Below are 55,388 nucleotides of genomic sequence, written 5' to 3'. Positions count from 1 at the left end.
GGGCGAGGACAGCACGGCGGCGGCCGCGGCGACGATGGCGGCATTGGCCGCGCAGGGGCGCAAACCCTATCTCATCCCGGTCGGAGGCTCTAACGGTCTCGGCAGCTTCGCCTATCGCGAGGCGCTTCTGGAGCTTGCGGCGCAGGCCCGCGAGAAAGGCTGTTCCCTCGACCATATCGTCGTGCCGACCGGGAGCGGCGGCACTCATGCCGGCATCCTTGCCGGCGTCGCGGAGGCCGGGTTGCCCTGCCGCGTGCATGGTGTCAGCGTCTCGCGCTCTGCCGAGGAGGCGGGAGCCATCGTCGCTGGGCTGGTCCAGGAGATCTTCGCTCTCGAAGGCCGCGAGAGAGGTGCGGTGACGGGGCTCGAGGTCGACGATTCCCAGATCGGCTCGGGCTATGGCCAGCCGACCGCCGCCATGATCGAGGCTGTCGAGCTGGTTGCCCGCACCGAGGGGATTCTGCTCGACCCCGTCTATACCGGAAAGGCGATGGCCGGCCTGGTCGCGCTCGTCCGGAGCGGCGCCATCGCTCCGACGGAGACCATCGTCTTCTGGCACACCGGCGGCGCCCCCGGCCTCTTCGCCTATCCGGAGGTTTTCCAGGGATAGGCGGAGGCCTCGTCGCCATGGCGCGCCAAATCCCGACTGCCGACGCCGGACGTCCGGCACATGACGCATCCCGGCAGGTTGCTGGGGCGGTCGGCCTCGCGGAGGTCCTGGCTGAAGCCCACGGCTATGGCCGCCATATTTTTCTTCTATAGTAGAATTTCTATGGGCGAGTGCTAGCATTCCCCTGCTTCCGGCCCGCCAGCCCGGGCCGGAAGCCAAGGCTACAAGGCCGGCCGATCGGCGACCGAAACGGTCCAGGGGAGGATTTCACCATGACCATGCCTGCGCTGCGCTCTTCGCTTCTGGCTGCGGCGATGATCGCCTGCACCTTGCCGGCGAGCGCCAATGACAAGCCGTTCCGCATCGGCGTCATCGACGACATGTCCGGCACCTTCTCGGACAATGGCGGCCCCGGCACCGCGCTGTCGGTTCGCATGGCCGTGGAGGATTTCGGCGGCTCGGTGCTGGGCCGGCCGATCGAGGTCGTGGTCGCCGATCACCAGAGCAAGCCCGATATCGGCTCGGCGCAGGCGCGCCAGTTCATCGACGAGCGCGGTGTCAGCGTCATTCTGCCCGGCGGCTCGAGCTCGGTCGGCCTCGCCGTGCAGGCGGTCGCGCGCGAGCGGCAGATCACCACCCTGGTCAGCGGCGGCTACGCCCCGAACTTCACCGGCAACCAGTGCTCGCCCTATGGCACGCAATGGGCGCCCTCGACGGCGGAACTCGCCAATGCGGTCGCCAAGGGCGTCGTCGACGAGGGCGGCAACAAATGGTTCTTCCTCACCGCCGACTATGTCTTCGGCCACAATCTCGCGGCCGATGCCGGCAAGGCGGTGAAGGCCGCTGGTGGCCAGGTGGTGGGCGAGGCCCGCCACCCGCTCGGGACGGCCGATCTGTCCTCGCCGCTGCTGACCGCCCAGTCCTCCGGCGCGAACGTCGTCGGCCTCGCCAATGCCGGCCCGGACCTCGTGAATTCGCTGAAGCAGATGCGCGAATTCGGCGTCAAGGCGAAGCCGGCGACGATGCTGGTCTACGAGAACAACGTCGTCGCGCTCGGATTGCCGGCGGCGCAGGGGCTGAAGCTCTCCGCCCCGTTCTACTGGGACATCAACGAGGCGACGCGCGCCTGGGCCAAGCGTTACATGGCGCGCTTCGACAACAAGGTCCCGACCATGGGCCACGCGCTCGCCTACATTGCGACCACGCATTACCTCAAGGCGGTCAAGGCGCTCGGCAGCGACGACGCCAAGGGCATCGCCAGGAAGATGCGCGAGCTGCCGATCACCGGCGACATGATCCAGAAGGCGCGCATCCAGGACAATGGCCGCGTCGTCATGGACATGCATCTGTTCGAGGTGAAATCCCCGGCGGAATCGAAGAGCCCGGCCGATCTCTACAAGGTACTGGCGACGCTGCCGAGCGAGGGCCTGTTCACCCCGGCCGAACAGAGCGGCTGCCAGCATCTCCACAAGCCCTGATCCCCGCTCCCCCGGTGCCGGCGTTTGCCGGCGTTCCGGGGCCTGCCGGCCTCGCGACGAAACGGACAGCCAGCACGATGACCAGCAAGACGGCACCGGCGCTCGAGCGCTTTTTCATGCATGTCGACGGCAAGGACCGCGAGGCCGTCGACGGCGGCTGGCTGGAGACCAAGAACCCCTATACCGGCAAGCCCTGGGCCCTGATCCCGCGCGCCAGCGCCGCCGATGTCGATCTCGCCGTCAGGGCCGCGCATGAAGCCTTCAGCAGCGGGCCCTGGTCGCGGATGAGCGCCAGCGATCGCGGCGTGCTGATGTTCCGCCTCGCCGATCTGATCGCCGCCAATGCCGAGCGCCTCGCCGATCTCGAGGTTCGTGACAATGGCAAGCTGCGCGTCGAGATGCTCGGCCAGATGAAATATCTGCCGCGCTGGTTCCAGTATTACGGCGGGCTCGCCGACAAGATCGAGGGCCATGTCACGCCGATCGACAAGGCCAACATGTTCCACTACGTCGCCTATGAGCCGCTCGGCGTCGTCGGTGCGATCACGCCCTGGAATTCGCCGCTGCTGCTCACGGTCTGGAAGCTCGCCCCGGCGCTGGCGGCCGGCAACACCGTCGTGGTCAAGCCCTCGGAATTCGCCTCGGTCTCGATGCTGGAGCTGGCGAAGCTGTTCACGCAAGCCGGCTTCCCGCCCGGCGTCGTGAATGTCGTCACGGGGCTGGGGCAGGAGGCCGGCGAGCCGCTCGTCGAGCATCCGCTGGTGGCGCGTATCGCCTTCACTGGCGGCAATGCCGGCGGGCGCAGGATCTACGAGGCCGCCGCCCGCCAGTTCAAGCGGGTCTCGCTCGAGCTCGGCGGCAAGTCGCCCAACATCGTCTTCGCCGACGCCGATATCGACGCGGCGGTGAAGGGCGTTATCTCCGGCATCTTCGCCGCCGGTGGCCAGACCTGCATGGCCGGCTCGCGGCTCCTGCTGCAGGCCTCGATCCATGATCGCTTCTTGGACAGGCTGGTCGAAAGGATGCGCCAGGCGCGCCTCGGCGATCCCAACGACCCCGAAACCGATATCGGCCCGGTCGCGACAGAGCAGCAGCTCGCCAAGGTGCTCGACTATATCGAGATCGCCCGCCGCGACGGCGCGCGCTGCGTCCTCGGCGGAGAGCGTAGCACGCGTCCCGGCTGCACGCAGGGCTGGTTCGTCGAGCCGACCATCTTCGCCGGCGTCACCAACACGATGCGGATCGCGCGCGAGGAGGTCTTCGGGCCGCTGCTCAGCGTGCTCAGCTTCGAGACCGAGGAGGAAGCGATCGCCCTGGCGAACGACACGCCCTTCGGGCTCGCGGCTGGGGTCTGGACCACCGATCTCGGCCGCGCCATGACCCTGCCGAAGAAGCTCAAGGCGGGCACGGTCTGGGTCAACGCCTATCGCGTGGTCAGCTATCTCGCGCCGTTCGGCGGCTTCAAGGAGTCCGGGATCGGGCGCGAGAACGGCCAGGCTGCGATCATGGAATATCTCGAGCCGAAGAGCGTCTTCATCAACGCCAGGCCGGCGATCTCGAACCCGTTCACCCTGCAATAGCCGGCAAGTCCGCCCGCCGCGGCGCGAGCTGGCAGGGCGCCGGTCAAGGGCGGCGGACGATCACGCAGTAATAGCTGCAGCGTTCGTCCGTCTCGTTGACGAAGCGATAGGGCTCGCGGATCTGGAAATAGAAGCTGTCGCCGGCGGCGAGCCGGTGCATCGTCGCGCCGATCTCCACCGAGAGCCGGCCTTCCTGGATGATCAGGTGCTTCTCGACGCTGCCCTCATAAGTCGGCAGCCAGCCCGAGGACATGCCGGGCGGGATCACGTGGAGCAAGAGCTCGACCCCGCTTTCGGGATGGGCCGGGGAGAGCACATGCCGCTCGAAGCCGGTCTCGCTGTCGCGAAAGCTCAGCCGCTGATCGACGCGCCGCGTCGCCACCGGAGCGGCATCGCTGTCCGCGCCCATCAGCCCGGAGAGCGAGGTGCCGAGCCCGCGCGCGATCCGGGTGACCACGGCGAGGGTCGGGTTCTTCTCGCCGCGTTCGACCTTGGACAGCATGGCCCGGCTGACGCCGGAGCGTTCGGCGAGACCGTCCAGTGTCAGCGCCGCCGCCTTGCGCAGCCGCCGCACGCGGGGGCCGAGTTCGAGAACGGGGCCCGGCTTGTCGTCGGCGCGGCGACCATCCGCCGGCTGCCCTTCGTCCGGTCGATCGGAGGCGCTGTCGGACGCCGCGCCCGGCCGGTCGAACCGGGGGGACTCAGGCCTGTTCAGCCGCATCGATCATGCTCGTCGTCGGTTCTCTCTTCGCTGCCGGCCGGTTTATCGCATGCCTTGCACCGGTGATAAACGGTGGTGCGCTCCGGCCGGCCACCTTCAGGGGCCGCTTCCCTTGAGCTCGAGCAGGAAATAGGTGGTCGGGCCGCTCGGCAGGTCGTTGCTGAGCCGGAAGGCGACGGGACCGCTGCCGCTGATGGCCGGCGGCTTCACGCTGCCATCGAGGCCGATCGGCGAGAGCTGCCATTGCCGGGCGCTCCGGTCGAGCCTGATGTCGACATGCCCTTTGCGGATTCGGACAGGCAGCCTGCCGAAATCCTCGATCACCTTCTGCTCCCTGTCGCGGAAGACCATGTCGGTGTTGCGGGCGTCGGTGGCGAAGATCAGCAGGAAGCGGCTGCCCTTGGTCAGCGATGCCGGCTTGTCGAGCGAGGAGATCGCGATCAGGCCGTCTCCCTCCGAGCCGTCGATGCCGAGGGTCCTGAGCTTGACCGGCAGGCTCGCCGAGGCGAAGGCGACGGCCTCCGTCGCCGGCGTCGTCAGGCGCAATTGCCGGTCGCGGCGGTTCAAAAGAAGCTCGCCCGTATCGCTCTGGAAGAGGCCGCCGGCGAGCTTCGTCGCATTCTCGGCCGGGAGAAGGCGGCTCGCCCGCAGCTTCTCGACGATCGCCTCGGGCCGGTTGGCGCCGCGCGGCTGGAGGACGGCGATCCGGTCGCCGATCCGGTCGGCGGCCTTAAGTCCGATCCTGCCGAGCAAGGCGAGTTCCGTCAGATGTTCGGGCTCACGGGCCTGCATGTCCGGGCCAAGATCGGCCTCGCCGCGTACCGCGAACGGAATGGTGAGCCGCGAGGCCGCGACGTCGCCGCGCCTGAACAGCAGGGCGGCGAGCGTTTCCCCGGCGCGCGCGACCGGGTCGAGCGCGATCGCATAGGGCAGCATGGCCCGCTTGTGCGGGTAGGGTTCGCCATAGGACAGTGCGATCGGGCCGTGCGCGTGCCGGCAGAGCGCATCCCAGCCCTGCAGCGCAGCATAGGCCGGGAAGACCAGGCCGCCCTCATAGCGATAGCGGTTCCAGAACAGATGGTCGTATTCGCTGATCACGAAGGGCCTGCCGAGCCAGCGCGCCGCCGCGGCCATGCGCATGGAGTTGGCGGCGTCGCCGAGCGAGCTCTGCTGGAGGAGCTTGCTGCCCGGCGCATAGCCGCTCGCCCAGTCGTGATAGGTGTTCATCGTCACGACATCGAGCCCGCGCCGGCTGAGCGCGGCCTGCACGGTCGGCCAGTTATTGTAGGTGCTGATCAGCCCCTTGTAGCCGAAGCCGCGCAGCGTCTCGCTCATCTTCGCCGCCGAGGCGGTCTCGATCTCGGTGAAGAAGGCCTGGAGATCGCGCAGGCGCGGGCTGTCGGCATAGCGGTCCGCCGGCAGCCGGATCGAGCCGTTCTCCAGCTTCTCGGTCCAGCCGAGGCCGCCCCAGGCCTTGGCGAGCGCCGCGCTGGAGGGGTAGTGCCGCGCCAGCCAGGCGTTGAACGGTGCCGCGAACATCGGGTCATAGGGCGCCTTGCCACGCCGATCGTGGACGACGCTCTCGAATTCGAGATTGTTCTCGTTGACCAGGATCACCAGCGCCAAGGCATCGTCATGGATCGGCGCGACCCCGGTATAGGGATTGACGCGGGTGAAGAATTTTTCGGTGAACTGCTTCCAGTGCGCAAAGGCGCCGTCGTCGAGATGCAAGGCGAGCTTGAGCGTGCCGCCGGGGTCCCAGCGATCGTCATGGCCGCCATAGGCCCCGCGCCAGGACGAGAGCCCGTCGATCATCCAGTAGATGCCGTTCCGCTTCAGCGCGGCCAGGAAATAGTGGATGCGGTCGAGCGTCTCCGGGTCGAAGTCGAAATCGGTCTTCCGGCCGAACATCAGGCTGCCGTCGACGAAATGCAGGCGTGCCAGATTGTAGCCGTGCAAGGCCAGTTGCCTGGCATAGCGGTCGGCATTGGCGCGGTCGGGGAAGCCGCCGGAAGCCGGGCTCCAGGCCAGCGAGGCGCAGGACAGGCGCGCCGGCTCCCCCGGTGCATTCGCATAGGCGAGCCGGCCATCGGCGTTGGCGATCAGGCGCCGGTTCGGCTCGATCTTCGCGTTCGGCAGGATGGCGGAGAAATCCAGCGGGCTGCCGGGCCTTAGTTCCAGCGAAACCTCGCGGACGGGCAGCCATTCTTCGGCCTGCACGCGCGCCCCCGTCCAGCCGAGCGCAGCCGAGAGCGCCAGTGCAAGCCGCAGCAGCCGTGTCATCGATCGCTCCCGATGACGCGGCTTTCGATCGGGGCATCTGGTTCCAGGCGCTGGCGCAGGAAGCCGGCGGGCAGCGCTGCCGCGTGGAAGAACCAGGCGACGACGGTGTAGAGCCCCATGCCCAGCCCGCCCTTGCGCCAGCTCATCAGCGCCACGATGCCGGCGAGCAGGGCGAGGACCAGCCCGAGAGCGAGCCCCTTCTGCGGCAGGAACAGCAGGAGCCCGATCGAGAGCGCCCACCAGAGATAGACCGCCCCCCAAAGCCGAAGCTCCGGCAGTTCACGCAGGAGCTGGAAGAAATACGGCCTCCCGAGCGAGGCGCGCAGCAATTCGCCGATTCCGTGGAGATACTTGTTCTTCCAGCGCCGCATCAGCAGCTTGTAGGAATTCAGCGAATGCCCGAAATGCTGGACGAAGCGCCGGTCCAGCCGGTGGAGTTGCCAGCCGGCATCGCGCAGGCGGATGCCGAGGTCGAATTCCTCATAGCCGTGCAGGTTGCGGTCCGAGAGATAGCCGGCTTGCTCGATCGCGCTGCGCCGGTAGAGGCCGCCGCCATTCATCCGGTCGAGCGGCCCGATTCGGTTTTCCGGCGCGTGCCGCTGCACCCGGCGGGCATATTCGAGATTGGCGGTCTGCATCTCCTCGACATGGCCGGTGACCCCTGCGACCTTGGGGTTCCTCTCCAGGAAGCGGATTGCGTCACCGAGGAAACCGGGGTCGAGCAGCATGTCGCCGTCCAGCAGGCAGAGATAATCGCCGCGCGAATGCTGGAAGCCGAGCTGGGGCCCGATCCCGCAACTTGGGCGCGCCGGTGGCATGATCTGGGCGATCACCACCGGGTAGCGCTGGGCGATCTCGACGGTACGGTCCGAGGAGCCGCTATCGGCGATGACGACTTCGCCCGGGATCTCGCCGAGCGCGGAAAGTGCGCTCTCGATGGTCGCGGCGATGCGCTTTTCCTCGTTCAGCGTCTTGATGATGATGGAAACGGCCAAGCGGGCCTCCAATATCGCAGCCATCGGCGGGTGGCGTCAGAAGTCGGTGAGCAGCCGGCTCCAGCTCTCCGAGGCCAGCCCGCCGATATATATGTCGTTGCGCAGCGCGGCGTCCGTGATCTCGGCATGACGCGTCACCAGGCAGAAATAGCCGCGATGCTTGAAGCTGAGCCAGCGCTGCCGGGAAATCGCGTTCATCATGAAGGGCTGCGAAATCCCGCTGGCCGCGGCGTAGCCTTCGGCATCCAGGCTGGAGAACATCTGGCCGACGACCTCGAATTCGCGACCGGCGGTGCAGAGCAGGTTCAGAACCGTGGCCTCCCGGCCTTTTCGGCCGAAATAGAGAAAGGCGCCGATCGGCTGCTCCCTGCCGTCGAGCACGATCCTGAAGTTCAGCGTGCCGAGCCGGCCGTTCAGCGAAGCGACGCCGACCAGCCAGTCGAACTCGGCCTTGCTCCAGACAGGGCGGACCTGAAAGCGCTGCATCATCGGCTTGGCGCAGGCCAGGAACTCGTCAGGTGTGGCGGGGATCGTCCGGCAGTCCGGTATGGCCGCCGGGGTGATCGAGCGTCTGCGCCGACGCAACGTCCGGTCGAGCCAGCCGAGCGGGGTGACGACGGCCCGCGAGCTCAAGGCTGGGGCCGCGCGGCTGCAGGCGAGGGCCGCTGCCGTCGCCGGCCTGAAGGCGCGGCGCCATTCCAGGCTCTGGATCGGGAGCACGCTGCCTCCGCCGGCAATCCAGTGGTCGGCGCTGACCGGCGAAGAATTGTCCGAGAAGCACATGTCCTGCCGCGCGGCGCGCATCTGGCGCGCCAGGCGGGCGGCCCCTGCTGCGCCTTCGGCCCCGTCGGCCATGAAGGCACACAGGAGCCGCGCCATGATCGGGCGACCATGTGCGCTGAATTCCATCGGTACGGCGAGGATCGCGCTGGCCACGCCATTCTCGCCCTCATGCACCATGCTGCCATTCTCCGGCCGATAATGCGGACTGCCGAAGAAGATCGTTTCCAGATAGGGGGCAAGCTCGGGCGCGACCTTGTCGCTGTTCCGGAACGCCTTGCTGAACAACCGGGCGATAGTCGAAATGTCGCCGCGCACCATCGGTCGCACGCCCGCTGCACGGACGGCTGCGCCGCCGGGGCTCGCTGCGATGGGTGCGCAATTGGGCTCAGCTCCCATGGGCCATCCCGGTTCGGGGCTCTCGGGCCAGGGCCCGTTCCCGATCCTGGCGCACGACTCGCTGCAAGGCGCTCCAGGCTGCGATCACCATGGCGATTTCGATGACATAGAAGGAGACGAAGGTTCCCGCAGGCGGCGCATACCAGGTCGCGAGCGCGGCGAGTGCGGCGCCGAGCACGCTGCCGATGCCCATCACGGCGGCGCGGGTTGACTGATGGCCCGAGGCTCCCAGCGCCTCGGCCGCCACGGCCCAGATCGCCAGCGGGATGACCGCCCAGCAGAGGGCCCGGACGAAGGAGACGAGCGAGACATAATCCCGGCCGAACAGGAGAGGCAGGATCGGCGCCAGCACGAACACGGCCGCCGCTGCGGCGGTGCTGATCAGCGTGGCGGCGACCAGGACCTTGCGAACCCGCGGCATGGCGTGCTGCAAGCCTTCCGCCGTCGCCCGCGCCGAGCCGGGGTAGACGAGCCGATTGAGCGCCTCGACGGAAAGATAGCTGCTCTCCAGCATGCGGCGGGCGACGCTGTAGCTCGCGACGATCTCCGGGCTCGCGACGAGGCTGAGCACGAGCAGATCGGCATTCTGGCGCACGGCGCGCAGGATGAAGGGAACGCTGAAATAGAGGCCGAGCGGCAACTCCTCGCGCACGATCCGATAGCGCGGCCGGCCGAGCCTGGCGAGCGCGCGCCAGCAGGCGAGGGCGACGAGAACATGGCAGGCGAATTGCCAGAGTGCCCAGGAGGCAACGCTGGCGACGCCGAAAACGAGGCAGGCGAGGACGGCGGCGGCGGTCCGGGCCAGGGCGAAGCCGACAACGACCATATTGGCCGAGGCGAAATCGGAATGGGCGATGAAGATCTGTTCCGCCAGAACGATCACGCGCACCAGGACGATGTTCGTCACCAGCATCAGCGTGATGACGGCGGCATTGGTTGCCGGGTCGGGGGAGAGAGTGAAGAAGAAGGGCAGCAGGGCGGCGCCGATCACGACCAGGGCGACGCCGCTCGCCGCGGTGAGGATCAGATTGTGGCCGAGCATGTCGGGATAGATCGCCCGATCGCGCGCGACGCGGCGGACGAGGCATTCCATCGCGCCGAGCCCGCACATATGCACCGCGATGTTCGAGATCGCGGTGATCGCGACGAACAGGCTGAATTCGTGGACGCCGAGAAAGCGGGCCAGGATCGCGAAGGTCAGGAGCTGCGCGGCCGAGCTGATGATCAGGCTGCCGCCCGAGGCGGCATAGGACAACAGCATCGGGAGCAGGGCTCCGCGCATGCCCGATCCTTTTGCGTTGCCCGGAGCCATCCTCTCCCGCCTTCGAAAATCGACCGAACGGGGCCGCCCCGCTGGAACTAGCATCGACGGGGCATCAGTAGCAGGCAAAAATAAGGGCGCAGTTAACACCGGCAGGCGTGTTTCAGCAGGTGTTTACCGGAATGCCGCTAGCCTGCCGGCGTGATCATCCGACCAGTGCGGGAAGGAGCCCCGATGACGGGCAGAGCAGTCGACCTTGCGGGCCAGAGCGGGCCTCGCATGCAGCGCTTCATGAGTATCGAGCTGGAACTCGCTCCCGACGTCCTCGTGCCCCGGCAGGAGACCGAGCTGCTCGGGGCCTGCGCCGTCGAGCGCCTGCGCGAGGGCCTCCCCGGGCCGTCGGTGGTCGACATGTGCTGCGGCTCCGGCAATCTCGCTTTGGCGATCGCAATGGAAATCCCGACCGCCCGCATCTGGGGGGCGGATCTGACCGACGGCACGGTGGCGCTCGCCCGCCGCAATGCCGAGCGCCTCGGCGTGCAGGATCGGGTGTCCATCCACCAGGGCGATCTGTTCGATGCCTTGGCTGGTGAGGGGCTGGTCGGCAAGGTCGACATGATCGTCTGCAATCCACCCTATATCTCGACCTCGCGCCTGGAGGGCGAGAGCGCGCATCTGCTCGCGGCCGAGCCGCGCGAGGCCTTCGATGGCGGGCCCTATGGCATCTCGATCCATCAGCGCGTGATCCGCGACGCCGTCGACGTCCTGAAGCCGGGAGGCTGGCTGCTGTTCGAGTTCGGCGAGGGCCAGGATCGTCAGGCCGCGGCGCTGATCGCCCGGGCCAGGGCCTATGAGCCCGTGCGTTTCGCGACGAACGAGGCCGGCACGCCGCGGGTCGCACTGGTCCGCAAGCTGGCCGCCGCGCCGGCATCCGGCGAGACGGCGGGGCGGCCGGCATGAGCCTGGTTCGTTCCCTGGAGACCGCCGATATTCCGGCGGTCGCGGGGCTGTTCCAGCGGGTGTTCCGGGACAGTGATGCGCCGCCACCAGCGGCGCTCGTCACCTATCTGAGACGGCACTATCTCGAAGCGCCGGGTTGCGATCCTGAGATCGCGCCGCTGGTCCATGTTTCCGGCGAGGGTGAGATTTCCGGCTTCATCGGCGTGAACGCGCTGCCGATGAGCCATGAGGGTCGCAAGCTGAAGGCCGCGATCTGCGGCTCGCTGATGGTCGAGCGGCGGGGCAGCGATCCGATGGCCGGCGCCAGGCTGCTGAAGACCTTCCTGGCCGGGCCGCAGGACCTTTCCTTCAGCGAGACGGCGAGCGAGGTCTCGGCGCAGATGTGGGCAAGGCTGCGTGGCGTGGCGCTGCCGCAATACAGCCTCGACTGGGTCCGGACCATCCGGCCCTCGGCCTTCATGCTCGCACTGGCATCCGAGCGGGTCGGTGCGGCGCGCCTGCTCTCCCCGCTCGCCGGGCTGGTCGATCGCCGCTTGCGCCGGAAGATGCAGGAGAATGAGCTGCGCTGGTCCGGCGTGCCGGAGGACTGGACCGTGAAGGGCGGCCTCAAGGTTGCCGAGATCGACCAGCCCGGCTTTGCTGCCCTGGTCGAGCCGCTGACGCGGCAATTCGCGCTTCGTCCCGATTGGAGCGCCGAGCAGCTCGCCCACATCGTCGCCGAGGCGGCCAGGAAGCCGGAACAGGGCGAAGCGGTGTTCGCCTCGGTCCTCACGCCCGGCGGCGTGCCGATCGGTGCCTTTTTCTACCATCTGCGCCCTGGCGGGATCGCGCGCGTCCTGCAGATCCTGACCGCGCCGGGCCAGGCCGGTCTCGTGATCGACTGCCTGATCGGGCATGCGGCGCGGCGCGGGGCGGCCGGCTTGCGCGGCCGGACGCAGCCCGCTTTGCTCGAGGCGATGCTCGGGCGCCGCATCGCCTTCACCCATCTCGCCTCGACCGTGGTGCATGCGCGCGAGCCGGCGCTGGTCGACGCCTTCCTGGCCGGCCGTGGTTTCTTCAACGGGCTGGCGGGCGAGAGCTGGAGCCGGCTGGTCGGCGGGCGCTTCGAATAGGGCGCGCAGCCGGCGCGAAGTTCAGGCGCGCCGGCGGTGCCGGTCTCAGCCGGCGATCTCCGCCACCGGCTGCACCAGTTGCGGTTCGAGATGCAGATAGCGCGTCGCCCGCCGCTTGGCGGCGATATCGGCAAAGACGCGCTCGACCTCGACCGTGCTCAGCTTCGCGGCCGCGGCGACCTGCTCGGCCGGGAGGCCGTTATTGAGGCCGTAGAGGCACAGGTCCATGCGGTCATAGGGCAGGGAGAAATAGAACTCCTCCTGCGTCTGCTCGAGCGAAAAAGTATCGGTCGTCGGCGGCCGGCGGCGGATCTCCTCGGGAATGCCGAGATCGGCGGCGAGCGCATAGACCTGGCTCTTGTAGAGATGCGCGATCGGCTTCACATCCGCCGCGCCGTCGCCGTTCTTGACGAAGAAGCCCTGGTCGTATTCGAGCCGGTTCGGCGTGCCGAGCACGGCGAAGTTGAGCCGGTCGGCATGATAGTACTCGACCTGCTTGCGGGTGCGCTGCTTCATATTGGTGGCGGCGACGATGCCGAGATAGACCGTGGGCGGCATGCGCAGCTTGGTCCGATTGCCCTGCGGATCCTCGACCACCAGCGAGGAGATGTTGTAGCCCTCGCCGGCGAGCGCGTTGGCGATCACGATCTTCGAACCCCAGCCGGGTCCGTATTCCGGCACCAGCTCGCGGATGAACGCGTCGCGCCGCTCATAGCAGCCCATCGCCTGCAGCGTCGGCCCGATATCTTCGACCACGGCGGCGACGCCGAAGGTCTCGGCGACGAGCCGGCCGAGCCTGAGGCTCTCGGGATCGGAATCGTTCTCCGGCATGAACAGACAGAAGACGTTCTTGGCACCGACCGCGCGCACCGCCAGCGCCACCGAGACGCTGGAATCGATGCCGCCCGACAGGCCGAGCACCAGTCCGCGCTTGCGCATGCCACGCAATTGCGCGCGCAGGCCGGTTACGATCCGCTCGATCTCGGCAGCGCCGTCGATCTTCAACGTCTCCGCCGAGAAGGCGAGGCTTTCAGGGGCAGGGGCAATGTTCATTCGGCAGCTCCAAGCGTCTCGGCGGCCAGCCTGCGGCTGACCTTGCCGGTATCGGTCTTCGGCAGCTCGCTGCGGAATTCCACGATCTTCGGCACCATGAAGTCCTCGAGATGGGCGGCGCAGTGGCGGATGATGTCGCGCTCGCTCAGGCTCTCGTCGGAGCGCACCACAAGTGCCGCGATGGCATGGCCGAGCACCGGGTCGGCGACGCCCATCACCACGGCCTCCGCGATGCCGGGATGGGCATGCAGGACGGTCTCGACCTCCTTGGGGGCGACCTTCTCGCCGCGCGTCTTGATGATGTCGTCCTTGCGGCCGACGAAGTAGAGAAAGCCATCCTCGTCGGCGCGGAAGAGATCGCCGGTATGCAGGCGCTTCTCCCAGGGGTGCGGGCCCGGGCGCAGCATCTGCGTGGTGGCGGCGTCGTTTCGCCAGTAGCCCTGCATGACATGCGGGCCGCGAATGACGAGCTCGCCGGCGACGCCGGGCGGCACGCGATTGCCTTCGTCGTCGACGACCAGGGCTTCGGTGTTCGGGATCGCGATTCCGACCGAGCCGGGCCGGCTGTCGAGCTCTTCCGGCGGCAGATAGGTGCAGCGCTTGCACTCGGTCAGCCCGTACATCGAATAGACCCGCACGCCGGGCAGGAGCTCGCGCAGCCGGGCGATATGGGCCGGCGGCAGCGCCGCCGCGGTATTGGAGATGTAGCGCAGGCTCGGCAGGAAGCCCGGCTCGAGATCGCGCATCTGCAGGATCAGCGCCGCCATGGTCGGCACCAGCGGGAAGCCGGTGACCTTCTCGTTGCGGATGCGCTCGAAGATCGCCTGCGGGAAGGCGAAGGATTTTTCGAGGACGAGGGTCGCGCCGAGCCGCATCGCCATCAGCAGCTGGTAGAGCCCGTAATCGAAGGCCAGCGGCAGCACGTTGAGGATGATGTCGTCCGGCCTGTTGCGCAGATAGCTGGTGATCGATTCCGCTGCCGCATCGATGTTGCGGTGGGTCATCATCACGCCCTTGGGCCGGCCGGTGGAGCCCGAGGTGTAGATCAGCATGGCCAGATCGATGTCGATTCCGCCATGCGCGACCGGGGTCGGCTCGGCCGCGAGGCACGCTTCGAAATCCGCCGCTCCTTCGATGGCCTGGCCGGGCGCGGCCTGGGCCGCGGCGACGAAGAGCGGTCGTCCGGGGCCGGCCGCGCGCGCCTGCGTCACGACCGGCATCAGCCTGGCCTGGGTCAGGATCGCGGCGGCCTCGCAATCCTCGATGATGTAGGCGAGCTTGTCGGCCTTGGTCGACGCGTTGATCGGGCTGAAGGTCGCGCCGGCCTTGAGGGTCGCGAAGATCGAGACGGCCGCTTCCCAGCAATTATCCATGAAGACGAGCACGCGGTCGCCGCGCTTCACCCCATTGGCGGCGAGCGTGGCTGCCAGCCGGCTGGAGAGATCGTCCAGCTCGGCATAGCTCAGCCGCCTGCGCTCGGTGACCAGCGCGGTCTTGGTGCCATGCGCCCTGGCGCTGTCGATGACGAAATGCTCGACCCGCATCGGCTCGATATCCTGTCCTGTCCCTGTCTCAGGCCGTCGCGGACGCGGCGGTCTTCGAGGCGATGAAGGCCGTGATGCGCCCGAGTGAATCGAGATTGGCGGGAACGATCTCGGAATCGGCGACGGTGATGCCGTAGCGGTCCTCGATGAAGGCGACGAGCTCGAGCACGCCTGTGGAGTCGATGATGCCGTTCTCGATCAGCGAGTCCGCGTCGGCGAGGGGATTGCCGGTGTCGCCGAACAGAAAATTCTCGATGACGAAGGCCTTCACCGCGTCCCTGATCGTGTCGGTCATGTCAGTTCCTTTTCTGATGAGGTGTCAGGCGGCTTTCGAGCTCTGGCTGTCGGCACCGGTGAAGGTCTTGAGCCAGAGCTGTGTCGACAGGATGCCGACGAAGGCCGCATTGTCGCGGAAGCCGGAGGCCGGGCGGGCGCGGCATTTCTCATGCAGCTTGGCGACCGCCTTCGGGTTGAAGAGACCGTTCGCGCCGATCTCGGCCTCGCCGAGCGCCGTCTCGACATAGTCGGCGGCGCCGGCTCCGACGAAGGAGGCGCTGTCGGGCGCCCGATAGGGCTGCTTGCTGCGCTTGCCGATCGAGGGCGGCAGCAGGTCCTTGGTCGCCTCCCGCAGGATGTGTTTCTCGACGAGGCCCTTCAGCTTCATCTCGGGCGGCAGGCCGGCGGCGAACTCCACGAGCCGATGATCGAGGAAGGGGAAACGCCCCTCTATGCCATGGGCCATCGCCATCCGGTCGCCCTGGCTTGAGAGGATGTAGCCGGGCAGCAGGAAACGGGCTTCGAGATATTGCGCCTGATGCAGCGGGTGCCAGCGCGCGAACGCCTCCGGCAGACGTGAGGCCATCTCCTCGGCCGCGTCGTAATTCCCGAGGCTGGCGCGCAGATCGCCCGAGAAGAAGAGCTTCGTCGCCGCCGTGCCGTCGAGGCGCGGCCGGTGCGAATAGAGTGGATCGTCGAGGGAATGGCCGTTCGCGCCGAAGAAGGAGGCGAGATACTCCGCCGATTGCTGCCGCAGCCCGGGCAGGTAAGGGTAGAGCTTGCGGAACAGATGCGGCCTGATGCGCGAGCCGGGCTGGCGCGCGCAGAAGCGGCGAACCCGGTTCTCCTTGAAGATGTCGTAGCCGGCAAAGACCTCGTCCGCGCCCTCGCCGGTCAGCACCACCTTGAGGCCGGCCTCGCGCACCAGCCCCGAGAGCTTGAACAGCGGGGCGGGCGCCGTCCGGATGATCGGCCGCTCGGTGAAGCGGATCACCTCGGGGAAGACGGCGGCGATGTCGCCCTCGCGGCAGGCGACCGCGCTGTGCTGCGTGCCGAGTGCGCGCGCCATCTCCAGCTGGAATTCGCTCTCGTCATGCTCGGCGCTGTCGAAGGTGACGGAGAAGGTCCTGAGACCGCCTGGAACCATGCGGGCGGCAAGCGCGGAGGTGATCGAGGAATCGAGCCCGCCCGAGAGATAGGAGCCGACCGGCACGTCGGCACGCATGCGGATGCGCGTCGCTTCGGTCAGCAGGGCGCGCAGTTCCTCGGCGGCTTCGCGTTCGTCCCTGTGCCGGGAGGGGGTGTCGTGGTCGGGATAGCCCAGGCTCCAATAGGGCCGGGTCGAGATGCCGCCGTCCTGGACGATCATCAGGTTCGCCGGTTCGAGCTCGCAGATGTCGCGGAAGGCCGTCCGGGGCGCGATCGGCGCCCAGAGCGTGAAGATCTGGTCGAGGGCGACCGGGTCGATCTGCGCGCTCACCCCCGGCACCTGGAGCAGCGCCTTGACCTCGGAGGCGAAATAGAAGCGGTCGCCCTGGCGCGTGTAGAACAGCGGCCGCACGCCCATGCGGTCGCGGGCGAGGAACATGCGCCGCCGGCGCGCATCCCAGATCGCGAAGGCGAAATCGCCGTTGAGGAGCGAGAGGCAGTCCTCACCCATCTCGTCATAGAGATGCAGGATCACTTCGGTGTCGCTCGCGGTCCGGAAGCGGCGGCCCCTGGCCTGCAGCTCCTCGCGCAGCTCGACATAGTTGAAGATCTCGCCGTTGAAGGCGATCGTCAGCGCGCCGCTCGCGTCCGACATCGGCTGCTGGCCGTCGCCGAGGCCGACGATCGAGAGCCGGGCATGGCCGAGGCCAACTTCCGGTCCGGTAAAGAAGCCCTGCTCGTCGGGACCGCGATGGGCGATCGCAGCCGTCATCCGTTCAAGGAGCGCTCTCCCATCCCGGACGGCGCCGAAATAGCCAACAAAGCCACACATGCGGAGACATATCCGAAAGTTCAGTCGGTTCTTCGCGAGTTATAGCCAGTCGCAGAGGCACAGACGTTAACGGCCCCGGATATCCGCGCGCATGGTAAACACCAGTCTAGCGGAAAGTACTGCGGCGCAGCTGGCGCGCGAGCGGTGAAATCGAGCCCTGAACAATCCCGATTGCAGCTGCGTCGTGATCGCGCGCGCTGCCTTGCGACCTCGCTCCCGGTGCCTCCACAAGCGGATTAACGCAATATTCAGGGCGGAAGCCTAGCTGTTGGGTTTGTTTGGGGGGGCTTGTGCGTCTCTTCCGTCTTGAGTTGCGTACCGAGGGCGAAGCGGGATGTATGGGCCGAAGGAGTCGGAGCAGCGTCAGACGCCTCGACCGGTCGGCCGTGCTCATGCCGCGCGTGCTGACGCCGATTTCGTCGTCGCTTCCGATGGTACCGCCATTGCCGGCAAAAGCCCGCTCTCCCGTCTCGGCCTGCTCGCGGAGGTCGGTGTCGACGATATCCTCGGCTGGCTACGTGCCGGGATGGGCTGGATCATCGGCGCCGTCGTTCTGTGCATGGCCGCGGCGTTGTTCTACGCAGCGGTGACGCCGCCGCGTTACACTGTCTACACCGACATCCTGATCGATCCGTCCAATCTCAACGTGGTGCGGGACGACGTCTTCACCTCCAACCCGCAGCGCGATGCGCAGCTTCTCGAGGTCGAGAGCAAGCTGAGGATCCTGACCTCGCGCAATGTTCTGTCGCGGGTGATCGACAAGCTCGACCTCGCCAATGATCCCGAATTCGTCAAGCCGGGCCTGCTGACGCCGCTCTGGCAGCTGATCTCGCCGCAAAGCGTCGCGCGCGACAACCGGCTCGCCGTGATGCGGGCCCTTTCCGAGCGCGTCGACGCACGGCGCGAGGAGCGCTCCTTCGTCGTCGTGATGCGCTTCTGGGCCGAGGACCCCGAGAAGGCGGTGACCATCTCGAACGCCATCGTCGACGCGTTCGAGGCCGAGCTCTTCCAGTCGTCCGCCGAAAGCGCCGGCCGGGTGGTCAAGAACCTCAACAACCGCCTCGACGAGCTGCGCCGGAACGTCACCGAGGCCGAGCAGAAGGTCGAGGATTTCCGCCGCGGCAAGGGGCTTCAGCTCAACAATGGCGAGCCGGTCAGTGCGCGATTGTCGAGCGAACTCAACACCCAGGTTCTGGAAGCCCAGCAGCGCTTCATCCAGTCGGAATCGCGCTATAGGCAGATGAGCGCCGCGGTCGCCGAGCGGCGGACCGCCAGCGCGTCGGTTTTCGACACCCCGACCATGGTCAACCTGCGGGCGCAATACAATACGCTGCAGCAGCAGATCGGTTCGATCAGGGCGACCTTTGGAACACGGCATCCGCAGATGGTCACGGCCCAGTCGGAGCAGCAGGCGCTGGAGGCGGCCCTGACGCGCGAGGCGCGGCGCATCCTCGATGGGGCGAAGGCGGAATTCGAGCGCGATCGCTCGACGCTCGCAATGCTGCGCGGCAAGGCGGATGACGAGAAATCGAACGTCTTCAGCGATAATGAGGAGCAGGTGCGGCTGCGCGATCTGCAGCGGGACGCGCGCGCCAAGGCCGCCCTCTACGAAACCCATCTCGCCCGGACACAGCAGATCAGCGAACGCCAGCAGATCGACACCAGCAATGTCCGCGTCATCTCGCGCCCGCTGCCGCCGAAGGCGCGCAGCTGGCCGCCGCGGACGCTGATCCTGCTCGGTGCGGCCGTCTTCCTCGGTCTTTGCCTCGGCATCGCCATCGCCCTGGCGCGCGGCGCCTGGCGCCATCTGCGCGATCCGCGGCTCGCGGCCGCCTGAGCGCGTCGCCGGCGATGCGGGAGGCGATCGCACATGCTGGAGACAGGGCGCAGGCGCTGCGGGGCCGCGCCGGAACCGTCCTGTTCCTGGCGGTCTTCCTGTTCTCCTGGATCACCCTCAGCCCGTTCGTCGATCTGTCGGGGGAGGCGGTCCTCGATCAGTCGGCCCGGGCCTCGAGCGCGCTGAACCAGCTCCTGTCGCTCGGGCTCTTCGCCTGCATGCTCGGCTTCGGCCTGCTGCACCCGATGCGCCGCATCATCCTTCAGCCGCGGGTACTGCTGTCGCTGATCCTGGCCTGGCTCGGCTTCGTGTCGGTCGTCCTGTCCAGCTATCCGTTCCAGGGCATAAAGGGCATGGTCCTGGCCGTCATCTCCGTGGTGAACGCCAGCGTCTTCCTCCTGCTGCCGCGCTGCGAGCGGCATTTTGCCAAGCTGCTCGGCATCGGATGCCTGATCGTTCTGTCGCTGGCGTATTACGGCGTCCTCTTCAAGCCGACCCTTTCGATCCATCAGGCTTCCGAAGTGCTGGAACAGATCAATGCCGGCCTGTGGCGTGGTCATTTCCGGCACAAGAACGACGCCGCCGTGGCCATGGTGGTCATGGCGCTCTTCGGCCTCTTCGTCATGAATGTCTGGTCGCGCCTCGTCGGCGCGATGATCGTCTGCCTGGCCTTCGTCTTTCTGGTCAATACCGGCGGGAAGACCTCCACGGCGATGCTGCCGGCCGTGTTGATCGTCGCCTGGATCTTCGAGAGGGTGCGCATCCTGCGGGTGCCGATGGTCATCGGCGGCATCGCGCTCTTCAATCTCTTCGCCGTCGGTTCCGCCATCATCCGGCCGCTGGGCGATTTCGTCTCGGGCCTGGGGATCGACGCGACCTTCACCAACCGGGCCGATGTCTGGCGCCTGGCCTTCTCGGCGATCGCCGAAAATCCGCTGGTCGGCTACGGCATGAAGGGCTTCTGGCAGACTTCGCAGCTCGTCAATGGCGGCGGTGCGGTCGAGACCTGGGCCGTGGCGGCGGCCCATGCCCATAATTCCTATCTCGAAGTGATCCTGATGATGGGGGTGCCCGGCCTCGTGCTGACCCTGGCCTGGCTGGTCGTGCTGCCGCTCTATCACATTTCGCGCGTCGACCCCGCGAACGAACACAGCCATCTGACGCGTCTCTTTGTCAGGCTCTGGCTCTACGTCGTCTTTCACGCCTGTCTGGAAAGCCTGTTCTTCGAGGGGCCCAATCCGCTCTGGTTCACCTTCCTGGTCGCGATATACGGGCTGTCCCTGCAAACCTCCGCGACGTTGGCCCACGAACCCCGTCCGCAACCCCAGGGAAACGTCGCGCATGCCTAGCGTCTTCGAACAATTCGACGGCAAGGGCGGGCTGGTCGACCGGCTGGCAAACCGGCTGATCTGGCGGTTCTCCGGCCCGAGGCGCACCCTCGATACCGAGACCCCGCTGGTTTCCTTCACCTTCGACGACGTGCCGGACAGCGCCTTGCACCAGGGCGCCGCGATCCTCGAAAGCCATGGCGTGCGCGGCACCTTCTACATTGCCGGCGGGCTGGCGGGGCAGGTCGAGCCTGAACGGGTCCTGATCGGGCCGGAAGGTTGCCGGGAACTGGCCGAACGCGGTCACGAGATCGGCTGCCACACCTTCTCGCATCGCCGGGTTCGCGACATCCCGCGGCGGGAGCTGCCGGGCGAGCTCGACCGCAACGCAGCCTATCTCGCCGATGCGGGTGTGGCCTTGCCACCGGTCAATTTCGCCTTTCCCTACAATGCCGCCTGGCCACTGGCCCGTTCGGAGTTCGCTCGCCGTTTCCGCAGCTGCCGCGCGGGCGGCGAGGCGATCAACCGTGGCCCCGTCGATCCGCTGATGCTGAAGGCGGTCGAAATCCGCCAGCCCGAGGAAGAGGCGCGTGCCCTGACCGGCTGGATCGACGAGGTGGTGCGGGCACCCGGCTGGCTCGTCTTCTTCACCCATGACATCGCGGCGCGCCCGACGCCCTATGGCTGCAGGCCGGAGACCTTCGATCATCTGGTGGCCCATGCGCTGGCGCGCGGCTGTTGCGTGCTGACCGTCGAGCGTGCGCTCGACCGGCTCGGCTGGTGAGGTGACGGGGATGTCGAGCCCGCATCCTGCCGAGAAGCGCCTGCTGGCGATCAACAACTACTTCTACCGCCGCGGCGGCGCAGAAGCTGTCTTCTTTGATCATATGGCGATGTTCTCGCAGCTCGGTTGGGACGTTGTGCCCTTCGCCATGCAGCATGAGAACAATGCGCCCTCGCCATGGTCCGGCTATTTCGTCTCCGAAATCGAGTACGGCCGGCAGACGGGCCCGCTGCGCAAGCTCGCCCAGGCCGCCAGCGTGATCTACTCCGTCGAGGCCCAGCGCAATCTCGGGCGGCTGATCGAGCAGGCGCGGCCTGCCATCGCCCATGCCCACAATGTCTACCATCATCTCTCGCCTGCCATCTTCTCCACCCTGAAGTCCGCGGGGATTCCGGTGGTGATGACGGCCCATGACCTAAAGCTCGCCTGCCCGTCCTACAAGATGCTGCGCGCCGGCCAGGTCTGCGAGGACTGCAAGGGCGGGCGGATCCACAACGTCCTGCGCCATCGCTGCGTCAAGGATTCGGTCGCGCTCAGCGGGCTGGTCCTGGTCGAGACCATGGTGCACCGGGCGCTCGGCCTCTATCGCGACAAGCTCGATCGGGTGGTGGTGCCCAGCCGCTTCTATCTCGAAAAGCTGGTCGAGTGGGGCTGGCCGCGCGAGAAGCTGGTCTACATTCCCAATTTCGTCGATGTACAGGGCTTCCGGACGGATTGGGACGAGGCCGATTATTTCGTCTTCGCCGGGCGGCTCGCGCCGGAAAAGGGCCTCGCGACGCTGATCGAGGCGACCGCGCTCGCCGGGCAGCGGCTCGTCCTGGCCGGATCCGGGCCGGAGGAGGCGGCATTGCGCGAGCTCGTCGCCCGGACCGATGCGGATGTGACCTTCGCCGGGCATCTTTCGGGGCATGAGCTGCATCGCCTGATCGGTCGGGCGAAGGCGCTCGTCCTGCCCTCCGAATGGTATGAGAACGCGCCGATCAGCGTGCTGGAGGCCTATGCGCTCGGGCGCCCCGTGCTCGGTGCCGCGATCGGCGGCATTCCGGAAATGGTCCGGGAGGGAGAGACCGGGATGCTGAGCGCTGCCGGCGATGTGCAGGGGCTCGCAGGCAAGCTGGCGGCGCTGGCGGCGCTCTCCGGCGCGGAGCGCAGGCGGATGGGGTTTGCGGGGCGTGACTGGATCGCGCGGGAATTTTCCGCTGCCGCCTATCAGGAGCGCACGCTCGCGCTTTACAGCGCGCTCTGCGGCTGAAGGGCAGGACACGCCGCATTACGTAAAGGTTAACGAATAGAAAATGGCAATCGGACAATGGCTTCTCTTGCGGTCGAATGCTTGTTTTCCTTATGTCGGCTGGCAGCTTGAGACGTGCCGTTCTCCAGCCGTAGAGTTTTCCGGCCCTCGGGGAGACCTTACCGGGTTGAGAAGGGACATGTGCAAAGCCTGTCGGCTTGCAGCGTCGTCGACGGTTTGGCCCGGGAGAGGCGGAGGGGGGCGAGCATGACCAGTCTTCCGATCGAGATGCCGCCGGGCCAGTCGGCTTCCGCTCCGGCAAAGTCGGAGCCGCGGCGGCGGATCGTCTTTCTCGGCCTGCGGGGCATCCCCAATATCCAGGGCGGCGTCGAGAAACATGTCGAGATGCTCGCCAGCGAATTGAACTCCTGCGGCTGGGATGTCGAGGTCATCGGCCGCAGCCGCTACCTGCCGCAGGGCGGCTCTCGCTCATGGAACGGTATTCGCGTCCTGCCGCTATGGGCACCGCGCAAGATGGCGCTCGAAGCGATCGTGCATACCTTCCTCGGTGTCTGGCTCGCGGCGCTTCGCCGGCCCGACATCCTGCATATCCATGCGGTCGGACCGGCCCTGTTCGTGCCGCTTGCCCGCCTGCTCGGCCTTCGGGTCGTGGTCACCCATCACGGCTATGATTACGAGCGCCAGAAATGGGGCGGCTTCGCCCGGAGCGTGCTGAAGCTCGGCGAGTATTTCGGCATGCGCCTGTCGCACGGTCGGATCGCGGTCTCGAACGGGGTCGCGCGGACCATGGCGGCGCGCTACCACGCGCCCGTCGCCTTCGTTCCAAACGGCGTCAGCCTCGCCCCGCCAGCGGCGGAGACCGGCATCCTCGCCGAGTTCGCGCTGAAGCCGAAGCGCTATGTCCTCCTGGCGGCACGCTTCGTCCCGGAGAAGCGCCAATGCGACCTGATCCAGGCCTTCGCCAGACTCGATCGTCCCGGTTTTCAGCTGGTCCTGGCCGGCGATGCGGAGTTCGAGACGCCCTATTCGGCCGAGGTCCGGGCTCTCGCGAAGCGTACGCCCGGGGTGGTGCTGACCGGTTTCCAGACCGGCGCCAGGCTGGCGGAGCTTTTCGCCAATGCGGCGCTCTTCGTGCTGCCCTCGAGCCATGAAGGCATGCCGATTGCGCTGCTCGAAGCCATGGCCTCGGGCCTGCCGGTCCTGGCCAGCGACATCGCCGCGAACAAGGAGATCGATCTGCCGGCCGAGGATTACTTCCCGCTCGGCGACATCGACGCGTTGGCACGGGCCATCGCCACCAAGATGGCGAATCCGCTGAGCGAGGAGCGAATCCGCGCCCAGAGGCTGCATGTCGAGCAGACCTATAGCTGGCCGGGTGTCGCCCAGCAGACCCTGCAGGTCTATCGCGCGTCGCTGGCGTAGTAGATCACCGCGCGTCCGTTCGGACGCGGTCACGGTGATCTATCTCAGTGTTATCGCATCGGACCGAAAAGTGGAGTCCACTTTTCGGTCCGATGCTATGGCCGGCTTGCGTCGGGGGGAAGGGCGCGCGACAAGGCGCGCGCATCGCCGAGCCGGAGAGCCGCAGTTCATGAAGCCGAGATTCTTGCTGCGCCTGCTGCCCTGGCTTCTGCTGGGTTTCATCGTCTTCGCTACCTTGTCCTCGCTCGAGCTGCGTCCGCGGATCAGCCACTCCGCTCATTTCGAGCGTTTCGCCGCGTTCTGGCTGCTGGGATTCCTGTTCGCAGCCTTCCATCCGCGGCGGCTCGGCACCGTCCTGCTCTTCGTCGCCGGCGTCGCAGTCGGGCTGGAGCTCGTCCAGCTGGTCTCGGCTGACCGGCATGCGCGGCTTGGCGATCTGCTGGTCAAGATTGCCGGCGGCGTCTGCGGCGTTCTTTTATGCTGGCTCACTTTGCGCGTGCTGCCCGGTTTCCGCGGCTTGCTCGCGCGCATGACCTGAACTGTCGCGGCTTCAGGCGGCGAAGCGCCGCAGCGACGCGCGGCAGGCGGTTTGCGCTATCATGCCCGGATCTGCCCCGTTCCGGCGGCAAGCCCTGGAGATCGAGCATGGATGAAGATCGTCTCAACATGGCCATCCGCAAATTCCTCAAGGAGGTCGGCGTCACCTCGCAGCGTGAGATCGAGCGCATCCTGCGCGAAGGCAGCCTGCAAGGGCGCAGCAATGTGCGCCTGCGCATGACGTTGACCTCGGAGGATGCGCCGGCGCTTCAACACGTCGTCGAGACCGCGATCGAGCTGCGCTGATCGCGGCAACAGGCCGGTCAGCAGAAGTTTCAGAACGCCATGCCGCCCGGCATGGCCGAGGTCGCCTCCTTCTTCGGCAGATCGGCGATCAGCGCTTCGGTGGTGATCAGCAGCGAGGCGATCGAGGCTGCGTCTTCGAGCGCGGTGCGCACCACCTTGGCCGGGTCGATCACGCCATTGGCCGTCAGGTCCTGGAACTCGCCGGTCGCGGCGTTGTAACCCCAGTTGTAGTCGGTCGCCTCGACCAGCTTGCCGACGATGATCGAGCCTTCCGCGCCGGCGTTCTCGATGATCTGGCGGGCCGGGGCCAGCAGCGCGCGGCGCACGATCTCGACGCCGGTGCGCTGGTCGCCATTGGCCGGCTTCAGCGCGGCGAGCGCCTTGCGGGCCCTGAGCAGCGGCACGCCGCCGCCCGGCAGGATACCTTCCTCGACTGCGGCGCGGGTGGCGTGCATGGCATCGTCGACACGGTCCTTCTTCTCCTTGACCTCGGTCTCGGTCGCGCCGCCGACGCGGATCACCGCGACGCCGCCGGCGAGCTTGGCGAGACGCTCCTGCAGCTTCTCGCGGTCGTAATCCGAGGAGGTCTCCTCGGTCTGCGCTTTGAGCTGTGCGATCCGGGCCTCGATGTCCTTCTTGCGGCCGGCACCGCCGACGATCGTGGTGCTGTCCTTCTCGATCATCACCTTCTTGGCCCGGCCGAGCATGTCGAGCGTCACCGTCTCGAGCTTGATGCCGAGATCCTCCGAAACGGCGGTGCCGCCGGTCAGGATGGCGATGTCCTCGAGCATCGCCTTGCGGCGATCGCCGAAGCCCGGGGCCTTGACTGCGGCGACCCGGAGCCCGGCGCGCAGCCGGTTGACGACCAGCGTCGCCAGGGCCTCGCCCTCGACATCCTCGGCGATGATCAGCAGCGGCTTTCCGGTCTGCATCACGGCTTCGAGCAGGGGCAGCATGGCCTGCAAGGCCGAGAGCTTCTTCTCGTGGATCAGCACATAGGCGTCTTCGAGCTCGGCGCGCAGCTTCTCCGCATCGGTGATGAAATAGGGCGAGATGTAGCCGCGGTCGAACTGCATGCCCTCGACGATGTCGAGCTCGGTCAGCGCGGTCTTCGCCTCCTCGACCGTGATGACGCCTTCATTGCCGACCTTCTTCATCGCCGTGGCGATCATCTTGCCGATCTCCTCGTCGCCATTGGCCGAGATCGTGCCGATCTGGGCGATCTCGCTATTGGCCGTGACCTTCCTGGCATTCCGCCTGAGATCGGCGACCACAGCCTCGACCGCCATGTCGATGCCGCGCTTCAAATCCATCGGGTTCATTCCGGCAGCGACCGCCTTGGCGCCCTCCCTGACGATGGCATGGGCGAGCACGGTCGCGGTCGTCGTGCCGTCGCCGGCCGCGTCATGCTGTTTCGCGGCGACCTCGCGGACCATCTGGGCGCCCATGTTCTCGAATTTGTCGGAAAGCTCGATCTCGCGGGCGACCGCGACACCGTCCTTGGTGATCCGCGGCGGGCCGAACGATTTCTCGATCACGACATTGCGGCCCTTCGGCCCGAGCGTCACCTTGACCGCATCGGCGAGGATCTCGATGCCGCGCAGCATGCCCTCGCGCGCCTCCGAGGCGAATTTCAGTTCCTTGGCGACCATGGGCACAGACTCCTCTGACGACGGCAGGAAGGCGAAAGCCGCGACGGCCTGCTCAGGAACCGGAGAAGAAGGTCAGCCGTGACAGCAGGGTATGGTCCGCCTCGATGATCATGATGCCGACGAAGACCAGCAGCACGAGCGGCGGCAGCAGGATCGCATAGCTCAACGCCAGCCGCTCCCAGGCCATGTGCATGAAGACGGCGATGATCAGCCCGGCCTTGAGCGCCATGAAGAGCAGGATCAGCGACCAGCGCAGCAGGCCGACGAGCTGGAAATAGTCGACCAGATAGGAGCAGGCGCTGAGGATGAACAGCCAGACCCAGACCACGAGGTAGAGCCTGATCGGATGGTGCTGCGCCTCGCCCTGGGGTGGCGCCTGCACCGAGGCGGGGCTCGTCGGTTGCGACATGAAAGCCTCCCTCACCAGAGATAGAACAGCGCGAAGATGAAGACCCAGACGAGATCGACGAAGTGCCAGTAGAGCCCGGTGATCTCGACGATCTCGTAGCGGCCGCGCCGGCTGGTGAAGAAGCCGCGCCTTCCATCGTCGAAATCGCCGCGCCAGACCTTGCGTGCGATGATGACGAGGAAGATCACGCCGATCGTGACATGCGTGCCGTGGAAGCCGGTGATCATGAAGAAGCTGGAGCCGAATTGCGCGGCGCCCCAGGGATTTTCCCAGGGCCGCACCCCTTCCGAGATCAGCTTCGACCATTCGAAGGCCTGCATGCCGACGAAGCTGGCCCCGAGCAGCGCGGTCAGGAGCAGCAGCATCGCCGTCTTGCGGCGGTCGCGGCGATAGCCGAAATTGACCGCCATCGCCATCGTCCCGCTGCTGCTGATCAGCACGAAGGTCATGATCGCGATCAGGATCAGCGGCAGATGGTGGCCGGCGATCTCGAGCGCGAAGACCTCGCTCGGATTTGGCCAGGGCACGGTGGTCGAGATGCGGACCGTCATGTAGGCGATCAGGAAGCTGCCGAAGACGAAAGTGTCGCTGAGCAGGAAGACCCACATCATGGCCTTCCCCCAGGAGACGTCCTTGAAGGCCTGACGATCGGACGACCAGTCCGAGACGATGCCCGGCCAGCCCGCGGCAGGCCTGGCTTCGGTATGCGCAGTGGACGGCAAGACCTCGTTCATCGCTCGCCTCGCTTGCAGCCGGGAGCCGGATGATCTTCGAACCTGCACCCGGATCTCGTCGAAATGGCGGATCGTGCCGCCGAGTAGTTCACTCCGTGTCCGCACGCATGCCTAGGCCAGCAGCGCCCGGCAGATCTCGATCAGATCGTCGGTCCAGCGCATCAGCAGGGCGAAGAGCACGAGCCAGACCAGAAGCAGGAAATGCCAGTAGGTGGCGCAGAGCTCGACGCTGAGCCGCATGCCTGCCAGCGCCTCGGGCGCCCCAGCCATCGGCGCGGCAAAGGCCCGCACGGCCGTCCGGCCGAGCGCGACCAGTCCGCCGAGCAGATGCAGACCGTGGATCGTGGTGACTAGGATGAAGAAAGCGCCCGCCGGGTTGGCCACGGCGAAATAGCCGGCGGCGCCGAGTTCCCGACAGGCCAGCAATTGACCGGCGAGAAAGGCCAGCGCCGAGACGCCGGTGGCGAGCAGGCCGGACCTGACGCCGTCGAGCTCGCCACGGCGTGCGGCGGTGACGGTCGTCTGCAGCGCGACGCTGCTCAGGACCAGCAGGCCGGTGCTGAACCACAGCACGGCGGGCACCGGCAGCGGCCGCCAATCGGCCATGCCGCTGCGCATGAAATAGGCGCTGACCAGCAGTGCGAACAGCGAGCCGGCGACGGCCAGGAAGGCCGCGAGCCCGAGCTTCGCAGTCGGGCGGGGCGCCGGGCCCGTCCAGTCGGCCTCGCCGGCGATGCCGACCTCCAGCCAGGGCTTGGCGCCGAGCCCCTGGCGCAGCAGCCACCAGCCGGCAATGCCTGCCATGATCGTCATGAAGAGGAGGATCACCACCATGGCCGGCCCCCTATCCCACTCTCGGCGCCGGCGGCTGGTTCTGCGGCAGGAAGTCCTGCGCGGCGCCGGGCACGCTGTAGTCATAGGCCCAGCGATAGACCACCGGCAGCTCCTTGCCCCAGTTGCCATGGGCGGGTGGCGTCTGCGGCGTCTGCCATTCGAGCGTGGTCGCCCGCCAGGGGTTGCCGCCGGAAGGCCGGCCCCGCTTCAGGCTCCAGATCAGGTTGAACAGGAAGACGAGCTGGACCGCGCCGACGATCAGCGCCACCACGGTGATGAAGATGTTCAGCGTCACCGTCGAAGGCGGCACGAACGCCATCGCGCCCATTTCGGGATAGCGCCGGGGCACGCCCATCAGCCCGATATAGTGCATCGGGAAGAAGATCGCGTAGGCGCCGAGGAAGGTGATCCAGAAATGCAGCTTGCCGAGGGTCTCGTCGAGCAGGCGTCCGGTCACCTTCGGGTACCAGTGATAGATCGCGCCGAAGACGACGAGGATCGGCGCGACGCCCATCACCATGTGGAAATGCGCGACGACGAACATCGTGTCGGAGAGCGGCACGTCGACCACGACATTGCCGAGGAACAGGCCGGTCAGCCCGCCATTGACGAAAGTCACGATGAAACCGAGCGCGAACAGCATCGGCAAGGTCAGGCGGATGTCGCCGCGCCACAGCGTCAGGATCCAGTTGTAGACCTTGATCGCGGTCGGGATGGCGATGATCAGCGTCGTCGTGGCGAAGAAGAAGCCGAAGGAGGGATGCATGCCGCTGACATACATGTGGTGCGCCCAGACCACGAAGCTCAGCGCCCCGATCGCCACCAGCGCCCAGACCATCATCCGGTAGCCGAAGATGTTCTTGCGGGCATGGGTGCTGATCAGATCGGAGACGATGCCGAAGGCCGGCAGCGCGACGATGTAGACCTCGGGATGGCCGAAGAACCAGAACAGGTGCTGGAACAGGATCGGGCTGCCGCCCTTATAGGCCAGCTGCTCGCCCATCGCGATGATCGAGGGCATGAAGAAGCTGGTGCCGATGACCCGGTCGAGCAGCATCATCACGGCGCCGACGAACAGGGCCGGGAAGGCCAGGAGCGCCATCACCGTGGCGGTGAAGATGCCCCAGATCGTCAGCGGCATGCGCATCAGCGTCATGCCACGGGTCCGCCCCTGGAGCACGGTCACGACATAGTTCAGCCCGCCCATGGTGAAGCCGATGATGAACAGCATCAGCGAGACCAGCATGATGATGATGCCCCATTGCTGGCCGGCGGTGTTGGCGAGGATCGCCTGGGGCGGGTAGAGCGTCCAGCCGGCGCCGGTCGGCCCGCCCGGCACGAAGAAGCCGCCGACGAGGACAAGCACGGCGAGGAAATAGATCCAGAAGCTCAGCATGTTGACATAGGGAAAGACCATGTCGCGTGCGCCGAGCATCAGCGGGATCAGATAGTTGCCGAAGCCGCCCAGGAAGAGCGCGGTCAAGAGGTAGATCACCATGATCATGCCGTGCATGGTGATGAGCTGGTAATAGTAGTTGGCGTCGATGAAGGAGAGCAGGCCGGGAAAGGCCAGCTGCATCCGCATCAGCCAGGACAGCACGAGCGCGACCAGCCCGATCGCCAGCGCCGTCGCCGAATACTGGATCGCGATGACCTTGGCGTCCTGGGAGAAGACATATCTCGTGATCCAGCTCTTCGGGTGGTAGAGCTCGACATCGTCGTGCCCCGCCGTCGGTACCGGCCCTGCCACGCCATGCGTCACGTCCGCCATCGCGAGACCTTTCCGCTTCCGCCGGTCCGGGCTGCCCGGTTCGGGCTGGCCGGAGCCGCTCCTAATTCTTCGCCTGCGCCCTCGACGGCGCCTGCAACTGGGCGAATGTCTTCTGCTGTTGCAGCCAGGCCTGGTAGTTCTCGTCGGGCTCGACGGTGACGCCGCCGCGCATGAAGGCGTGGCCGGTGCTGCAGAGTTCGGCGCAGAGCGCTTCGAAGGTTCCGGGACGGGTTGGGGTCAGCCAGTAATAGGTGACGACGCCCGGGATCATGTCCATCTTGGCGCGGAACTCCGGCACGTAGAAGTTATGCAGCACGTCGAGCGAGCGCAGCAGCAGCTTGACCGGCTTGCCGATCGGGAGATGCAGCGGGTCGCCCTGGATGATGACGTCGTCCTGCCCATGCGGGTCGTTCGGGGCGATCCCCAGCGGGTTCTCCGGGGTGACATGGGCGATGTCGGTGGCGCCGAGCTTTCCGTCCGCGCCCGGCAGCCGGTAGCTCCATTGCCATTGCTGGCCGACGATCTCGACCGTCGCAGCATCGGCCGGCACTGTGACGAAGCGATGCCAGACCACGAGGCCGGGCGCGAGCATGGCTGCGACACCGATGCCGGTGCCGATCGCGAGCCAGCCTTCGAGCCGCTTGTTCTCGGGCTCATAGGCGGCGCGGTTGCCCTCGCGATGGCGGAAGCGGATCACGCAATAGGCCATGAACAGCACGACGGCGGCGAAGACCGCACCGGTGATCCAGAAGGTGATGATCAGGGTCTGGTCGATATAGCCCCAGTTGGAGGCGATCGGCGTCCACCACCACGGGCTCACGAAGTGGAAGACCACCGAGCCGATCACAACCAGGATCAGTGCGATTGCGATAGCCATCCTCTGTCATCCTTGCCGAGGGCTTGATGAGCAGACCAGTGATGGTCGCGGCGCCTGGGCCGCGTCGCGACCTTAGCCGAGTAAGATGCCGCTCGCGCATATCCGCGCCTCTCCGAAGCGCGAATATGCTCTGTCTCTTTGTTTTATCGGATTGTCCTGGCGCGAACCGGTATCCGCCTCGCGCGCGCATGCTCCAGGCGGGAAAGCGTCGAAACAGTTCCGGCAGTACAAGAAACCATTGGGGGGAATGCGGGGGAGGCGCGGGGAGGACACAAGCTCTGCACGCCGCGCCGGCCATGCCCGCCACGGTGCGTCGGCAGATCCCGCGCGTTGCTTTCCTCCAGCCATGGCCGAACCTCGGCTTCGCCCTGCGGTCGAACTGGCGCTGAATACTCGCGCCGCAAGGCAATCGGTCCTTGCTGCCTTAGTGATCCAATGTTCTCGTCCCGCGCGCGATCATTGTCAATTGACGCCGGGTCGTATCCGGGTGCGTGGACGCCGGCCTCGTACAGAAATCGAGCTCTCGATTGCTTGAGTTGGCAGTTCGATTGCTATTGGGTGAGGTTCTCGCTGCGCGGGTCAGCCGCCCGACCCGGAAACTGCGCCGTCCTGCGAGCAGGCGGCGCGGCCTCCGAATGGCCGGATGGCGAAAGGGCTCAGAGCATCTTTGCGAGTTCGGGCAGCATGGCCTGCCTGCCGCCGCGTTCGACGCCCTGCGCCAGGGTTTCGCGCACCGCCGTCGCGATGCCTTGCGCGGCACCGGTATCCTGCGCCATCTGCGTATAATAGCTGAGATCCTTCAGCCCATTGGCGATCGAGAACTGCAGGCCGCTCGGATCGTCCGCGAGCAGGAAGGGCTTGAGCCTTTCCAGCGCCGCGCCGCTGCCGCCGCCGCTCGCCAGCACCTCGACGAAGACGTCGAGCGAGACCTCCGAGCGGCGGGCGCAGGCCGAAGCCTCGGCGAGCAGGGTGACGAAGCCGAGCGAGACGTAATTATGCAGCAGCTTCATGCGATGGCCGGCGCCGAGCGGGCCGGCATGGGTGATGTTCTCGGCGAAGCAGGCGAGAACCGGGCGGACCTCGTCCAGCGTCGCCGCCAGGCCGCCGACCAGCAGATTGAGCTTGCCCTCATGGGCGTGCTTGGCGGTCCGGGTCATCGGCGCGTCGATGAAGCGTCCGCCCGCCTTCTCGACGAGCGCGGCCATCTTCTTGGTCGATTCCGGCACCGAGGTCGAGCAGTCGACGACGATGGCGCCCGGGCGCAGCCCTTCGAGCAGGCCGGACGGGCCGCTCAGCACGGCTTCGACCTCGGCCGAGCCGGTGACGCAGAGAATGACCACATCTGATGCGCGCGCTACCTCGGCCGCCGTCGTGCGGGTCGCGGCTCCACCGGCGAGAAGCTCGTCCAGCGGCTGGTTGCCGGGATGCTCCATCACCGTCAGCCCATGGCCCTTGAGGAGAATGTTCCGGGCGATGCCGTGGCCCATCAGGCCGACGCCGATGACCCCAATCTTGCTAGGCATGGTCACGCTTCTTTCCTGCTTCAGGTTCGCGGGCGCCCATCGTCGGCGTCCGGATCGGTTGCCGGCCTCGTCGCGGCTCAGGAGGCCCGGTTGTTGAATTCCTCGCGCAGGCGGATGCAGGCGAGCAGCATGCGATTGGCGGGAACGCTGATCCCGAACGTCTCGGCCGTCCTGACGACATAGCCGTTGAGATGCTCGATCTCGGTCTTTTTGCCGCGTTGGAGGTCCTGCGCGGTGGAGGAGAACTGGCTCGGCATCGCGGCGGCCAGTCCCGTGACGGCGTCGCCGAGATTGTCGGGCAGCCGGACGCCGGCGGCACTGGCGACGGCGCGGCATTCGGCGACGACATCGGCCATGGCTTCGGGGACGCCGGCGACGCCGACCATCGCACCATAGGGCAGCTCCCCGATCGCGCAGAGCGCATTATAGGCGCAGTTGATCGTCAGCTTGGTCCAGAGCACGTCCCGGACATTCGCCGAGACATCGGTCGGGATCCCGGCCTGCGCGAAGCTCTGCGCCAGAGCCTCGCTATCCGGGCCGGCGCCGATCACCAGTTCGCCGCGGCCATTGTGCCGGACCTGCCCGGCTGCGAGCGTCTCGACCGCGACATAGACTGCCGCGGGGATGACGGCGCGGCCGAAGACCGCTTCGAGGCGCTCGGCATTGTCGACGCCGTTCTGCAGGCTGAGGATCCGGGCATTGTCGGCAAGGTGCGGGGCGATGGCCGTGGCGGCGACGACCGTGTCGTCCGACTTGACCGAGATCAGCACGAGTTCGGCGCCTGCGACGCCCGAGGGCTCGGTGGTGGCCTGTACCGGTGCCCGATGGCGGGTGCCGGCCTTCAGCAGCACGATGCCGTCCGCCTGCATCGCCTCGACATGCGCGGGGCGCCCGATCATCGTGACCGTATGGCCGGCCAGCGCGAACATCGCGCCGTAATAGCAGCCGACCGCTCCGGCACCCATGACCGCAATCTTCATCGGTTTCTCCACATCCGGATGCCTGCAAGGCACGGCTTGCGGCAGCGATGGCGCCGCGCACCGGCCAGGGCGATATCGTGCTCGGCGCGCGCCGGGCCCGGAGCGTCGCATCGCCCGCCTTCCTACTACGACATTGCTTTGGGCCGCGACCCTCTCGCGCGCTCATCGCATGCGCGGCAGGCATGGCAGCCCGCGCGTGCCGGCTCCGCTGCCGCCGGCTTGCGCTCCGGTGGCGCGGTTCGCTGCTGTGGCGCGCACGGGTGAAATCGGCATAATGGGAAGATTCTCCTTGCTGGTCCTCGTGCATGATCGTTCGTCCCGCCATTCCCAGATCCTGTTCCCGCGACTGGGTCGACCAGGCCGTCGCGGCGCTGGATGCCGATCAGCACCGCTCGGCCGACACGCATCTCTTCAAGCTCGAATGCCCGAAGCTCGCCGGCATCGACATCTATCTGAAGGATGAGTCGACCCATCCGACCGGCAGCCTGAAGCATCGGCTGGCACGCTCGCTCTTCCTCTACGCCCTCTGCAACGGCCACATCCGGGAAGGCACGCCGGTCGTCGAAGCGTCTTCGGGTTCGACGGCGGTGTCGGAGGCCTATTTCGCCCGCATGATCGGCGTGCCCTTCTATGCGGTGATGCCGCGTTCGACCTCGCGCGAGAAGGTCGCTGCCATCGAGCATTATGGCGGGACCTGCCATTTCATCGAGGATGGCAGCCTGCTCTATGCCGAGGCCGAGGCGCTCGCCCGTCGGCTCGGCGGCCATTACATGGACCAGTTCACCTATGCCGAGCGGGCGACGGACTGGCGCGGCAACAACAACATCGCCGAAGCGATCTTCCGCCAGATGGAGCGCGAGCCGCATCCGGTCCCGAGCTGGATGGTGATGAGCGCGGGCACGGGCGGCACCTCGGCGACGCTGGGGCGCTATCTGCGCTACAAGCGCCATGCCACCCGGCTCTGCGTCGCCGATGTCGAGCACTCCGCCTTTTTCGACGGCTACCGTCTGGCGGATGCGCAGTGCCGCTGCGAGCGCGCCTCGCGCATCGAAGGGGTCGGCCGTCCGCGTGTCGAACCTTCCTTCGTGACGGGGGTCGTCGATCGGATGGTCCGCATTCCCGATGCGGCCTCGATTGCGGCGATGAACGTGCTGTCGCGTCGGCTTGGTCGCCGCGTCGGTGGCTCGACCGGAACCAATTTCCTCGCCCTTTGCTGGCTCGCCGGCGAGATGAAGGCGGTCGGTCGGCAGGGATCGCTGGTCACGCTGATCTGCGATGCCGGCGAACGCTACAGCAAGACCTATTACGATCCGGCCTGGCTCGCCGCACAGGAGATTGATCCGTCCCCCTATGAGAGCCGGATCGAGGCCGTGCTGGCCGGCGGCGATTTCGAGCTTCTGCTCGAAGAGGCCTGAGACGCCGACGCGGCCGCGTCGGCCTCAGTGGCCGGCGGTATGCAGGATCTGGCCGAGGAATTTGCGGGTGCGTTCGTTCTCCGGCGCCCGGAAGAACTGCTCGGGCGGCGCGACCTCGACGATCTCGCCGGCATCCATGAAGATCACCCGGTCCGCGACCTTGCGGGCGAAGCCCATCTCATGGGTCACGACCAGCATGGTCATGCCGCTTTCGGCGAGTTCGACCATGACGTCGAGCACTTCGCTGACCATCTCCGGATCGAGCGCCGAGGTCGGCTCGTCGAACAGCATGATCTTCGGGTTCATGCAGAGCGAGCGGGCGATCGCGACGCGCTGCTGCTGGCCGCCGGAAAGCTGGATCGGGAATTTCATCGCCTGCTCGGGGATGTGCACCCGCTCGAGCATGACGCGCGCCGCCGCCTCGGCCTCCGCTCTCGGAATGCCGCGCACCTTCATCGGCGCCAGCGTGCAGTTCTCCAGCGCGGTCAGATGCGGGAACAGGTTGAAGCTCTGGAACACCATGCCGATTTCGCGGCGGACATCCTCGATGCCGCGCAGCCCGGCATGCACCGTGGTGCCGTCGATGACGATCTCGCCGGACTGGTGCTCCTCGAGCTGGTTGAGGCAGCGGATCAGGGTCGACTTGCCCGAGCCCGAGGGCCCGCAGATCACGATGCGCTCGCCGCGGGTCACCGAGAGGTCGATGTTCCTGAGCACATGGAAGTCGCCATAGAATTTGTCGACCTTGCGCATCTGGATGATCGGGGCTTCGTCCGACCTTGCCGCGGTCTTGGTCGCGGTCGCTTCGCTCGCCATCACTTTTTCTCGTCGCTTGCGTCTTGTGGCGCTGCGCCCGGCGCTTGACCGGGCGCAGCGTCGTCGTCCTGGATCAGAACTGCGGCATCGGCGGCAGCTTGGTCAGCTCGACGCCGAACCAGCGCTTGTTGATCGCCGAGAGCTCGCCGTTCTTCTCGATCTCGGCGATGAACTTGTTGGCGAACTCGGCCAGTGCCGTGTCGGCCTTGCGGAAGGCCATGCCGTTGGCCTGCTCGCGCATCGTCAGCTTCGGCTCGATGTTGAGCTGCGGATAGTCCTTGTTGAGCTGGGCGAGGATGGTGTTGCTCGCGCCCATGGCCTGGACCTGGCCGGAGATCAGCGCCTGCAGGGCGGTGGCGTCGTCGTCGAAGCGCTTGATCTGCGTGCCCTGCGGGGCGGCGGCGGTGATCGCGGTGTCCTGCGTCGAGGCGCGGGCGACGCTGATCGTCACCGGCTTCAGATCGTCGGCCGTCTTGATGTTCAGGCTCTTGGGCGCCAGCACATAGATCGTCAGCGAGCTGTAGGGGTTCGAGAACAGCACCTGCTTCGAGCGCTCGGCGGTGATGCCGAAGGTCGCGATCAGCACGTCGACCTTGTTGGTCAGGAGATAGGGGATGCGGTTCGGGCCGGTGACCGGCACGAGCTCGAGCTTGACCCCGAGCGACTTCGCCATCAGCGCCGCGACGTCGGCGTCGTAGCCGGCCGGCTGCTGGTTGGCGTCGGTGCCGCCGAAGGGCGGGTAGTCGGTCAGCAGGCCGACCATGAGCTTGCCGCGGGCCTTGATCTCCTCGGGCGTGGCGGCCTTGGCCGGGGCGGCGCCGAGGGTCGCGGCGGCGAAGCCGGCGAGGACCAGTGCGCCGAGGCTGCGGCGGGCAATGGACTTGAACAGGGACATCAGGCGTTTCTCCTCAGATTGCCTTTTTGGGGGTGGCTCAGGCCGTCGCGCTAGCGCGCGGCGACCAGGAGCTTGCGCTCCATCCGCTTGCTGTAGGCCGAGAGCGGCCAGCAGATCAGGAAGTAGACCAGCGCGACCAGCGCGAAGATCGTGAACGGCCGGAAAGTGGCGTTGTTGATCACCTGGGCGGCGCGGGTCAGCTCGACGAAGCCGATGATCGAGGCCAGCGAGGTGCCCTTGATCAACTGCACCAGGAAGCCGATCGTCGGCGGGATCGCGATGCGGATCGCCTGCGGCACGATGATCAGCGCCATTTTCGGGGTGTAGCGCAGGCCGAGTGAGGTCGCCGCCTCCCATTGGCCGCGCGGCACGACCTCGATGGCGCCGCGCCAGATCTCGCCGAGGAAGGCGCTGGCATGCAGCGACAGGCCGAGCGCCGCCGCAGTCCAGGGATCGACCGACCAGCCGAACAGCCCCGGCACGAAGAAGGCGAGGAAGAGCTGCATCAGGAGCGGCGTGCCCTGGAACAGCTTGATGTAGCCATTCGAGATCAGCCTGAGACCTTTGATCTCGCTGGTGCGGGCGAGCGCCACCAAGGCGCCGCCGAGCGCGCCGCCGAGGAAGGCGACGAGCGATAGCAGCAAGGTCCAACGCACGGCGGCGAGGATGAAGATGATTTCGTTGGGTCCAAGTTCACGCATCGTCTCAGACCTAACGGGTTGGCTTGCGCAGGAAGCTGCGCTCGATCGCGGCGAAGGCCGTCCAGAAGAACATCGACAGGCCAAGATACATGCAGGTGACGATGAAATAGACCTCGAAGCTGCGGAAGGTCCGCGACTGGATGTCGCCGGCGATGGCGGTGAGCTCTGTCGCCGCGATCACCGAGCAGACGCTCGAATTCAGCATCAGCAGGATGAACTGGCTGGTCAGCGAGGGGTAGATCGCCTGGATCGCCGGCTTCAGGATGATGTAGCGGAAGATCTGCAGCGGCCGCATGCCGAGCGACTTGCCGGCCTCGACCTGGCCCTTCTGGATGCTCTCGATGCCGGCGCGGATGATCTCGATGCCATAGGCGCCGACATTGACTACCAGTGCGATCAGCGCCGCGGTGTTGGACGAGAATTTGAGGCCGAGCGAGGGCAGGCCGAAATAGATCATGAAGATCTGGATCAGAAACGGCGTGTTGCGGATCAGCTCGATATAGCCGTCGATGATCCAGACCAGCCATTTCGGGCCGGATGTCTTGCCGAGCGCGCCGGCGACGGCGACGATCATGCCGATCGCCATGGCGGCGGCCGAGAGCACCAGCGAATTGACCAGCCCGTGGAGCAGTTCGGGCCAGGCTTCGAAGACCGAAGCGAAATCGAACTCATAACTCATGCAGTGCGTCCCATCCGGGGGACTATGCCGGTCTTTGCTGTCATCATGCCCCCTTCTCCTTGTCCATCGACGGCGACCGCCACGTCTCCGGCGCCGGGTTGTCGGCGCCGAACCTAACTACAGGCGCGGAATCATCAACCCGCCATCGGCGTTGATCACCGTTCCCGTCGCATAGGCGAAGCCGCCGCCGGCCAGGCCGGCCACGCAGCGCGCGACATCCTCTCCCTCGCCCCAGCGCCCGGCCGGGATCAACCCCTCGGCGATGCGGGCGTCGTATTTCGCCGCGACCTTCGCCGTCATCTCGGTGCGGATCACGCCCGGCCGGACCTCGAAGACCGCGATGCCCTCGGGCGCCAGCCTGACGGCCAGCGCCTTGGCCCACATCGAGAGGCCGATCTTCGAGACGCAGTACTGCGCCCGATCGATCGAGACCAGTTCCGTGCTGGCGGAGGTGATGAAGACGATCGCAGGGTGCCGAACCTCACTCTGGCCGATCATCGCCTTGGCGACTTCCTGGCTCAGGAAGGCGGCGCCGCGCAGATTGACCCCCATGACGAGATCATAGGATTCCGGCGTGATCTCCAGCATGTCGCCGCGCACCGGCGCGCCGATGCCGGCATTCGAGACGAAGAGATCGAGCCGGCCGAATTCGCGCAGCACGGCCGCGACGAGCCCGGCATGGCTCTCGATCGCGGTGACATCGTGCCGGACGAACAAGACGCGTGCGCCGGCCTCGGCGAAAGCCGCCTTGGCCGAAGCCGCGGCCTCGTCCTCGGCGAGATCGGTGAAGGCGATGTCATGGCCTGCCTGGGCGAGGGCGAGGCCGATGGCGCGGCCGATGCCGCGCCGTCCGCCGGTGATCAGGGCGACGGGGCGTGCCATCTCAAGACCCCCGATAGCTCGGAGGACGCTTGTCCTTGAAGGCGCCGACGCCTTCCTTGACATCGTCCGTATAGGAGACGAGCGAGGTCGCCAGCGTCTCCAGGATCGCGGCGCGGTCCTCGTCCTCGGCGGCGTTGATCAACTGCTTGACCACCATGTTCGCCACCGGTCCGCGCGTCAGCACGCGCTCGGCCATGGCCTTGGCCGCTGCTAGCGCGCCGCCTTTCTCGACGACCTGATCGACGATCCCGAGCGACAGCGCCGTCTCGGCGGCGACGATCTCGCCGGTGAGGGCGAGGCGCCGGGCGACGCGCCCGCCGAGCCGCTTGACGAGGCGCTGCGTCCCCGACCAGCCGGGGATCATGCCGAGCCCGCTTTCGGGCAGGCCGATCTTGGCCTGGACCTCGCAGATCCGGATGTCGGCGGTGACGGCGAGTTCGAGCCCGCCGCCGAGCGCATGGCCGTTCAGCGCTGCGATCACCGGCGGCTTCATCCGCGCCAGCTTGTCGAAGACGCGATGGCCGGAGCGCACCCAGCCCTGGCCCATCTCAAGCGGTGATAGCCCGCCCCAGGCGACGATGTCGCCGCCGGCGCAGAAGGCCTTGCCTTCGCCGGTCAGGATCACGGCGCGCACCGAACGGTCGGCGTCGATCGCCTCGGCATGGCGGCCGAGCAGCGCGACCATCACGTCGTCGAGCGCATTGAGCTTTTCCGGGCGGGCGAGGGTGATGATCGCGAGCCCGTCCGCGATCTCGAGGGTGACGGGATCGCTCATGCGCCCCTCCGGGGAATGGCGAGGCCGAGCAGGGCCTCCTGGAACAGCGCCGTATCCATCAATTTCGGCGGCTGCGGCACCAGCAGCGGGAATTCCGCCTGGGCGAGGATGTCGCGCTCGAGGTCGACGCCGGGCGCGATCTCGCTGACGACGATGCCCTCGGCCGTCAGCTTCATCACGCAGCGCTCGGTGATGTAGGTGATGTTCTGGCCCTGGGCGATGGCGCGCGGCCCCGAGAACGAGATGTGCTCGACGGCCTCGACCAGTTTCCGGACCTTGCCTTCCTTCTCGATGATCAGCTTGCCGTCGGCGATGGCGAGCTTGGCGCCGGCGCTGAAATAGCCGGAGAAGACGATGCGCCGGGCGCGGGCGGTGATGTCGATGAAGCCGCCGGCGCCGGCCGTGACATGCGGGCGCACGCCGAGCTTCGAGACGTTGACCGAGCCCTGCCTGTCGATCTGCAGGAAGGAGAGCAGCGACATGTCGAAGCCGGCGCCCTGAAAGTAAGTGAACTGGTAGGGCGATGGCACGATCGCCTCGGCATTGGAGGCGCAGCCGAACTGGAATTCGAGCAGCGGCACGCCGCCGACCGCGCCCTGCTCGATCACCCAGGTGACGGCGCCGTGCTGGCCTTCCTCGATCAGGATGCGGGGCACATTGGCCGAGATGCCGAAGCCGATATTGACGGCGTCGCCATGGCGCAGCTCCTGCGCGACGCGCCGCGCGATCACCTTGGCGACGTCGAAGGCCGGGGTTTCGAAGCTCGACAGCGGCCGGGCGATCTCGCCGGATATCGCGGGGTCGTAGATCGTTTGCGTCGTCTGCATCTGCTCGGGCGCGACGACGATGGCGTCGACCAGGATGCCGGGCACGAAGACCTGCTGCGGCTTCAGCGAGCCGGCGGCGACGACGCGCTTCACCTGCGCGATGACGATGCCGCCATTGTTGCGGACGGAGAGCGCCTGGTCGAGCGGGCCGAGATAGCCGCCCTCGTGCTCATAGGAGAGGTTGCCGCGCTCATCTGCCGTGGTGGCGCGGATGATCGCGACCTTCGGCACGATGCTGCGGAAATAGAGCCAGTCCTCGCCGTCGAAATCGACGCGGCTGACGATCGGCTCGGCCGCGGCGCGCGCGTTCATGGCGCAGCCCTGGTTCCTCGGATCGACGAAGGTCTCCATGCCGATCTTGGTCAGCACGCCCGGGCGCTTGGCGGCAGCCTCGCGGTGCATGTCGAACAGGATGCCGCTCGGGACGTTGTAGGCCGGGATCTCGTTGCCGGTGACCATCTTCCAGATCGCCGGCGGCTCGGCACTCGACGGGCCGGACGGGTAGGAGCCAGCGAGGATGCGGGCGAGCAGGCCGGGCCTGGCGAGATGGTCGATGCCCTTGATGCCCGACATGTCGCCGGCGGCGATCGGGTGCAACGTGGTCAGCTGCCTCGGATGGCCGCTCGCCTCGAAGCGTCGGCCGATCGCGGCAAGAACCGCATCCGGGCAGCCGAGGCCCGATGAGGAGGAGACGGTGACGATCGCCTCGTCCGGGATCAGGGCGGCGGCTTCGTCGGCGGTGAGGATGCGGGGGAACGCCATCTTGCTTTGGTCCGGTTGTGAAAATGGGTCAGCCGGCGGCCGTCAGCGCATGCTGATAGGCGCCGCAGGATTCGCGGATGACGAGCTCGGCCGGGCCGACATGACTGGTCGCCGGCGCCGCGCGATTGGTGATGCGTTCGAGCAGCATGGCCGCGGCCCGTTCGCCGAGCCCGACCGCGTCGACCGCGATCGTGGTCAGGGCCGGCGAGACATGCCGGGCTTCGCTGGTGTCGTCGAAGCCGACGATGGCGATGTCGCGCCCGACGACGAGACCGCGCCTTGCTGCGGCCAGCATGGCGCCGATGGCGACGACATCGTTGTAGCAGACCACGGCGGTGGGCCGGTTCGGCAGGGCGAGCGCCGAGCTCATCGCGCTGAAGCCGCCGTCGCGGGTCGGCATGCATTCGAGGTTCAGGCCGGGATCGATCGCGACGCCGGCCTTCGCCATGGCCTCGCTGAAGCCCTGATGGCGATCCTGCCGGACCACCATCGAGCTCATGCCGCCGAGATAGGCGATGCGCCTGTGTCCGAGATTGAGGAGATGGCGGGTGATCCTGGCCGAGCCCGCGACATTGTCCGGCACCACGGAACTCGCCGCGACGCCCGGCAGCCGGCGGATGGCGACCAGCAGCGCCGTGTCCGGGCCGCTCGCCAGTGCCAGTTCCTCCGCCGTGGTGTCGAGCGCGGGGCAGAGGATGATGCCGCGGGCGCCATGCTCGCGCATCATTTTCATGACCTGGCTCTGGCGCACCACGCTTTCGGCGGTGTTCGCCATGAAGGCGACGTAGCCGGCCATCTGCAGCACGGTTTCGACGCCGATCGCGAATTCGGCGAAGAACGGGTTGGAGAGGTCGTTGAGGACGAGGCCGACGATCTTGGACTGCGTGTTGCGCAGATTGGCGGCGCCGCGATTATAGACGTAGCCGAGCTCGTCCATCACTTGAAGGATGCGCTCGCGCGTCTCGGGTTTGACGCTGCCGCGGCCGGTCAAGACGAGCGAGACTGTCGATTTCGAGACGCCGGCGGCGTCTGCGATCTCGATGATCGTCACCTTGTCCCTGGGCTGCGCCCCTTGCGGCATCGCTTCGTCCCGTTTGCTCGAAGGCATTATGAATTTGGAACGTTCCATATCATTGCCGGAGAAGCGTGGCAATATCTCTCTTCAAATCGCCGTAACAATGAATTATAGCGGTCGTAGCATATAAATTAAATGGAACGTTCCATTTCGGGAGGATGCAATGGCCGAGATCACCTTGCCCCGGGCCGATGGTCGGACTGAGCGCTACACGCTGGCGCCGGCCTCGCGCTTTCCTCAGGTTCATGCGCCGTCGCGGACGCGGACCGTCTTCGCCGCCGCCCATGTCGTTGCCGATCCCCGCAAGCTGAACGAGCCCTGGCGTGTCCCGGCGCTCGACTGGGACGCGACCCTGGCCTTCCGGCGCCATCTCTGGGGCCTAGGCTTCAAGATCGCCGAGGCGATGGACACCTCGCAGCGCGGGCAGGGCCTCGACTGGAGCAATGCCGCCGAGCTGATCGCCCGCGTGCTCGCGGAGGCGAAGACCGTGCCGGGTGCCGATCTCGCCTGCGGAGCCGGAACCGACCAGCTCGACGCCAATGCCGCGACCACGCTTGACGACGTCATCCGCGCCTATGAGGAACAGATCGCCCATGTCGAGAAGCATGGCGGCAAGATCATCCTGATGGCGAGCCGCGCGCTCTGCCGGGTGGCGAAGGGGCCGGACGACTACCTTTCGGTCTATGGACGGCTGATCGGCCAGTGCCGCGGCAAGGTCATCCTGCACTGGCTCGGCGAGATGTTCGACCCGGCCCTCGCCGACTATTGGGGCAGCCGCGACTTCGAGCCGGCGATGCAGACCGTGCTGACGCTGATCCGCGAGCATGCCGCCAAGATCGACGGCATCAAGATCTCGCTGCTCGATGCCGGCAAGGAGATCACCATGCGCCGGCAGCTGCCGGACGGCGTCGTGATGTATACCGGCGACGACTTTAACTATGCCGAGCTGATCGGCGGCGACGAGCAGGGCTTCTCGCACGGGCTGCTCGGCATCTTCGATCCGATCGCCCCGGCGGCGGCCGCCGCCTTCGCCTGCCTCGATGCGGGCGACCGGCAGGGCTTCCACGCCATTCTCGACCCGACGGTCACCCTGGCGCGCCGGCTCTTCGAGGCCCCGACCCAGTATTACAAGAGCGGCGTCGTCTTCCTCGCCTGGCTGGGTGGCTTCCAGGACCATTTCCGCATGGTCGGCGGCGCTGAATCCGCCCGCGGCATCCTGCACTATGCCGATCTCTTCCGCCTGGCCGACCAGGCCGGGCTCTTCGCCGATCCCGAGCGCGCCGCAAAGCGCATGGACCATCTCTGCGCCCTGAACGGCATCGCCTGAGGACGGGAGGAAACCCCATGCACGCGCCGCTCCAGGACACGGCACTCTACCAGCAGATTCGCGACACCGCCCGCCGCTTCGCCGATGAGGTGGTGCGCCCGGCCGCCGCCGAGCTCGACCGTGACTCGACCTTTCCGGCCGAGATCTATCGCCAGATGGGCGAGCTCGGCCTGTTCGGCATCACCGCCGATCCCGAGCATGGTGGAGCCGGGCTCGACAGCTATGCCTATGCGCTGGTGATGGAGGAATTGTCGCGCGGTTATGCCTCTGTCGCCGACCAGTGCGGTCTCGTCGAGCTGATCGGCACGCTGCTGACCCGCTATGGTACGGCCGAGCAGCGTGCCCGCCATCTGCCGGACATCCTGCGCGGCAAGGCCCGCGTCGCCTATTGCCTGACCGAGGCCGAGGCGGGTTCCGATCTCTCCAATGTCCGCACCGCCGCGCGCGAGACCGCCGATGGCTATGTCATCGACGGCGGCAAGCTCTGGATCCACAATGCGCCGGTTGCCGATCTCGGCTTCGTGCTGGCCTCGACCGACCCCGCAGCCGGCCATCGCGGCATGAGCATCTTCATCGTCGACCTTAACGCGCCCGGCGTCTCGCGCGGGCCTAAGGAACACAAGATGGGCCAGCGCGCCAGCCAGGTCGGCGCGCTGAACTTCGATGGCGTGACGGTGCCGCGTGATGCCCTGCTCGGTCCGCAGGGCCGGGGCTTCCACATCATGATGAGCGTGCTCGAAAAGGGCCGCGTCGGCATCGGCGCGCTCGCCGTCGGCATCGCCCAGGCCGGGCTCGAGGCTGCGCTGGCCTATGCCCGCGAGCGGCGCCAGTTCGGCAAGCCGATCCTGGAGAACCAGGGCCTGCAATGGATGCTCGCCGACATGGCCAAGGACATCGCCGCGGCCCGGGCGCTGGTCGAGCGGGCGGCGCTGCTGATCGACCATGGCGCGCCGGCGACCTCGGCCGCCTCGATCGCCAAATGCTTCGCCAGCGACATGGCGGTGGCGCAGACCGCGAACGCCGTCCAGATCTTCGGCGGCTCCGGCTATATCCAGGGCTTCGAGGTCGAGCGCCTCTACCGCGACGCCAAAATCACCCAGATCTACGAGGGCACCAACCAGATCCAGCGCACCATCATCGCGCGGGAACTGATCAAGCACGGCGCCGGCGGCGGCGCCTGATCACGCGCCTCCGGGAGGTGGTCCAGACCCCGTCAATGGGAGAAGGGCGAGCGGAGAGCGCGAAAGGCCGGAGGGTCTGTGCTCGTGCCGGGCCTTACAGATCGTCGCCAAGATCGAGGATCGAGACCTTTGCGGTCCCGGACGGGCCATTGGCTTCGAACGCGTCGAGCTCGGCCAGCAACGGAGAGTTGGCCGCCCGGAGCGTTGCGCGGTCCCGCATCGCGAGTGTCAGGCAGCGGAGCTCGCCCACGCCAGGCTCGGTCCACGCAGCGCCGGAGGGTCTGAAGCCAAGGCGTGTGAAGAACACGATGTCTGCGGGGCGGGAGGTGAGGAGCGCCGTGTCGGCGCCCGCTTCGAGCCCGACCCGGTAGGCATGCCGGGCGAGGGCCTGGGCGAGCGGACGGGCGCTAGCCTGGTGCCGGATCGCCAGGCGCGAAAGTACCAGACAATGCGGATGTTCCGCCTCTGGCAGCGCACTGCGTCGAAGCATCGCCGCGAGGCGCGGATCGGTGACGGCGTCCGCGCCCTGGGTAAGCCGGGCTGCAGCGAGACAGCGTCGTTCCGGACCGGCCCAGAGATTGAGGCTCGCCGTGTCGATCGGTTCCAGGAGCCAGCCGTCGCCATGGCTCGCATGGACAAAGCTCTCGCGGCCGCGCTCGACGAAAAGCCGGTAGCGAAGGCGGCCGATGGCGTGAAGCTCCCTGGAGTTGATCGCTGCACGTATGGCCAGGTTGGGGCTTCGACCGAGCGCCGCATTGCCCCATAGCTGGCTAAGTGTGACCAGCCTGACAGCGTCGCCCTCGGCGTCCCGGCAAGTGCACGGCTCGGTATCAGTCCCGTCGCAGAAGCGACAGCGGCCCCAGGCTTCGGCATGGCGCATCACGCATCGGCCCTTCACTGCCCATCCCCCCGGTTCGAGCAGGCTAGCCTTGATCGGCTGGTTTCAAGTCTGCAGCAGTTCGGGATCTTTGCCGTCACCCAATTGGGGTAGGACAGGTTCCGCGCGGATCACTAGATTGCGGCTGATCGCACGCCGCGAGCTGGACAGCCCATTGCCCTTCGGTTTCCGCTGGAGGATGATCGGCCTAATCAAAAAGGGATCGGGGGATCCGGAATGGCGCTGCGCGGCCTGAGTGGTGCCGAGTTCGTTCGCGCGGTTTCGCAAGTCGGCGAAGTGATCGACGCGGCTGCCCTGTCTCCCGAGCGCTGGCAGGATGTCTGTGCTGCCTTCCAGGCCCTGCGCCCCGATGTGCGTGTTCTTTTCCAGGGGCACGACCAACAGGCGCCCTATGCCATGCCTCTAGCCGGGGCCGGCTGGGAGGATGTCGATCTCGAGCCGTATTTTCTGCATTTCGCAACCCGCAATCCATGGTTGGGAATCTGGAAGGAGATGGCGGCCTCGAAGGTCGAAATGGCCGATGCGCTCCTCCCGCGTCGGGTCCTTGAAACCACCGAGTTCTACAATGACTGGCTGAAGCCGATGGGCCGGGCCGACACGGCCCTGGGACTCAAGATCGCGCATGAGCGCGATCGCGTCGCGTTCTTCTGTGTCCATTATGATGGTCGCTTTCACGAGCGGACGAACGAAGTGCTGGCGCCGACGATGCAGGCTTTGGCCTCCCGTCTGCGCAGGGCATTCGACTGCAACCGTGCTGTTCTACGCGGTCAGCGCGCAACATCCAGCGATGGTCTCATGCAGAACCTGCTCGATCCCGCCTTCATCGTGAACGCCGAGTGCAAGCTCCTCGCGACGAATTCCGCAGCGGAAGCGTTGATCGGCAGCGGCATGCTTATCAATGTGCGGGCCCGCGACATCGTTTCGTTCGGGCTGCCCGAGATCGATGCCAGGTTCGCGCGGTCGGTCCAGGCCACTTGCGCGAGATATCCCAGCGGCGCCGGAGGCCATGCCGAGTTCCCGGTCGAGCTGGCCGGCACCCGTCTCTCGGTGTCGGTCCTTCCGCTCGCGTCAAATCTGCAGTCCTTGGCGATGCGCGGCCCGCTCGCATATTTCAGTCCCGCGGTGACGGCCCTGGTGATCCTCAGAGCGCTTCCTCCCGACCGGTCGGATGTCGCCGTTCGCCTCCGGGCGCGTTATCGCCTGACGGAGCAGGAGGCCCGCATCTCCAGCGCGCTGCGGCTTGGCGGATCGCTGGTCGACATCGCGAAGGAGCTCGGGGTCACCTACGAAACCGCCCGCGCCCATATCAAGAGCGCCTTCGGCAAGACGGGGACGCATAATCAGCGCGAGCTTCTCGCCCTGCTGCTCGCGGAAGGCGCCAGGCCACCCGAATCGACGATGTAAAAGCCAGCTTCGAGACGAGGCGCCCTATGCCTCCGGGCGATTGTCTGCGTCGAGCGGGTCGCGGCCTTCCTGCCGGTCCCGGTAAAGCGTCGCCTGCACCAGCAGCAGCAGCGTCACCGGCGTGGTGATCGTGATGAAGAGGCCGATCAGGATCTCGTGCACCACGGGGCGCGTCTGGCCGACCGAGAAGTACAGCATCGAAGCGAGGAGGATGCAGCCCATTCCCAGCGTCGAGCCGAGCGTCGGCGCGTGCACGCGCTCATAGAAGCTCTTGAACCGCAGCAGGCCGAGCGCCCCCGTCAAGGCCAGCAGCGAGCCGGCGAGGATCAGCGCCGCAACCGGAAGCGCCGCCCAGGCAGGGAGGGCGTGCAGCGACATCATTCGATCACCTCCCCGCGCATCAGGAACTTCGCCATCGCAACAGTCGAGACGAAGCCGAGCAGGCCGATCGCCAGCGCCGCCTCGAAATACAGCGTCGTGCCGGAGCCGATGCCGAAGACGAGCAGGAGCAGCATCGCATTGAGATAGAGCGCGTCCATGCCGAGCACGCGATCCTGGGCGCGCGGGCCGCGCAGGATGCGGTAGGCGGCGGCGACCATGGCCAGAGCCAGCAGGATCTGGCCGGTGACGAGGGCGAAGGCGAGAATCGCGGCGCTCATTCGAAGATCTCCACCAGCAGGCCGACATAGCGCCGTTCGATCAGCGCGGACCAGTCGTCCCCTTCGCTCAGGTCGAGCACATGGATCACCAGCATGCCGGTGGCCGGATCATAGCTGACCCAGCTCGTGCCCGGTGTCGCAGTGATGATGCAGGCCAGGGCCGCCAGCCCATAGCGCGAGCGCAGCCGCAGCGGGATGCGGACGAAGCCGGGCCTGCGATCGGCCTGATCGAACAGGATGACGCGCGCCACTGCGAAATTGGAGCGGACCATGTCGGCGATGAACACGCCGAGCAGGCGCGGAATCGCGGCCGGCCGTCGCAGCTTCAGCGGCGCGACATCGAGCCGCCGCAGCATGAGCGGGCCGAGCAGGCTGAGTACGCTGCCGAGTAGCAGATGACCGGGCGACAGGCTCTGGTTCAGCAGCAGCCAGAGTGCCAGCAGGCCCAGGGAGACGAGCGGGGAGGGCAGCCAGCGGCTCATGGCTGGCCCCCCGCCGGCATCGCTGTCGGTGTCAGAACCCCGTGGATATAGGCCTCGGAACCGTGCAGTCCCATCGCCGTGGCTTGCATGAAACGCATCGCCGGGCCGGCCTGCAGCGTCAGGGTGAGGCAGAGCAGCAGCAGGGCTACGACGGGCGCCACTTCGATCACCCGCACGTGCGGCACTTCGCGTTCGATCACCGCCCAGAAGGAACGGATGCCGGCGCGCACCATGGCGATCAGCGTCGCGAAGCCGGAGAGCAGCAGCAGCACGAGCAAGGCCCAGGCAGCCGGGGCGATCCCGGTCGCAGTCGCCGGGTCGCTCCCGCCGAGCGCACCGGCCAGGATCGCGAACTTGGCGACGAAGCCGGATAGCGGCGGCAGGCCGGAGAGCAAGAGCGCCGAGACGATGAAGGCCGCGCCGAGCACGGCGAGGATCGCCGGCACGGCGACGCCGGCATCACCGTCTTCGCCGGGCTCCTCCTCGTCCTCGATGCCATAGGCTTCGAGCGTCACCGCGAGAATGTCGTCGGTCGGCGCGCGGCCGCGTTCGATCAGCTCGATCAGCAGGAAGAAGGCGCCGATCGCGAGTGTCGACGACACCAGATAATAGAGCGCCGGTCCGATGATCGAGACGTCGTTGGTGCCGAGCACGGCGAGCATGGTTCCCGACGAAACCACGACCGAGAAGCTCGCGAGCTTGGCGAGATCCTGCGAGGCGAGCATGCCGACCATGGCGAAGAGGATGGTGGCGGCTCCTGCAGCGAGCAGCCAGACATCGCCGAACTGAGAGGAGCCGGCGGCGGCTTCTGGGCCGGCGAGCAGAAAGCCCATCCGGAGGATCGCGTAGATGCCGACCTTGGTCATCACCGAGAACAGCGCGGCGACCGGCGCGCTCGCCGCCGCATAGGTGCCGGGCAGCCAGAAGCCGAGCGGCCAGGCCGCGGCCTTCACCAGGAAGGCGACGCCGAGAATGCTGGTGCCGGTTTCCAGCAGCGCGCGCTCGCGCGCCGGCAGGCTGCCGATCCGGGCGGCGAGATCGGCCATGTTGAGCGTGCCGGCGGCGCCGTAGACCATGCTGACGCCGACTAGGAAGACCAGCGCCGCGACGAGGTTGACGGCGATGTAGTGCAGGCCGGCGCGCACGCGGGCATGGCCGGAGCCATGCAAGGCGAGACCATAGGAGGCGGCGAGCAGCACCTCGAAGAAGACGAAGAGGTTGAACAGGTCGCCGGTGAGGAAGGCGCCGTTCAGCCCCATCAGCAGGAACTGGAAGAGCGGGTGGAAATAGCTGCCGGAGCGATGCCAGCGGGCCAGCGAGAAGATCAGCGCCGCACAGGCGAGGATCGCGGTCAGCAACAGCATCATGCTCGACAGCCGGTCGGCGACCAGGACGATGCCGAACTGCGCCGGCCAGTCGCCGAGCCGGTAGACCCTGACGGCGGCGGCCGGATCGGGGCCGCCGCTGGTCGTGACCAGGCTGATCGCGATCGCGAGCAGGGCGAAGGTCGAGACGAGGTTGAGCACGGCCGCGACCGTTCGGCTGCGACCGTCGAAGAGCAGCATCGTCGCGCCGGCGATCAGCGGCAGGATGATCGGCGCGATGACGAGATGGTCCTGCCAGCTCACGAGCCGCCCTCCCGGCCGTCGACATGGTCGCTGCGGGTCAGCCCGCGCGAGGCCAGCAGGACGACGAGGAAGAGAGCGGTCATGGCGAAGCTGATGACGATCGCCGTCAAGACCAGCGCCTGCGGCAGCGGGTCGGCATAGCGCGAGATGTCGCCGCCGGCGGCGGGGTCGAGCACGGGCGGGGCGCCGACGCGCAGCCGGCCCATGCCGAAGATGAAGAGATTGACGGCATAGGAGAGCAGCGACAGACCGATGATGACCTGGAAGGTGCGCGGTCGCAGCAAGAGCCAGATGCCCGATCCCGCAAGGATGCCGATGGCGAGGGAGACGATCAGTTCCATCAGCTTTTCCCGCCGCTCGCTGTGTTGGCGCGGGCGGCGCCAGCACGATGGACGCGTAGCGACTGGTGCGCCAGCGCGATCAACACCAGCACGGTTGCGCCCAGCACCAGCGCGAACACGCCGAAATCAAAGAAGAGGGCGCTCGCCAGCGGCAGCTTGCCGAGCAGCGGCAGCTCGGCATAGGCGAAGGCCGAGGTCAGGAATGGCCGCCCGAAGGCGAAGGCGCCGGCGCCGGTCAAGGCAGCGACCAGCAGGCCGACGCCGATCCAGCGCACCGGCAGGATGCGCAGCCGGGCTTCGACCCAGCGAGCGCCGCCGGCCATGTATTGCAAGATGAAGGCGATCGCGAAGGTCAGCCCCGCGACGAAGCCGCCGCCCGGCAGGTCATGCCCGCGCATGAACAGGAACACCGCCATCATCGCGATCACGGGGAAGAGCAGGCGCATGATCAGGCCTGGCACCAGCAGGTAATGTGCCGTGATCGGATCCTTGCCGCTGCCCTGGATGTCGGCGTCGTAGAGGTTCTGGAACTGCTTCTGCTCTGGCAGCCCGATACTGTCGCGGGCCGGGCGGAAGCGGCGCAGCAATGCGTAGACCGTGATCGCCACCACGCCGAGCACGGCGATCTCGCCGAGCGTGTCGAAGCCGCGGAAATCGACGAGCAGCACGTTGACGACGTTGCGGCCGCCGCCCTCGGTATAGGCGCGCTCGAGGAAATTCCCGGAGATGCTGCCGGCGAGCGGCCAGGTCATCACCAGATAAGAGAGCCCGGCCAGCCCGGCGCCGCCGGAGATCGCGATGGCGAGGTCGCGGAAGCGGCGTAGCCTGGCGGAGAAGGCGCTTTCGGAGGCGATCCCCTCGATGCGCTTCGGCAGCCAGCGCAGGCCGAGCAGGAGCAGGACGGTGGTGACGATCTCGACCAGGAGCTGGGTCAAGGCGAGATCGGGAGCCGAGAACCAGGCGAAGGTCAGGCAGACCGCGAGCCCGGTGCCGCCGGTCAGGATCACCGCGGCGAGTCGGTGATATTTGGCCTGATAGGCGGCTCCGAGCGCGCAGGCGGCACCGACCACCCAGACCAGCATGAATTCGAGATCGGCTCCCTGCAGGCTGCCGGGCACCAGCGAGATCGGCCTCGTATAGAAGGACCAGAGCGCCAGCATGATGGTGACGCCGATCAGCAGGCGCATCTGCGGCTGCAGCCGGGCGGTGCTGACGATCTGCTCCAGGCCCTTGGCCCAGCGCCAGGACAGGAAGACGATCGCCCGCTCGAACAGGCGCTTGCCTTTCAACTCGCGCAGCAGCGGTGCGCCTTCGATGTTGCCGGAAAGATAGCGCAGCATCGAGAGATATATGACGATGCCACCCGCCGTCGCCACCAAGCTCATCAGCAGGGCGGGGGTGAAGCCGTGCCAGACGGCCAGGCTGTAGCTCGGCGTTTGTCCCCTCAGCACCGACTCGACCGCGACAGCGAGCACGCCGCCCACGGTCTGCGCCGGCACGATGCCGACCAGAAGGCAGATCAGCACCAGCAGGCCGACCGGCAGCAGCATCCAGATCACCGGGTCGTGCGGCTTGTGCGGCAGGTCGGTCGCGGGCGGACCGAAGAAGACCTGATGGATCAGCCGAAGCGAATAGCCGACGCTGAACATGCCGGCGACGGTCGCGATATAGGGCAGCAGATGGTCGAGCGCCGTGTCGACATGGTACTCGATGGTCTCGGTGAAGAACATTTCCTTCGAGAGAAAGCCGTTGAGCAGCGGCACGCCGGCCATCGAGGCCGCAGCGACCATGGCCAGCGTCGCCGTGATCGGCATGGCGCGGTAGAGCCCGCCGAGCCGGCGGACGTCGCGCGTTCCCGCCTCATGGTCGATGATCCCGGCCGCCATGAACAGCGAGGCCTTGAAGGTCGCATGGTTCATGATGTGGAAGATTGCCGCGACCGCGGCCAGCGGGCTGCCGAGCCCGAGCAGCAGGGTGATCAGGCCGAGATGGCTGATCGTCGAATAGGCGAGAAGCCCTTTCAGATCCTGCTGGAACAGCGCCAGGAAGGCGCCGATCACCAGCGTCGCGACGCCGACTGGCGCCAGCACCCAGAACCAGTATTCGTGTCCCGCCATCGCCGGCCATAGCCGCGCCAGCAGGAAGACCCCGGCCTTCACCATGGTGGCGGAATGCAGATAGGCCGAGACCGGCGTCGGCGCGGCCATGGCCCGCGGCAGCCAGAAATGGAAGGGGAACTGCGCGCTCTTGGTCAGGGCGCCGAGCGCGACCAGGATCAGCGCCGTGAGATAGAGCGGATGCGTGACGATCTTCGGGCCCGAGGCGAGCACGACATCGAGATCGTAGCTGCCGACGATATGGCCGAGCAGCAGCATGCCGGCGAGCAGGCATAGCCCGCCGGCGGCGGTGACGGTCAGGGCGATGCGGGCGCCGTCGCGGGCGCTCTGGCTATGGTGCCAATAGGCGATCAGCAGGAAGGAGAAGAGGCTGGTCAGTTCCCAGAACAGGACGATCTGGATCAGGTTTCCGCTCAGCACGACGCCGAGCATCGCGCCCATGAAGGCGAGCAGGAACGAGAAGAAGCGCGGCACCGGATCGTCCGGCGACATGTAATAGCGCGCATAGAGCACGACGAGCAGGCCGATCCCGGCGATCAGGATGACGAAGAGCCAAGCCAGTCCGTCGAGGCGCAGGACGAAGTTGAGGCCGTATTCCGGCAGCCATTCGAACTGTGCCCGCAGGGCGGCGGGTTCGGCCACTTTCGGCCACAGGATCCCGGCGATGGTCAGGATGCCGACAGTGATCAGCCCGGCGAGCCAGGCTTCGGCATTGCGGGCATTGGCGGGAAGGAGCGCCGCGAGCAGGCTGCCCAGGAAAGGCAGGGCGACGATCAGGCTCAGGAGTAAGGCGTCGTCCGCCATGATGGATGAGGGATCCTTCCAGTTGGACTGCCGCAGAACTCCAGCCTTGCCCGATTCCGTCCATTATGGTTGACTCAGCCAGCCGAAGGCAATGGGCGAACGTCATGAATTTACGTCCTGAACTATGCCGCGCCGCGCGTGGGCTGCTGAATTGGACGCAGGATCAGCTCGCTGCCACCGCCGGCGTTTCGCGCAGCACCGTCCGCGATTTCGAGCGCGAGCGTCACGAGCTTCAGCGCGCCTCGGAAGCCCTGGTCCTTGCGGCTTTCGAGCAGGCCGGCGTTCGCTTTCTTCCGGACGGTCGCGAAGGGCCGGGAGTGCGGCTGTGCCGGACCTCGGGGCGCGGTTGAGGTTGAGGTTGAGGTCGGGGTCGCTGGGCAGGTAGCGCCGAAGGTCGGGCGGCACGGGTTGCCGCGGTCATCGGGCGCAGCGCCGGAGTGGCATGGCTGCAGGCCTCAGGCGAGAAGGCTTCAGGCCAGGGGCACCGTCCCCGAAATGCCGCCATCGACGCGCAGGAGGCGCAGCCAGCGCGGCTTGCCGCGCGGATCGAGCCAGCCGATGCGCTGGCCCGCCGAGAGCCCGAGCAGGGCGGTGCCGACCTGGCTCAGCACCGAAACCAGGCCGACTGCGGCGCTGCTGCGCCCGGCGACGAGCACGATGTCGCGCACCGCACCGCTGCGCTCCTCGAGATATTGCCCGCCGATGTTCAGTCGCAGGCAGTCCCGCGGTGCCCGCGCGGCTTCGACCACCTGGGCCCGGTGCAGTTCGTCGGCGAGCCTGGTCGCGGCCGTGTAGCGGCCGCTTGCCATGGCCTTTTCGATGAGGCCTGAGAGGATTGCGAGGTCCTCATGCGTGATGATGATCTGCGGAAGCGGGGTCACCTTTGCCTTTCATCGGGTCTGCGGGCCCATTTTGGGATTGAATGGTGCGGGCGGGCCGTGGCGAGGGCCCGCCCGTGCGTCATGGCTGCATTCGGCTGGGAGCGCCGTCAGCGCCCGAGCTTCTTGACGGGCAGCGGCTGCTTGCTGAGTTCGGCGATCGAGGACGCCGTCTGGGCAGCGGGCTTCTGCTGCTTCGGTTTCTTGGCTTCGCGGTTGCCTTTGCGCTTGTTGCTCATGGTCCTGGTTTCCTGATGGCGCGCAGCCGCGGGCGGCGCGCATCTCGGCGCGGCCGCAAGAAGGGCGGGCTGCAGAATGAAAGAGCTTGGCCCGATAGGGCGGCAGCGACCGAGCGCCCGGCATGTGCCGGTCGCCTGTCATGCCTGCGGGCGATGCTGGATCTCCCTGGCTCGTCGCTCGGGGCCGAAGGCCGCCGCGCCGAACCAGGGCTAGGGGCGTGCGAGGCGCGAAGCTGTGCAGAAGACCCCGGCTGGGGGATGATTTCCGATCATGGCAAAGCCAGCATCGGCCGAAAGTATTAGGAAGTCAAATATCACCAGATGCGGCCCAAAGAATCGAATTTGATGGAAATAATATTTTCCGAATAATCCGATTTTGGTGCCTTTTTTAGTCGATCTGAAAATAAATTACCCTGTAAAATCCAGGTATTGCTTACAAGATTTGGTGTAGAAGCGCGCGGTCGTCGTGCGCTCCGAAGGGCCGTATCGCTGTCCGGACGCTGTGGCCTGCCGCAACGAGGATTGGCCGGACGGGATTGCCACCGTCCGGCCAGTCTTCTTCGGGCCGATGCTCTCACATGGCGCTGGAGCGCCCTTCCGCATCCGCCGGGACGTTCGGCGTCTTAGTCGGCCAGAGCCGGTTCGGCCGCGCGCTTGGCGACGTCCGGCGTGGCCGCGAAGCTCAGCGCACGGTCGCCGGCCTCGTCGCGGATCCGCGTCGGCAGGCCCATCCGGTCGAGCAGGCCGAGGAAGGGCCGCGGCGGCAGCTCCTCGACATTGACCATGCCGCGCACATCCCACTCGCCGCTGGCGATCAGCATCGCGGCGGCGACCGCCGGCACGCCGGCGGTGTAGGAGATGCCCTGGCTGCCGACCTCGGCATAGGCCTCCTCGTGGTCGGCGACGTTGTAGATGAAGACCTCGCGCGCCTTGCCGTCCTTCTCGCCCTTCACCAGGTCGCCGATACAGGTCTTGCCGGTATAGTTAGGCGCCAGCGAGGACGGGTCGGGCAGTACGGCCTTGACCACCTTGAGCGGCACGATCTCCTGGCCCTCGGCGGTGCGGATCGGCTGCTCGGAGAGCAGGCCGAGATTGTTCAGCACGGTGAAGACCGTGATGTAGCGCTCGCCGAAGCCCATCCAGAAGCGGATGTCCGGCACGTCGAGATTGCGCGACAGCGAATGGATCTCGTCATGGCCGGTCAGGTAGGTCGGGCGCGTGCCGACGACGGGCAGGTCCCAGTCCTTGCGGACCTCGAACATCTTGTTCGAGGTCCACTGGCGGTTCTGCCAGGACCAGACCGTGCCGGTGAACTCGCGGAAAT

General features: G+C 67.0%; 52 protein-coding genes (2 of these 52 running past the window's edge). 17 read left to right on the top strand and 35 right to left on the bottom strand.

The window, feature by feature from the left end; genetic code table 11:
* The 3 genes from J0J10_RS17320 to J0J10_RS17310 form a co-directional block, all read left to right on the top strand.
* Nucleotides 1-610: the 3' portion of a D-cysteine desulfhydrase family protein gene (locus J0J10_RS17320; protein ID WP_291647743.1), read on the top strand. It extends 362 nt beyond the left edge of the window; 610 of the gene's 972 nt are visible here — the last part of the coding sequence; its start codon lies off the left edge, out of view; it ends in the stop codon at nt 608-610.
* A gap of 272 nt (nt 611-882) precedes the next feature.
* A complete protein-coding gene (locus J0J10_RS17315) occupies nt 883-2,088 on the top strand; it encodes an ABC transporter substrate-binding protein (protein ID WP_291647742.1) in 1,206 nt (401 codons plus the stop codon).
* A gap of 77 nt (nt 2,089-2,165) precedes the next feature.
* Complete coding sequence (locus tag J0J10_RS17310) at nt 2,166-3,668, top strand: aldehyde dehydrogenase (protein ID WP_291647740.1); 1,503 nt, start codon at nt 2,166-2,168, stop codon at nt 3,666-3,668.
* A 43-nt stretch (nt 3,669-3,711) separates the two neighbouring features.
* On the opposite strand, the gene J0J10_RS17305 is transcribed toward J0J10_RS17310, so the two are convergent.
* From J0J10_RS17305 to J0J10_RS17285, 5 genes are all read right to left on the bottom strand, one after another.
* Nucleotides 3,712-4,389 (bottom strand): helix-turn-helix domain-containing protein, encoded by a 678-nt coding sequence (locus J0J10_RS17305; protein WP_291647738.1) that lies wholly within the window; start codon nt 4,387-4,389, stop codon nt 3,712-3,714.
* Between the two features lie 96 nt (nt 4,390-4,485).
* On the bottom strand, nt 4,486-6,663 hold the full coding sequence (locus J0J10_RS17300) for a glycoside hydrolase (RefSeq protein ID WP_465247217.1): 2,178 nt from the start codon (nt 6,661-6,663) through the stop codon (nt 4,486-4,488).
* Nucleotides 6,664-6,668: 5 nt separating this feature from the next.
* Nucleotides 6,669-7,667: a glycosyltransferase family 2 protein gene (locus tag J0J10_RS17295; protein WP_291647735.1), complete on the bottom strand. Its 999-nt coding sequence runs from the start codon at nt 7,665-7,667 to the stop codon at nt 6,669-6,671.
* Nucleotides 7,668-7,703: 36 nt separating this feature from the next.
* Nucleotides 7,704-8,846 carry a GNAT family N-acetyltransferase gene (locus J0J10_RS17290; protein WP_465247214.1) on the bottom strand — a complete coding sequence of 381 codons (1,143 nt, stop codon included), beginning with the start codon at nt 8,844-8,846 and terminating at the stop codon, nt 7,704-7,706.
* Nucleotides 8,836-10,128, bottom strand: coding sequence for a lipopolysaccharide biosynthesis protein (locus tag J0J10_RS17285; RefSeq protein WP_291647733.1), 1,293 nt, complete (start codon nt 10,126-10,128; stop codon nt 8,836-8,838). The genes J0J10_RS17290 and J0J10_RS17285 overlap by 11 nt, the downstream gene beginning before the upstream one ends.
* Before the next feature lie 213 nt (nt 10,129-10,341).
* Here J0J10_RS17285 and J0J10_RS17280 point away from each other — a divergent pair, with 213 nt between their 5' ends.
* Nucleotides 10,342-11,067 (top strand): N5-glutamine methyltransferase family protein, encoded by a 726-nt coding sequence (locus J0J10_RS17280; protein ID WP_291647731.1) that lies wholly within the window; start codon nt 10,342-10,344, stop codon nt 11,065-11,067.
* On the top strand, nt 11,064-12,179 hold the full coding sequence (locus J0J10_RS17275; protein WP_291647729.1) for a hypothetical protein: 1,116 nt from the start codon (nt 11,064-11,066) through the stop codon (nt 12,177-12,179). Before J0J10_RS17280 ends, J0J10_RS17275 begins: the two co-directional genes overlap by 4 nt.
* A 45-nt stretch (nt 12,180-12,224) precedes the next feature.
* Here the strand turns inward: J0J10_RS17275 and nadE are convergent, their stop codons facing one another.
* From nadE to asnB, 4 genes are read right to left on the bottom strand one after another with little or no spacing between them, the layout of a single operon-like run.
* The gene (nadE, locus tag J0J10_RS17270; RefSeq protein WP_291647727.1) at nt 12,225-13,232 is read right to left on the bottom strand and encodes an NAD(+) synthase; all 1,008 of its coding nucleotides are present in this window, start codon (nt 13,230-13,232) and stop codon (nt 12,225-12,227) included.
* Nucleotides 13,229-14,776: a class I adenylate-forming enzyme family protein gene (locus J0J10_RS17265; protein ID WP_291647725.1), complete on the bottom strand. Its 1,548-nt coding sequence runs from the start codon at nt 14,774-14,776 to the stop codon at nt 13,229-13,231. The genes nadE and J0J10_RS17265 overlap by 4 nt, the downstream gene beginning before the upstream one ends.
* Nucleotides 14,777-14,804: 28 nt before the next feature.
* On the bottom strand, nt 14,805-15,071 hold the full coding sequence (locus J0J10_RS17260) for an acyl carrier protein (RefSeq protein WP_291635083.1): 267 nt from the start codon (nt 15,069-15,071) through the stop codon (nt 14,805-14,807).
* A gap of 24 nt (nt 15,072-15,095) precedes the next feature.
* The gene (asnB, locus tag J0J10_RS17255) at nt 15,096-17,033 is read right to left on the bottom strand and encodes an asparagine synthase (glutamine-hydrolyzing) (protein ID WP_291647723.1); all 1,938 of its coding nucleotides are present in this window, start codon (nt 17,031-17,033) and stop codon (nt 15,096-15,098) included.
* 334 nt (nt 17,034-17,367) lie between these two features.
* Here asnB and J0J10_RS17250 point away from each other — a divergent pair, with 334 nt between their 5' ends.
* The 7 genes from J0J10_RS17250 (at nt 17,368) to J0J10_RS17220 (ending at nt 24,499) form a co-directional block, all read left to right on the top strand.
* Nucleotides 17,368-18,870 carry a GumC family protein gene (locus J0J10_RS17250; protein ID WP_291647721.1) on the top strand — a complete coding sequence of 501 codons (1,503 nt, stop codon included), beginning with the start codon at nt 17,368-17,370 and terminating at the stop codon, nt 18,868-18,870.
* 14 nt (nt 18,871-18,884) lie between these two features.
* A complete protein-coding gene (locus tag J0J10_RS17245; RefSeq protein ID WP_291647719.1) occupies nt 18,885-20,219 on the top strand; it encodes an O-antigen ligase family protein in 1,335 nt (444 codons plus the stop codon).
* The gene (locus J0J10_RS17240) at nt 20,212-20,982 is read left to right on the top strand and encodes a polysaccharide deacetylase family protein (RefSeq protein WP_291647717.1); all 771 of its coding nucleotides are present in this window, start codon (nt 20,212-20,214) and stop codon (nt 20,980-20,982) included. The genes J0J10_RS17245 and J0J10_RS17240 overlap by 8 nt, the downstream gene beginning before the upstream one ends.
* Nucleotides 20,983-20,992: 10 nt before the next feature.
* Nucleotides 20,993-22,234 carry a glycosyltransferase family 4 protein gene (locus J0J10_RS17235; protein WP_291647715.1) on the top strand — a complete coding sequence of 414 codons (1,242 nt, stop codon included), beginning with the start codon at nt 20,993-20,995 and terminating at the stop codon, nt 22,232-22,234.
* Nucleotides 22,235-22,501: 267 nt separating this feature from the next.
* The gene (locus J0J10_RS17230; RefSeq protein ID WP_291647751.1) at nt 22,502-23,656 is read left to right on the top strand and encodes a glycosyltransferase family 4 protein; all 1,155 of its coding nucleotides are present in this window, start codon (nt 22,502-22,504) and stop codon (nt 23,654-23,656) included.
* 169 nt (nt 23,657-23,825) lie between these two features.
* Complete coding sequence (locus J0J10_RS17225) at nt 23,826-24,194, top strand: VanZ family protein (protein ID WP_291647713.1); 369 nt, start codon at nt 23,826-23,828, stop codon at nt 24,192-24,194.
* Nucleotides 24,195-24,301: 107 nt separating this feature from the next.
* A complete protein-coding gene (locus tag J0J10_RS17220; protein WP_291647711.1) occupies nt 24,302-24,499 on the top strand; it encodes a DUF6494 family protein in 198 nt (65 codons plus the stop codon).
* Nucleotides 24,500-24,528: 29 nt separating this feature from the next.
* On the opposite strand, the gene groL is transcribed toward J0J10_RS17220, so the two are convergent.
* From groL to J0J10_RS17180, 8 genes are all read right to left on the bottom strand, one after another.
* Nucleotides 24,529-26,151, bottom strand: coding sequence for a chaperonin GroEL (gene groL / locus J0J10_RS17215; RefSeq protein WP_291647710.1), 1,623 nt, complete (start codon nt 26,149-26,151; stop codon nt 24,529-24,531).
* Nucleotides 26,152-26,203: 52 nt separating this feature from the next.
* The gene (locus J0J10_RS17210) at nt 26,204-26,560 is read right to left on the bottom strand and encodes a cytochrome C oxidase subunit IV family protein (RefSeq protein ID WP_291635101.1); all 357 of its coding nucleotides are present in this window, start codon (nt 26,558-26,560) and stop codon (nt 26,204-26,206) included.
* Between the two features lie 11 nt (nt 26,561-26,571).
* Entirely contained in the window at nt 26,572-27,294 is a 723-nt protein-coding gene (locus J0J10_RS17205; RefSeq protein ID WP_291647708.1) for a heme-copper oxidase subunit III family protein, read from the bottom strand.
* Nucleotides 27,295-27,405: 111 nt separating this feature from the next.
* Nucleotides 27,406-28,128 carry a cytochrome c oxidase subunit 3 gene (locus J0J10_RS17200; RefSeq protein WP_291647706.1) on the bottom strand — a complete coding sequence of 241 codons (723 nt, stop codon included), beginning with the start codon at nt 28,126-28,128 and terminating at the stop codon, nt 27,406-27,408.
* 10 nt (nt 28,129-28,138) lie between these two features.
* Nucleotides 28,139-29,899, bottom strand: a complete 1,761-nt coding sequence (locus J0J10_RS17195; RefSeq protein WP_291647705.1) for a cbb3-type cytochrome c oxidase subunit I — start codon at nt 29,897-29,899, stop codon at nt 28,139-28,141.
* A gap of 61 nt (nt 29,900-29,960) precedes the next feature.
* Nucleotides 29,961-30,776, bottom strand: a complete 816-nt coding sequence (locus tag J0J10_RS17190) for a cytochrome c oxidase subunit II (protein ID WP_291635109.1) — start codon at nt 30,774-30,776, stop codon at nt 29,961-29,963.
* Nucleotides 30,777-31,432: 656 nt separating this feature from the next.
* The gene (locus tag J0J10_RS17185) at nt 31,433-32,299 is read right to left on the bottom strand and encodes an NAD(P)-dependent oxidoreductase (protein ID WP_291647703.1); all 867 of its coding nucleotides are present in this window, start codon (nt 32,297-32,299) and stop codon (nt 31,433-31,435) included.
* 77 nt (nt 32,300-32,376) lie between these two features.
* Nucleotides 32,377-33,279 carry a ketopantoate reductase family protein gene (locus J0J10_RS17180; RefSeq protein WP_291647700.1) on the bottom strand — a complete coding sequence of 301 codons (903 nt, stop codon included), beginning with the start codon at nt 33,277-33,279 and terminating at the stop codon, nt 32,377-32,379.
* Nucleotides 33,280-33,584: 305 nt separating this feature from the next.
* Between J0J10_RS17180 and J0J10_RS17175 the strand changes: the two genes are divergently transcribed.
* Complete coding sequence (locus J0J10_RS17175) at nt 33,585-34,694, top strand: PLP-dependent cysteine synthase family protein (protein ID WP_291647699.1); 1,110 nt, start codon at nt 33,585-33,587, stop codon at nt 34,692-34,694.
* 24 nt (nt 34,695-34,718) lie between these two features.
* Here J0J10_RS17175 and J0J10_RS17170 read toward each other — a convergent pair whose 3' ends face one another.
* The 8 genes from J0J10_RS17170 to J0J10_RS17135 all read right to left on the bottom strand — a co-directional run bounded on the left by J0J10_RS17170 (nt 34,719) and on the right by J0J10_RS17135 (nt 42,112).
* Complete coding sequence (locus J0J10_RS17170; RefSeq protein WP_465247216.1) at nt 34,719-35,447, bottom strand: amino acid ABC transporter ATP-binding protein; 729 nt, start codon at nt 35,445-35,447, stop codon at nt 34,719-34,721.
* A 136-nt stretch (nt 35,448-35,583) separates the two neighbouring features.
* On the bottom strand, nt 35,584-36,405 hold the full coding sequence (locus tag J0J10_RS17165; RefSeq protein ID WP_291647695.1) for a transporter substrate-binding domain-containing protein: 822 nt from the start codon (nt 36,403-36,405) through the stop codon (nt 35,584-35,586).
* 50 nt (nt 36,406-36,455) lie between these two features.
* Complete coding sequence (locus J0J10_RS17160; RefSeq protein ID WP_291647693.1) at nt 36,456-37,106, bottom strand: amino acid ABC transporter permease; 651 nt, start codon at nt 37,104-37,106, stop codon at nt 36,456-36,458.
* 10 nt (nt 37,107-37,116) lie between these two features.
* Nucleotides 37,117-37,785: an amino acid ABC transporter permease gene (locus tag J0J10_RS17155; protein ID WP_291635128.1), complete on the bottom strand. Its 669-nt coding sequence runs from the start codon at nt 37,783-37,785 to the stop codon at nt 37,117-37,119.
* Between the two features lie 117 nt (nt 37,786-37,902).
* Nucleotides 37,903-38,667, bottom strand: coding sequence for a 3-ketoacyl-ACP reductase (locus J0J10_RS17150; protein ID WP_291647691.1), 765 nt, complete (start codon nt 38,665-38,667; stop codon nt 37,903-37,905).
* A 1-nt stretch (nt 38,668) separates the two neighbouring features.
* On the bottom strand, nt 38,669-39,442 hold the full coding sequence (locus J0J10_RS17145; RefSeq protein ID WP_291647689.1) for an enoyl-CoA hydratase/isomerase family protein: 774 nt from the start codon (nt 39,440-39,442) through the stop codon (nt 38,669-38,671).
* Nucleotides 39,439-41,031, bottom strand: coding sequence for an acyl CoA:acetate/3-ketoacid CoA transferase (locus J0J10_RS17140; protein WP_291647687.1), 1,593 nt, complete (start codon nt 41,029-41,031; stop codon nt 39,439-39,441). Before J0J10_RS17140 ends, J0J10_RS17145 begins: the two co-directional genes overlap by 4 nt.
* Before the next feature lie 28 nt (nt 41,032-41,059).
* The gene (locus tag J0J10_RS17135) at nt 41,060-42,112 is read right to left on the bottom strand and encodes a LacI family DNA-binding transcriptional regulator (RefSeq protein WP_291647685.1); all 1,053 of its coding nucleotides are present in this window, start codon (nt 42,110-42,112) and stop codon (nt 41,060-41,062) included.
* Between the two features lie 157 nt (nt 42,113-42,269).
* On the opposite strand from J0J10_RS17135, the gene J0J10_RS17130 reads away from it, so the two are divergent.
* Together J0J10_RS17130 and J0J10_RS17125 are read left to right on the top strand one after the other, a co-directional pair.
* A complete protein-coding gene (locus tag J0J10_RS17130) occupies nt 42,270-43,433 on the top strand; it encodes a dihydrodipicolinate synthase family protein (protein WP_291647684.1) in 1,164 nt (387 codons plus the stop codon).
* A 17-nt stretch (nt 43,434-43,450) separates the two neighbouring features.
* Nucleotides 43,451-44,614 (top strand): acyl-CoA dehydrogenase family protein, encoded by a 1,164-nt coding sequence (locus J0J10_RS17125; RefSeq protein ID WP_291647682.1) that lies wholly within the window; start codon nt 43,451-43,453, stop codon nt 44,612-44,614.
* 94 nt (nt 44,615-44,708) lie between these two features.
* On the opposite strand, the gene J0J10_RS17120 is transcribed toward J0J10_RS17125, so the two are convergent.
* Nucleotides 44,709-45,494: a hypothetical protein gene (locus J0J10_RS17120; protein WP_291647680.1), complete on the bottom strand. Its 786-nt coding sequence runs from the start codon at nt 45,492-45,494 to the stop codon at nt 44,709-44,711.
* Nucleotides 45,495-45,728: 234 nt separating this feature from the next.
* Here J0J10_RS17120 and J0J10_RS17115 point away from each other — a divergent pair, with 234 nt between their 5' ends.
* Nucleotides 45,729-46,916, top strand: a complete 1,188-nt coding sequence (locus J0J10_RS17115) for a helix-turn-helix transcriptional regulator (protein WP_291647679.1) — start codon at nt 45,729-45,731, stop codon at nt 46,914-46,916.
* Between the two features lie 24 nt (nt 46,917-46,940).
* Here the strand turns inward: J0J10_RS17115 and mnhG are convergent, their stop codons facing one another.
* The 6 genes from mnhG to J0J10_RS17085 are packed head-to-tail and all read right to left on the bottom strand — an operon-like array spanning nt 46,941 to nt 52,947.
* Nucleotides 46,941-47,297: a monovalent cation/H(+) antiporter subunit G gene (gene mnhG, locus J0J10_RS17110; RefSeq protein WP_291647677.1), complete on the bottom strand. Its 357-nt coding sequence runs from the start codon at nt 47,295-47,297 to the stop codon at nt 46,941-46,943.
* Nucleotides 47,294-47,575 carry a K+/H+ antiporter subunit F gene (locus J0J10_RS17105; RefSeq protein WP_291635146.1) on the bottom strand — a complete coding sequence of 94 codons (282 nt, stop codon included), beginning with the start codon at nt 47,573-47,575 and terminating at the stop codon, nt 47,294-47,296. Before J0J10_RS17105 ends, mnhG begins: the two co-directional genes overlap by 4 nt.
* The gene (locus J0J10_RS17100; protein WP_291647676.1) at nt 47,572-48,057 is read right to left on the bottom strand and encodes a Na+/H+ antiporter subunit E; all 486 of its coding nucleotides are present in this window, start codon (nt 48,055-48,057) and stop codon (nt 47,572-47,574) included. Before J0J10_RS17100 ends, J0J10_RS17105 begins: the two co-directional genes overlap by 4 nt.
* Nucleotides 48,054-49,685 (bottom strand): monovalent cation/H+ antiporter subunit D, encoded by a 1,632-nt coding sequence (locus J0J10_RS17095; RefSeq protein ID WP_291647675.1) that lies wholly within the window; start codon nt 49,683-49,685, stop codon nt 48,054-48,056. The genes J0J10_RS17100 and J0J10_RS17095 overlap by 4 nt, the downstream gene beginning before the upstream one ends.
* Nucleotides 49,682-50,026: a Na+/H+ antiporter subunit C gene (locus J0J10_RS17090; protein WP_066475707.1), complete on the bottom strand. Its 345-nt coding sequence runs from the start codon at nt 50,024-50,026 to the stop codon at nt 49,682-49,684. The genes J0J10_RS17095 and J0J10_RS17090 overlap by 4 nt, the downstream gene beginning before the upstream one ends.
* A complete protein-coding gene (locus tag J0J10_RS17085) occupies nt 50,026-52,947 on the bottom strand; it encodes a monovalent cation/H+ antiporter subunit A (protein WP_291647674.1) in 2,922 nt (973 codons plus the stop codon). The genes J0J10_RS17090 and J0J10_RS17085 overlap by 1 nt, the downstream gene beginning before the upstream one ends.
* 65 nt (nt 52,948-53,012) lie before the next feature.
* Here J0J10_RS17085 and J0J10_RS17080 point away from each other — a divergent pair, with 65 nt between their 5' ends.
* Entirely contained in the window at nt 53,013-53,297 is a 285-nt protein-coding gene (locus tag J0J10_RS17080) for a helix-turn-helix transcriptional regulator (protein WP_465247215.1), read from the top strand.
* Between the two features lie 120 nt (nt 53,298-53,417).
* Here J0J10_RS17080 and J0J10_RS17075 read toward each other — a convergent pair whose 3' ends face one another.
* The 3 genes from J0J10_RS17075 to J0J10_RS17065 form a co-directional block, all read right to left on the bottom strand.
* Nucleotides 53,418-53,828, bottom strand: coding sequence for a GreA/GreB family elongation factor (locus J0J10_RS17075; RefSeq protein ID WP_291647672.1), 411 nt, complete (start codon nt 53,826-53,828; stop codon nt 53,418-53,420).
* Nucleotides 53,829-53,935: 107 nt separating this feature from the next.
* Nucleotides 53,936-54,064 (bottom strand): hypothetical protein, encoded by a 129-nt coding sequence (locus J0J10_RS17070; RefSeq protein WP_291635160.1) that lies wholly within the window; start codon nt 54,062-54,064, stop codon nt 53,936-53,938.
* Nucleotides 54,065-54,687: 623 nt separating this feature from the next.
* On the bottom strand, nt 54,688-55,388 hold the 3' portion of the coding sequence (locus tag J0J10_RS17065) for a saccharopine dehydrogenase family protein (protein ID WP_291635162.1). The gene runs 592 nt beyond the window's last position; 701 of the gene's 1,293 nt are visible here — the last part of the coding sequence; its start codon lies beyond the right edge, outside the window — the gene reads right to left on this strand; it ends in the stop codon at nt 54,688-54,690.

It is taken from the genome of Allobosea sp., assembly GCF_017308075.1.
Taxonomy (GTDB): Bacteria; Pseudomonadota; Alphaproteobacteria; order Rhizobiales; family Beijerinckiaceae; genus Allobosea.
This window is presented reverse-complemented; position numbering and strand designations above follow the sequence as displayed.

What these genes read in the sequence shown, in the direction of transcription:
- J0J10_RS17180 (WP_291647700.1), bottom strand. Translation starts at nt 33,279, where the DNA reads ATGAAGATTGCGGTCATGGGTGCCGGAGCGGTCGGCTGCTATTACGGC.
- J0J10_RS17160 (WP_291647693.1), bottom strand. Translation starts at nt 37,106, where the DNA reads ATGCGTGAACTTGGACCCAACGAAATCATCTTCATCCTCGCCGCCGTG.
- J0J10_RS17085 (WP_291647674.1), bottom strand. Translation starts at nt 52,947, where the DNA reads ATGGCGGACGACGCCTTACTCCTGAGCCTGATCGTCGCCCTGCCTTTC.
- J0J10_RS17265 (WP_291647725.1), bottom strand. Translation starts at nt 14,776, where the DNA reads ATGCGGGTCGAGCATTTCGTCATCGACAGCGCCAGGGCGCATGGCACC.
- J0J10_RS17185 (WP_291647703.1), bottom strand. Translation starts at nt 32,299, where the DNA reads ATGCCTAGCAAGATTGGGGTCATCGGCGTCGGCCTGATGGGCCACGGC.
- J0J10_RS17235 (WP_291647715.1), top strand. Translation starts at nt 20,993, where the DNA reads ATGTCGAGCCCGCATCCTGCCGAGAAGCGCCTGCTGGCGATCAACAAC.
- J0J10_RS17195 (WP_291647705.1), bottom strand. Translation starts at nt 29,899, where the DNA reads ATGGCGGACGTGACGCATGGCGTGGCAGGGCCGGTACCGACGGCGGGG.
- J0J10_RS17115 (WP_291647679.1), top strand. Translation starts at nt 45,729, where the DNA reads ATGGCGCTGCGCGGCCTGAGTGGTGCCGAGTTCGTTCGCGCGGTTTCG.
- J0J10_RS17105 (WP_291635146.1), bottom strand. Translation starts at nt 47,575, where the DNA reads ATGAGCGCCGCGATTCTCGCCTTCGCCCTCGTCACCGGCCAGATCCTG.
- J0J10_RS17130 (WP_291647684.1), top strand. Translation starts at nt 42,270, where the DNA reads ATGGCCGAGATCACCTTGCCCCGGGCCGATGGTCGGACTGAGCGCTAC.
- J0J10_RS17275 (WP_291647729.1), top strand. Translation starts at nt 11,064, where the DNA reads ATGAGCCTGGTTCGTTCCCTGGAGACCGCCGATATTCCGGCGGTCGCG.
- J0J10_RS17245 (WP_291647719.1), top strand. Translation starts at nt 18,885, where the DNA reads ATGCGGGAGGCGATCGCACATGCTGGAGACAGGGCGCAGGCGCTGCGG.
- J0J10_RS17260 (WP_291635083.1), bottom strand. Translation starts at nt 15,071, where the DNA reads ATGACCGACACGATCAGGGACGCGGTGAAGGCCTTCGTCATCGAGAAT.
- J0J10_RS17150 (WP_291647691.1), bottom strand. Translation starts at nt 38,667, where the DNA reads ATGGCACGCCCCGTCGCCCTGATCACCGGCGGACGGCGCGGCATCGGC.
- J0J10_RS17305 (WP_291647738.1), bottom strand. Translation starts at nt 4,389, where the DNA reads ATGCGGCTGAACAGGCCTGAGTCCCCCCGGTTCGACCGGCCGGGCGCG.
- J0J10_RS17135 (WP_291647685.1), bottom strand. Translation starts at nt 42,112, where the DNA reads ATGCCGCAAGGGGCGCAGCCCAGGGACAAGGTGACGATCATCGAGATC.
- J0J10_RS17240 (WP_291647717.1), top strand. Translation starts at nt 20,212, where the DNA reads ATGCCTAGCGTCTTCGAACAATTCGACGGCAAGGGCGGGCTGGTCGAC.
- J0J10_RS17190 (WP_291635109.1), bottom strand. Translation starts at nt 30,776, where the DNA reads ATGGCTATCGCAATCGCACTGATCCTGGTTGTGATCGGCTCGGTGGTC.
- J0J10_RS17145 (WP_291647689.1), bottom strand. Translation starts at nt 39,442, where the DNA reads ATGAGCGATCCCGTCACCCTCGAGATCGCGGACGGGCTCGCGATCATC.
- J0J10_RS17230 (WP_291647751.1), top strand. Translation starts at nt 22,502, where the DNA reads ATGCCGCCGGGCCAGTCGGCTTCCGCTCCGGCAAAGTCGGAGCCGCGG.
- J0J10_RS17155 (WP_291635128.1), bottom strand. Translation starts at nt 37,785, where the DNA reads ATGAGTTATGAGTTCGATTTCGCTTCGGTCTTCGAAGCCTGGCCCGAA.
- J0J10_RS17205 (WP_291647708.1), bottom strand. Translation starts at nt 27,294, where the DNA reads ATGAACGAGGTCTTGCCGTCCACTGCGCATACCGAAGCCAGGCCTGCC.
- J0J10_RS17100 (WP_291647676.1), bottom strand. Translation starts at nt 48,057, where the DNA reads ATGAGCCGCTGGCTGCCCTCCCCGCTCGTCTCCCTGGGCCTGCTGGCA.
- J0J10_RS17225 (WP_291647713.1), top strand. Translation starts at nt 23,826, where the DNA reads ATGAAGCCGAGATTCTTGCTGCGCCTGCTGCCCTGGCTTCTGCTGGGT.
- J0J10_RS17140 (WP_291647687.1), bottom strand. Translation starts at nt 41,031, where the DNA reads ATGGCGTTCCCCCGCATCCTCACCGCCGACGAAGCCGCCGCCCTGATC.
- J0J10_RS17250 (WP_291647721.1), top strand. Translation starts at nt 17,368, where the DNA reads ATGTATGGGCCGAAGGAGTCGGAGCAGCGTCAGACGCCTCGACCGGTC.
- J0J10_RS17200 (WP_291647706.1), bottom strand. Translation starts at nt 28,128, where the DNA reads ATGGTGGTGATCCTCCTCTTCATGACGATCATGGCAGGCATTGCCGGC.
- J0J10_RS17125 (WP_291647682.1), top strand. Translation starts at nt 43,451, where the DNA reads ATGCACGCGCCGCTCCAGGACACGGCACTCTACCAGCAGATTCGCGAC.
- nadE (WP_291647727.1), bottom strand. Translation starts at nt 13,232, where the DNA reads ATGAACATTGCCCCTGCCCCTGAAAGCCTCGCCTTCTCGGCGGAGACG.
- J0J10_RS17290 (WP_465247214.1), bottom strand. Translation starts at nt 8,846, where the DNA reads ATGGGAGCTGAGCCCAATTGCGCACCCATCGCAGCGAGCCCCGGCGGC.
- J0J10_RS17310 (WP_291647740.1), top strand. Translation starts at nt 2,166, where the DNA reads ATGACCAGCAAGACGGCACCGGCGCTCGAGCGCTTTTTCATGCATGTC.
- J0J10_RS17090 (WP_066475707.1), bottom strand. Translation starts at nt 50,026, where the DNA reads ATGGAACTGATCGTCTCCCTCGCCATCGGCATCCTTGCGGGATCGGGC.
- J0J10_RS17315 (WP_291647742.1), top strand. Translation starts at nt 883, where the DNA reads ATGACCATGCCTGCGCTGCGCTCTTCGCTTCTGGCTGCGGCGATGATC.
- J0J10_RS17170 (WP_465247216.1), bottom strand. Translation starts at nt 35,447, where the DNA reads ATGCGCAAGGTCGACAAATTCTATGGCGACTTCCATGTGCTCAGGAAC.
- J0J10_RS17220 (WP_291647711.1), top strand. Translation starts at nt 24,302, where the DNA reads ATGGATGAAGATCGTCTCAACATGGCCATCCGCAAATTCCTCAAGGAG.
- J0J10_RS17210 (WP_291635101.1), bottom strand. Translation starts at nt 26,560, where the DNA reads ATGTCGCAACCGACGAGCCCCGCCTCGGTGCAGGCGCCACCCCAGGGC.
- J0J10_RS17280 (WP_291647731.1), top strand. Translation starts at nt 10,342, where the DNA reads ATGACGGGCAGAGCAGTCGACCTTGCGGGCCAGAGCGGGCCTCGCATG.
- J0J10_RS17175 (WP_291647699.1), top strand. Translation starts at nt 33,585, where the DNA reads ATGATCGTTCGTCCCGCCATTCCCAGATCCTGTTCCCGCGACTGGGTC.
- J0J10_RS17120 (WP_291647680.1), bottom strand. Translation starts at nt 45,494, where the DNA reads ATGCGCCATGCCGAAGCCTGGGGCCGCTGTCGCTTCTGCGACGGGACT.
- asnB (WP_291647723.1), bottom strand. Translation starts at nt 17,033, where the DNA reads ATGTGTGGCTTTGTTGGCTATTTCGGCGCCGTCCGGGATGGGAGAGCG.
- J0J10_RS17070 (WP_291635160.1), bottom strand. Translation starts at nt 54,064, where the DNA reads ATGAGCAACAAGCGCAAAGGCAACCGCGAAGCCAAGAAACCGAAGCAG.
- J0J10_RS17080 (WP_465247215.1), top strand. Translation starts at nt 53,013, where the DNA reads ATGGTTGACTCAGCCAGCCGAAGGCAATGGGCGAACGTCATGAATTTA.
- J0J10_RS17285 (WP_291647733.1), bottom strand. Translation starts at nt 10,128, where the DNA reads ATGCGCGGAGCCCTGCTCCCGATGCTGTTGTCCTATGCCGCCTCGGGC.
- groL (WP_291647710.1), bottom strand. Translation starts at nt 26,151, where the DNA reads ATGGTCGCCAAGGAACTGAAATTCGCCTCGGAGGCGCGCGAGGGCATG.
- mnhG (WP_291647677.1), bottom strand. Translation starts at nt 47,297, where the DNA reads ATGATGTCGCTGCACGCCCTCCCTGCCTGGGCGGCGCTTCCGGTTGCG.
- J0J10_RS17165 (WP_291647695.1), bottom strand. Translation starts at nt 36,405, where the DNA reads ATGTCCCTGTTCAAGTCCATTGCCCGCCGCAGCCTCGGCGCACTGGTC.